The following is a 56,975-nucleotide window of genomic DNA, read 5'->3' as shown; positions in this document are numbered from 1 at the left end:
CAGTCGATCACCGGCAGGAACTTGAAGCGACCGCGCTGGATGGCCAGCACCGGCAGCTTGCCCCGGCTGCCGGACTGCTCACGGCGCAGGCCCGAGAACCAGGTGCGGGCACCCAGCTCGTTCAGGGCGCGGTCCATGGGCTCCACCTTGTTGAGCTGGTTGTAGCGGGTGATCCCCTCCACCCCCTGCTCCCACAGGAGGCCGAAGCGGGCCTCCTGCCAGGCCGGGCTGAGTTCGGCCCGGTAGATCTTGAGGTTGAGCGCGAGACGCTCGGTCAGCTCGTCGATGAAACGGTAGGTCTCGGGGAAGAGGTAACCGGTGTCGGTCAGCACCACGGGCACGTCGGCCCGCTCGCGGCTCACCAGGTGCAGCATGAGCGCCGCCTGGATGCCGAAACTCGACGACAGCACATGCTCCCCCGGCAGGTTGGCCAGGGCCCAGCGCACCCGCTCGGGGGCGCTCATGGCGTCCAGCTCCCGGTTGAGGGGGGCCAGCGCCTCGACCTGCTCCTCCCGGCTCAGGGCCAGCAGGGCGTCGAGGTCGAGCCGGCCGTCGGCGGTGCGCGCAAGCCGGGCTGTATCAGTCTGTTCAGGCTGCATAGAAGTCCCTCGCGGAGTCGATAACCGGGGCGATGATCCCGGCGCGAATGACAAAATCGCCGAAGCACTCGTCCGGGTTGCGATCCTTGGCCCAGCGGCCGATCAGGGCGTCCAGTTCGGCCAGGATCTGCGGCTCGGTGATGTTCTCAAGATGCAGGCGCGGGATGCGGGTCCCCTCAAGGTTGCCCCCCAGGTGCAGGTTGTAGCGACCCGGCGCCTTGCCCACCAGACCCACTTCCGCCAGCATGGCGCGGCCGCAGCCGTTGGGGCAGCCGGTGACCCGGAAGATGATGGCGTCATCCGCCAGGCCGTGCTTGGCCAGCAGCCCCTCGATGTCGGTGACGAAGGCAGGCAGCATGCGCTCGGCCTCGGCCATTGCCAGGGGGCAGGTGGGCAGGGCCACACAGGCCATGGACTGCTTGCGCTGCTCGCTCACGCCGTCATCCAGCAGACCGTACTGGCGCGCCAGCGCCTCAATGCGTGCCTTCTCGCCGGCAGGCACGCCCGCGATGATGAGGTTCTGGTTGGCGGTGAGGCGGAAGTCCCCCTGATGCACCTTGGCGATCTCCAGCATGCCGGTCTTGAGGGGCTTGCCCGGGAAGTCCAGCAGGCGGCCGTTCTCGATAAACAGGGTCAGGTGGTGCTTGCCGTCGATCCCCTCCACCCAGCCGAAGCGATCGCCACGGCTGGTGAATTCATAGGGGTGAACCGGCCCGAACTGGATGCCGGCGCGGTTCTCCACCTCGGCCTTGAAGGCCTCGACCCCCACCCGTTCAAGGGTGTACTTGGTCTTGGCGTTCTTGCGGTTGACCCGGTTGCCCCAGTCGCGCTGGGTGCTGACCACGGCGGCCGCCACCTCCAGCACGTGGGAGAGAGGAATGAAGCCAAAGTCGCTCGCCTTGCGCGGATAGGTGGTGGTGTCGCCGTGGGTCATGGCCAGACCGCCCCCCACCAGGACGTTGAAGCCCACCAGCTTGCCGTGATCGGCAATGGCGACGAAGTTGAGATCGTTGGCGTGGATGTCCACATCGTTGTGGGGCGGGATCACCACGGTTGTCTTGAATTTGCGCGGCAGGTAGTTGGAGCCCAGGATCGGCTCCTCGTCACCCCCCAGCTTCTCGCCATCCAGCCAGATCTCCACGTAGGCGCGGGTCTTGGGCAGCAGGTGCTCGGAGATCTTCTTGGCCCACTCGTAGGCCTCCTGGTGCAACTCGGACTCTACCGGGTTGCTGGTGCAGAGCACGTTGCGGTTCACGTCCCCCGCGGTAGCGATGGAGTCGATACCTGTGCTGTTGAGGGTCTGGTGCATCAGCTTGATGTCGCGCTTCAGTACCCCGTGGAACTGGAAGGTCTGGCGGGTGGTCAGGCGGATGCTGCCGTACATGCTGTGTTCTTCGGCGAACTTGTCGATCACCTGCCACTGGGCCGGGGTGATGATGCCGCCGGGCAGGCGGGCGCGCAGCATGACGTTGTGCAGGGGCTCCAGCTTCTGGGCGGCGCGCTCCGGGCGGATGTCGCGGTCATCCTGCTGATACATGCCGTGGAAGCGGATCAGCTGGAAGTTGTCGCCGTTGAAGCCGCCGGTGAGCGGGTCCTGCAGATCTTCGGTGATGGTGCCGCGCAGGAAGTTGCTCTCGCGCTTGAGGCGTTCGTTGTCAGCCAGCGGCCCTTCGACCGGTCCCGGAATAAGTTGTTTGCTCATCAATAGACATCCCTTTGATAACGTTTGGCACGACGCAATTCGCTCAGATACTCTTCTGCTTCCTCACGGCTCTTGTGGCCGTGTTCCGCAATCACTTCCAGCAGGGCTTCCTGCACATCCTTCGCCATGTGGTTGGCGTCGCCACACACATAGAAGTGAGCGCCTGCTTCCAGCCACTGGTAGAGCTCAAGCCCTGCCTCGCGCAGACGGTCCTGCACATAAATCTTGTTGGCCTGATCCCGGCTGAAGGCCAGGGAGATCTTGGACAGCAGGCCCGATTTCACATAACGCTGCCACTCCACCTGATAGAGGAAGTCCTGGGTGAAGTGGGGGTTGCCGAAGAAGAGCCAGTTCTTGCCCTCTGCCCCCTGTGCTTCCCGTTCCTGCAGGAAGGCGCGGAACGGAGCAATGCCGGTGCCCGGGCCCACCATGATGACGGGGGTATCGGGATTGGCGGGCAGACGGAAGTTGTCGTTGTGCTCCACGAACACCCGGACCTCGGCATCTTCCGGCAGACGGTCCGCCAGATAGGAGGAGGCGCCGCCGCTTCGCACTGTGCCATCTTCTTGGCGGTAGCGCACCACGCCGACGGTCAGGTGCACCTCTTCTTCCACCTCGCTCTGGGCGGAGGCGATGGAGTAGAGGCGGGGGGTGAGGGGGCGCAGCAGTGCGATCAGTTGATCGGCACTCAAGGAAGCCGGGAAGCGTTTCAGTACGTCCACCACCTGGGCGCTGGTCACCAGGGCGTTGACCTGGGCCTTGTCACCGGCCAGATCTTTGAGCGCCGCGTTGTCCGTGATCTCGGCGAGGCCAGTGATCAGGCCCCCGTGCAGCCGGGTCAGCTCGTAGTGACGGGTCAGCGCCTCGCGCAGGCTGCCATGAGGGGTAGCCTCGTCACCGGTCAGACCGGCCAGGACCAGCACTTCCCCCACGAGATCGGCGTCGTTGTCGAACCAGATGCCGAGCGCATCCCCCGGTTGATAGGTGATGCCGGACTCTTCCAGGTTGATCTCGATGTGACGGATGTCCTTGGTGGAGTCGCGGCCGGTGATCTTCTGGTTCACCGAGAGTCTGGCCGGGAAGGGGTTCTCCTTGTTGTACTGGCTGTGGCCGACGGCGGCCTGCACCGAGCCCGCCACGCTGGCAGTCGCGGCGCCGGCAGAGAGGGTGGCGGCGACCGCCGCAACGGCCTGCTCGCCCCAGGTCTTGGCGGCATCCTGATAATCCACATCGAGGCTAGCTAGCTCATGGATTCGCTCGGCCCCCGCTTTGGCGAGGAAACCATCGAAATCCTTGCCGGTCTGGCAGAAGAACTCATAGGAGCTGTCACCCAGCCCCAGCACGGCAAACTTGAGCCCTTCCAGCTTGCCGACCTTGCCCTTTTTGAGCTGCTCGAACAGATCGACGGCGCTCTCGGGGGGCTCCCCCTCCCCGTAAGTGCTCACTACCACCAGCAGGTGGCTCTCTTTCTTGAGCTGCTTGGGTTTGTAGTCCGCCATGGAGGTGAGGGTCACCGGCAGGCCGCGGGCCTCGGCCTGGGCCTTGATGGCGCTGGCCACGCCCTTGGCATTCCCGGTCTGGGAGCCGTAGAGAATGGTCAGGCTGCCGCCGGGAGCCGCGGCTTCTGCGCCTGCGCTCGCCACGGGCTGGACGCCCGCCTGGGAGAGGCCGTAGAGATAACCGCTGACCCAGGCCAGTTGCTGGGTATTGAGGGTGGTGAGAACTTGGTTGAGCTGGCGCTGCTGTTCGTCAGAGAGCGGGCTCAGGATGGGGGCTGTCAATGGCATCACACATGTCTTCCATGGTCTGATTTTTGGTCAGGGTAAGGGGTGTAATGAATAACAACAAAGAATAAAAATATCTTCTTTATGCGATTTATGAATTTATAAAGCCAAAATCCATCTCAGCCCCGGTGCGCCCGTGATATAAAAATGGCCTTGCCGAGCCCCCTGTCCCGGTGAGCTCTCATGCCCCAAGGAGCAACCATGTCCCGTCTCTATCATGTCAACGCCTTCAGCCATCACCCCTTCGGAGGCAACCCCGCCGTGGTGGTGCTGGGGGAAGCGCGGCCCGACGCCGAGCTGCAGGTCATGGCAGCGGAGTTCAACCTCTCTGAGAGCGCCTTTCTGACCCAACTGGGAGAGGGGCATTACGGGTTGCGCTGGTTCACCCCGCAAGTGGAGGTGGACTTGTGCGGCCATGGCACCCTGGCGGCGGCCCATGTGCTGTGGCAGACGGGGGAGGTGTCAGGGGAGCTCCCCATCCGCTTCGCGACCCGCAGCGGTGAGTTGCTGGCCCGGCGGGAAGGGGAGTGGATCTGGCTCGATTTTCCGCGCATTGCCCTGGCGCCCCTCGAGCTGGTCCCTGCCTATGGGGCGGCTCTTGGCTGCCAGCCGCTGCGCACACTGGCGGCTGGCGCCAAGTTCCTGCTTGAGCTCGGTAGCGAGGAAGAGGTTCGCGCGCTCACCCCCGATTTTCACGCCCTGCGGGCGCTGCCGGGCCGGGGGATCATGGTGACGGCGCCGTCGAGAGATCAGGATCATGACTTCGTCTCCCGCTACTTCGCCCCCTGGGTTGGGGTGGACGAGGATCCGGTGACCGGCTCCAACCACTGCGCCCTGGTGCCCTTCTGGGCCGAGCGGCTCGGCAAACGGCAATTGCGGGCCCGCCAGATCTCGGCCCGGGGTGGGGATCTCAGGCTGGAACTGCAGGAGGGGCGGGTGCTGATGGCGGGCCGGGCACTGACCCTGTGGCAGGGGGAGTGGCTGCTGCCGCCGGCCTGATAAGCGGCAAGTTGGTGGCGTATTGAAGGTTCGCCACCGGTTGTGTCCGTCATAAAAAACGCCCCGCAATTGCGGGGCGTTTTGATTGCCATGGACGGCAGCGTTTTGCTGCGGCCCTGTTTCTGCGGCGCTTACTTTTGTGGACGCAAGGCCGGGAACAGGATGACGTCGCGGATGGTGTGGCTGTTGGTGAACAGCATCACCAGACGGTCGATACCGATACCCTGACCGGCGGTCGGCGGCAGACCGTGCTCCAGCGCGGTGACGAAGTCGGCGTCGTAGAACATGGCTTCGTCGTCCCCTGCGGCTTTCTGGTCAACCTGGGCCTGGAAGCGCTCGGCCTGATCTTCCGCATCGTTCAGCTCGGAGAAGCCGTTGGCCAGCTCGCGGCCGCCGATGAAGAATTCGAAGCGGTCGGTGACGTCCGGGTTCTGGTCGTTGCGGCGGGCCAGCGGGGAGACGGCGGCCGGGTACTCGGTGATGAAGGTCGGTTGCAGCAGCATGTGTTCAACGGTCTCTTCGAAGATCGCGGTGATCACGTGCCCCAGTTCCCAGCTCTTCATCAGCTCGATCTTCAGACCCTTGGCGACGGCGGTGGCCTTCTCAAGAGTGGCCAGATCGTCACGGGTCACACCCGGGTTGTACTTCAGGATGGAGTCGACCATGGAGAGGCGCTGGAACGGCTGACCGAAATCGATGGTCAGGCCCTCTTCGCCCTCTTTGGCGTAACGGATCCTGGTATCGCCCAGGATGTCCTGTGCCAAGGTGCGCAGCATCTCTTCGGTGAGATCCATCAGATCGATGTAATCGGCGTAGGCCATATAGAACTCGAGCATGGTGAACTCGGGGTTATGGCGAACGGAGATGCCTTCGTTGCGGAAGTTGCGGTTGATTTCGTAGACACGTTCGAAACCACCGACCACCAGACGCTTCAGGTAGAGTTCCGGAGCGATACGCAGGTACATGTCGATGTCCAGCGCATTGTGGTGGGTGATGAAGGGACGTGCGGAAGCGCCACCCGGGATGACTTGCATCATGGGGGTTTCCACTTCCATGAAGCGCTTGTCGTTCAGGAACTTGCGAATGCCAGCCACCACCTTGGTGCGGGTCACGAAGGTCTTGCGGGACTCTTCGTTGGCGATCAGGTCCAGGTAACGCTGGCGGCAGCGGGCTTCCTGGTCGGTCAGACCCTTGTGCTTCTCGGGCAGCGGGCGCAGGGCCTTGGTCAGCAGGCGGATGGTGGAGACGTGTACGGAGAGCTCACCGGCGTTGGTGCGGAACAGGGTGCCCTCGACACCGACGATGTCACCCAGATCCCACTTCTTGAACTGCTCGTTGTAGAAGCCTTCCGGCAGGTCGTCACGAGTCACGTAGATCTGGATCTTGCCAGCCATGTCCTGCAGGGTCGCGAAAGACGCCTTGCCCATGATCCGGCGGGTCATGATGCGACCGGCAATCTTCACCTGTTTACCCAGGGCGACCAGCTCGTCATTGCTCTTGTCGCCGAATTCGGCGTGCAGATCGCCGGAGAGGCTGTCACGACGGAAATCGTTGGGGAAGGGGTTGCCCTGGGCGCGCAAGGCGGCCAGCTTGGAGCGACGCTCAAGCATCTCGTTGTTCAGTTCGAGAGTCTGGTCGACTTCCGGGGTGGTGGTTTGTTCAGACATGGTGATTCCTGCTGCTCTGTTTACAGGCCTGATTTCAGGCTGGCTTCGATAAACTTGTCCAAGTCGCCGTCGAGTACCGATTGGGTATTGCGGGTTTCGACGCCGGTGCGCAGATCCTTGATACGGGAATCATCCAGTACGTAGGAGCGGATCTGGCTGCCCCAGCCGATGTCGGACTTGGTCTCTTCGAGGGCTTGCTTCTCAGCGTTCTGCTTTTGAATTTCCAGCTCGTAGAGCTTGGCCTTCAACTGCTTCATACACTGATCTTTGTTCTTGTGCTGGGAACGGTCGTTCTGGCACTGCACCACCACGCCGGTCGGCACGTGGGTGATACGCACCGCGGACTCGGTCCGGTTGACGTGCTGACCACCGGCACCGGAGGCGCGGTAGACGTCGATGCGAAGATCAGCCGGGTTGATCTCGATCTCGATGTCATCATCGATCTCGGGGTAGACGAACACGGAGCAGAACGAGGTGTGGCGACGGCCGCCGGAATCGAACGGCGACTTGCGTACCAGACGGTGCACGCCGGTCTCGGTGCGCAGCCAGCCGAAGGCATACTCGCCGGTGAACTTGATGGTGGCGGACTTGATGCCGGCCACGTCGCCCTCGGAGCATTCGATGAGCTCGGGCTTGTAGCCGTGGGCATCGCCCCAGCGCAGGTACATGCGCAGCACCATGTTGGCCCAGTCCTGGGCCTCGGTGCCACCGGAACCGGACTGGATGTCGATGTAGCAGTCGGAACCGTCGTGCTGACCGGAGAACATGCGACGGAACTCGAGATCCACCAGCTTGGCCTCCAGCTCGTCCGCTTCGACAACGGCTTCGTTGAAGGTCTCTTCGTCTTCGCCTTCGACGGCCAGGCTGACCAGCATCTCGACGTCATCGACGCCCTGGGTCAGGGTATCGATGGTGCTGACGACGTTCTCCAGGGAGACGCGCTCCTTGCCCAGCGCCTGTGCGCGCTCGGGTTCGTTCCAGACATCCGGCTGTTCCAGCTCGGCATTGACCTCTTCTAGACGCTCTTTCTTGGCGTCATAGTCAAAGGTACCCCCTAAGCAGCTCGGTCCTCTCAGACAGCTCCTTAAGCTTGTTTAATACAGGATTGACTTCAAACATCGTGAAAACTCTCGGGGTCGATGTGATTTAAAAACGGGATATTCTAGCCAATTGCAGAAGGAATAAACAGGGTTGGCTGGCCCCGCTCTTTTTCCTGCTCCAATTTTCCGCAGCATTTTTAAAATTTCCGCGTAAAATATCGTCACTCACGCCATTCTCCGCTTCAGTTTTGCGCGGATTGGCCGCTAACAACACACAGTGCCACGCACTCCCGATTGATCCTGTTCCCGACCCCCACAAGAAGAAAACACGATGAAAAACCTATCACTCAAGCAGAAGATACTGTTGTCTGTGGTCATCGCCTTGTCACTGGTGATCCTGCTGCTCTCCTGGCAGAGCTACACCAGCCAGAAGTCCATGCTGCTGCAAGGCAGTCAGGAACAGGTGCAGCGCCTTGGCAGCCAGCAGGCCGCCAGCGTCAGCGACTGGCTCGCGGCCCGTCGTGACGTCATCCAGGCCCTTGGCAACAAGGCCGGTGCCGAGCCCCTCAACGCCCTGCAACAGGCCCAGGTGTCCGGCCGTTTCCAGCTCACCTATTTCGGTGAGGGCAGTGGCAAGATGAACGACTCCGACCCCTCCATCAACCGCGACGGTTACGATCCCCGCTCCCGTGGCTGGTATCAGGAAGCCATGGCCAAGGGCGGCATGATCGTCACCAAACCCTACCTCGACGTGGCCTACAACATTCTGGTGGTGACCCTGGCCCAGCCTGCCCAGGGCGGCGTGGTGGGGGGGGATCTCTCCATTGCCTCCCTGGTGGATGACATCACCAAGATGAAGCTGCCTGCGGACGGCTTCGCCATCCTGATGCACAAGGATGGCACCGTCATCGCCTACAAGGATGCGGCCAAGGCGATGAAGCCGGCCAGCGAGATCGACAACGATCTGACCAATGCCCTGATCGAGCAGAGCAAGGCGAGCAACAGCCTGGTGCCTGCTTTCTTCGACAACGAGGGGCGTGACAAGCTGCTGTGGGCGACGGACATTCCGGACACCGACTGGGAGCTGGTGCTGGTACTGGACAAGAGCACTCTGGAGGCGCCGCTCTCCTCCCTGCTGATGACCCAGCTCGGCCTGGCCCTGCTGGTGCTGGTGGGCAGCATCCTCGCCATCTCCTGGCTGGTCAGCCTGCTGCTCGGCCCCCTCACCAAGGTGTCCCAGGCTCTGGCCCGCATCGCTGACGGTAACGGCGATCTGACCCAGCGCATCAAGATCGACGCCAATGACGAAGTGGGCCAGCTCGCCGGCAGCTTCAACCGCTTCGTGGGCAGCCAGCATCAGCTCATCGCCAACATCCGTCAGCTTGCCAACGAGCTGAACGCCGATGCCGAACGCAGTCTGGTGACCAACCAGGCCGCGGTGGAAGAGCTGCAACGCCAGCAACAGGAGGTGACCATGGTCGCCACCGCCGTCACCGAGATGGCGAGTGCCACCATGGAGATCGCCGGCAACGCCGAGAACACCGCTGCCGCCGCCCAGCAATCCGCCCAGAGCAGTGAACAGGGCAAGATCCTGGTGAACCAGACTCGCCAGTCCATCAACAACCTGGCCGAGGAAGTGGGGCAGGCGACCGGCGTCATCGGCGAGCTGAGCCGCCACGCCCAGGCCATCTCCGGCATCCTCTCCACCATCCAGGGCATCGCCGAGCAGACCAACCTGCTGGCGCTGAACGCGGCCATTGAAGCGGCCCGTGCCGGCGAACAGGGTCGCGGTTTCGCCGTGGTGGCGGACGAGGTGCGGGTGCTGTCGCGCCGTACCCAGGATTCCACCCAGGAGATCCAGTCCACCATCGAAACCCTGCAACAGACCACGGCCCGCGCGGTGAGCCTGATGCAGACCAGCCAGGGGCTGGCGGACAACAGCGTGAAGGATGCCGACGCAGCCGCTGCGGCCCTGGAGGAGATCACCCAGGCCGTCAGCCTCATCTCCGACATGGCGGGTCAGATCGCCACCGCCGCCGAGGAGCAGACCCAGGTGACCGGTGAAATAACCCAGAACACCACCGCCATCAAGGATGTGAGCGACGAGATCACCGCTTCCGCCATGCGCGACCTGGATCAGGCGCACAACCTCAAGGGGCGTGCCACCAACCTGAACCAGCAGGTGTCGACCTTTATTTTGTAAGGAAGGTCAGGCCACAATTTGAACCAGCAGGTATCGACCATCCTTCTGTAAGTTCTGGCACGCGGTGATCAAGGCCGCCATGATAAAGCCCCGCACTCTGCCGAGTGCGGGGCTTTTTGTTTAGGTATTTCCCAGCGGGCACCCATGAAGGATGGGATTCAGTGCTGCTGGCGAGCAGAAATGACAGAGCCCACCGCAAGGTGGGCTCTGTCATACGGGGCCTGCGTCCGGGATCACAGGAAGGGCAGGGCCAGGAACAGCTTTATCACCACGGCGTTGATGATGTCGATGAAGAAGGCACCGACCATGGGCACCACCAGGAAGGCCAGGTGGGAGGGGCCAAAGCGCTGGGTGATGGCCTGCATGTTGGCAATGGCAGTGGGGGTGGCGCCGAGGCCGAAGCCGCAGTGACCCGCCGCCAGCACGGCCGCATCATAGTTGCGCCCCATGACCCGGAAGGTGACGAAGATGGCGTAGAGCGCCATGGCCACCGTCTGCACGGCCAGCAGGATGAAGATGGGCAGGGCCAGGCTTGCCAGCTCCCACAACCTGAGGCTCATCAGCGCCATGGCGAGGAAGAGCGACAGGCTGACGTTGCCGAGCAGGGAGACCTCGCGGTCGCTCACTTCGTGCCAGTTGAGCAGGGTGAGCAGGTTGCGCAGCAGCACGCCGACAAAGAGCACGCAGACGAAGATCGGCAATTCGAAGACGCCGCCCTTGAGGTAGAGGGCCAGCATTTCGCCCCCTTTCAGGCTGATGGCGATGAGTGCCAGGGTCTCGATCAGGCTGAAGGTGGTGAGCGGGCGCTCCATGTCCGGCATCTCGAAGCCCTGGGGGGTGCCGTCACGGTTGTGCTCCTCACCGGGCACCTGCACTTTCTTCACCAGATAACGGGCCACCGGGCCGCCGATGAGGCCCCCCAGCACCAGGCCGAAGGTGGCACAGGCAATCGCCAGCTCGGCGGCGGATTGCACGCCGTATTTCTCGGTGAAGATGGAGCCCCAGGCCGCCCCGGTGCCGTGGCCGCCGGAGAGGGTGATGGAGCCGGCCAGCAGCCCCATGTGGGGATCCAGCCCCAGCAGGGTGGCCAGACCCACCCCCAGGGTGTTCTGCACCAGCAGCAGGCCGGTGACCACCAGCAGGAAGGTGGCCACCGCCTTGCCGCCGCGCTTGAGGCTGCCCAGATCGGCGGAGAGGCCGATGGAGGCGAAGAAGGTCAGCATCAGGGCCGTCTGCAGGCTGGTATCAAATTGCAGTTCGATCTGCAGGGTGGAACGCAGCACCAGCAGCACCAGGGCAACCACCAGGCCACCGGCCACGGGTTTGGGGATGTTGAAAGTGCGCAGGGGTCCTATCTTGTTGACCAGCAGGCGGCCAAGCAGCAGCACCAGGGTCGCGGCGACCAGGGTGGCGTAGGCATCAAGTTGTAGCATTCAGTGCTCCCATGTTGATCGGCTGTGTCTTTGGCGAGAAAGACTCACGGATCCAGCCGGGATGAAACAGAGTGGCGAACGCGCCAGTGACAGAGGGGCCGCAGCCCCGTCCCTCTGCAAAAGAGGGGGTCGACACGAGCCCGTGTTCGTCGGGCGTCCAGATGAGATTTGTGAAAAATCCGCCGGATACTAGCAAAAAACACCAAGTACATCCACATATGTCACATTAATGATTAAAACATGGTGTTAACATGGCATTTAAAACTGCCTTGCCGAGTGTGCTCCGGATCGCAACAATGCTGCTGCGGCTGTCATTTGCAGCGGCACTCTTTATAATTCGCCCGGTTCCGCCCCCACGGGAGGACACAGACCCTCAAGAGGTCTGCTGATGACCGATATTGAGCCCGCCCGCACCATCTGAAGGACGGGGGCTGTATCGGTTGAGCCCTGTTTGATTTGCCGGTTTCCAGTCCAGAGAGAGGAGAGGGTGTGAAGAAGTCCATCTACATTGCCTACACAGGCGGCACCATAGGGATGCAGCGTTCCGACCACGGTTATGTACCGATGGCGGGCTTCATGGAGGACTGTCTGGCACGGATGCCCGAGTTCCATCGACCGGAAATGCCCGATTACCATATCCACGAATATGCCCCCCTCATCGACTCTTCCGACATGACGCCGGCAGACTGGCAGCGCATCGCCGAGGATATCAAGGGCAACTACGACAAGTACGACGGTTTCGTCATTCTGCACGGCACCGACACCATGTCGTTCACCGCGTCTGCGCTCTCCTTCATGCTCGAAGATCTGCACAAGCCGGTCATCATCACCGGCTCCCAGATCCCCCTGGCCGAGCTGCGCTCGGACGGTCAGCAGAACCTGCTCAACGCCCTCTATATCGCGGCCAACTACCCGATCCACGAGGTGACGCTCTTCTTCAACAATCAGCTCTATCGCGGCAACCGCAGCAAGAAGGTGCATGCCGACGGCTTCCACGCCTTCGACTCGCCCAACTACCCGCCCCTGCTCAATGCCGGTATCGCCATCTCCCTGGAGGCAGGTGAGCTGGGCGTGCCGTGCGATCGCCCCCTGGTGCTGCACGACATCACCCCCCAGCCCATCGGGGTGGTGACCCTCTACCCGGGGATATCGGCGGAGGTGATAGCGAACATCCTGCAACAGCCGGTGCGTGCGCTGATCCTGCTCTCCTTCGGGGTGGGCAATGCGCCCCAGAACCCGGCCATGCTGGCGCTGCTCTCCGAGGCATCTGCCCGGGGCGTCATCATCGTCAACCTGAGCCAGTGCCTGCACGGCAAGGTCAACATGGGGGGCTATGCCACCGGCAACGCCCTCTCCCGTGCGGGAGTCATCTCGGGCTTTGACATGACCGCCGAGGCGGCGCTCACCAAGCTGCACTTCCTGCTGAGCCAGGATCTGCCGGCGCCGCGTATCCGCGAGCTGATGCAGCAGTCTCTGCGGGGTGAACTGACCCCCTGACTTTCCCTCCCACCCTAACCCTCTCCCAGCGGGAGAGGGGATAGATCGAGGTGGCGAGGTTTGCCATGAAGATCGCCGGCAGGTGGCCCGCTGACTGCTCGCAGGTGCGTGCCAGTTCCCTTCTCCCCTGGTGGGAGAAGGGCCGGGGATGAGGGGGATGAGTCATCCTGCATAGAGAGGAAAAAAAGAGGGGAGCCATAATGGCTCCCCTCTTTCGTTTCGTTACCGCGATAGGTGACGTGCGGCCTGCCTCAGTGGCTAAGGTCGACCCGCACTATCTCTTCCTCGTCGCGATACTGGCGCTTGAGCTCGCTCTTGCTCTTCATCACGATCTCGCCGTCACGGCCGATGTTCATGTGCTCGGGGTTCTCAAGGTGCATCGCCTGCCAGGCCATCACGGCCTGCAGGGAAGTGGCCTTCTGCTCCTCTGTGAGGGGCTTGCCATCCGGCCATTTGCCGAGCTCGACCGCAGTCTTGAGCCGCTCGTACACCTCTTTGGGCATCTGCGCTATCGCTTGTTGAAACGTCACTTGCTGAGACGACATCCGGCCTCTCCTTGAAAATTGAGCCATGAACACGGGTTCAGGCGGGCAGATCCTGTCGGACTATACCGGTAGATCCTGGCGGACTACGCCAGCCATCTGCTCCATCACCCGTACTACCTGACAACTGTACCCGAACTCGTTGTCATACCACACGTAGAGCACGCAGTGATCCCCCTCGGCGATGGTGGCCTGGGAGTCGACGATGCCCGCAAAACGGGAGCCCACCATGTCGGAGGAGACCAGCTCGGTGCTGGCACTGAAGTCGATCTGGCGATGCAGGGCCGAGCTCAGTGCCATCTGCTGCAGATAGGCGTTGAGGCTCTCCCGATCGGTGGTCTGTTCCAGCGAGAGGTTGATGATGGCCAGGGACACGTTGGGTGTGGGCACCCGGATGGCGTTGCCGGTCAACTTGCCCTTGAGCTCCGGCAGCGCCTTGGCCACCGCCTTGGCGGCGCCGGTGCTGGTCATCACCATGTTGAGGGCTGCGCTGCGACCGCGGCGCTCGCCCTTGTGATAGTTGTCGATGAGGTTCTGATCGTTGGTATAGGAGTGGACCGTCTCCACGTGGCCGTGGCGGATGCCGTACTTGTCCTGCATCACCTTGAGCACCGGGGTGATGGCGTTGGTGGTGCAGGAGGCGGCGGAGACTATCTTGTCATCCGGGCCTATCACCTCGTGGTTGACCCCGAACACCACGTTCTTCATCTCCCCCTTGCCGGGGGCGGTCAGCAGCACCCGGGCGGCGCCGCGGGCCTTGAGGTGCTCGGACAGCCCCGCCTCGTCACGCCAGACGCCGGTGTTGTCAACGATCAGCGCATTGTCGATGCCGTAGGCGGTGTAGTCGATGTCGGCCGGGCTGTTCGCATAGATCACCTGGATGAAGGTGCCGTTGGCGATGATGGCACTGCGTTCTGCATCCACCTCGATGGAGCCGTTGAAGGGGCCGTGCACCGAATCGCGGCGCAACAGGCTGGCACGCTTCTCCAGATCCCCGTCACTACCGCCGCGCACCACGATGGCGCGCAGGCGCAGGGAGTTGGCGGCGCCGGTGCGCTCGATGAGCAGACGGGCCAGCAGGCGGCCAATGCGGCCGAAGCCGTAGAGCACCACGTCGGTCGGGGCGGGCACGGCACTGCGGTTCAGGGCCGGTGCCAGCTTGGCACGCAGATAGTCCTCGATGCTGGCTTCATCCTGGTGATCCTGCCAGTAGCCCACGGCCAGTTTGCCGAGATCGACTTCGGCGGCGGTGGGGTTCAGGGCCAGGATGGCTTGCAGCAGGGGAAAGCTCTGTTGGATAGGGAGGGGGGCTCCCTGGTGGCGGCGAACGACCCGGTGGGCCTTGAGGATATCGATGGTGGAGGCGTTTTGCAGCGGGCGTCCGTAGAGGGTGATCTCTATCCCTTGCTGTCGGTAGAGGCGACCTATCAAGGGTTGCATGGCTTCGGCGAGCTCCTGGCTCTCCTGCCACGCCTGCAAGTAGTGCTCGTGGGTCATTAACCAGATCCTTTTATTTCACGTTGTTGAAGCAAGTTGCCTGGGCAAATTGAAATTCGTCGAAGGCAGATCAGTGTAGGGCTGATGGTTTCGTTATATTATTCTGCAATCGCGGCCTTATACGGCGCGCGCATTGTAATGGATATGTAGCCTGTTTGCTAGTTGGCGGTGGCCGGTGCGGGTTGCGATTGTTATCAACCAGATGTGAACCATGACCCTATTCTCACAGCGTCCGTTACTGCTTTCCCTCGCTTGTTGCCTGACGTTGACGGCCTGCGACGACGACAGGATCCACAACATCTGCTCCCAATATCCCGCCCTGTGCGCGGACCTGGTGGACGACGGCTGGTGTCGCTATGAGCGCAGCGACGTCATTCGCGGTCGTTACTATCTCCAGGAAGAGGGGACGGACAGGCGCAAGTACGATCTGATGCGCGGCCTGGAGCGTTATCTGCAGTGCGCCGAGCACTCCACCAATATCGAGTACAAGCGTGCCAGGGAGCAGAAGAGCCCCAGAGTGGAAGGGATGCTGGCCGCCGGCCGTCAACTGGAGCAACTGGACGCACAGACCCGGGGTTCCCAGGATCCCTACCTGCTGCTCTGGCACTGGACCAACAACACCAGTCCCGAGGCCCGCGCCAGCTTCCTCGCGCAGGAGGGGACGCCGAGCCTCGAGGAGCCCGAGCTGCAACTGGCGCTCGGCGGCATCTATGCCAAAAACGAGCCCGAGAAGGCCATCAGGCTGATGCACCATGCGCTCTCCCTCTATCGGGAGGGGGACAAGGTCAACAGCCGGATCCTCACCGCCCTCAGCACCCTCTACATGGGGCAGAAGCGATTTGATCAGGCCTATCTGTGGGGCAAGGTGAGCGAGTCATTCCAGGAGAGCCCCGAGGTCTCCGCCACCCGGCTCGGCATTTACCATGCCATCGGCAAGGAGGAGCAGGAGACGCTGGACGACCAGGCGGCCACCATCGTCGATGCACTCAGGCAGGGGAGCTACCGCACACCATGAATCCGACCCTGTCAGAAGCCCGGGAGTGGGCCCATCCCTTCGATATCCGTCTCGTGCACGGCCAGATCCGCGGCGAGGACAGGGTGCTTGAACGGGCCACGGTGAGGGCCGTGGTGATGCGTGGTGATCGACTGCTGCTGGTGCACTCCCGCGTCAACGGGGATCTCATGTTCCCCGGGGGCGGCATCGAGCACGGGGAGGCGCACGATGCGGCCCTGGCCCGGGAGCTGCGGGAAGAGTGTGGCGCCGAGCTGGTGGCCGTGGGCCCCCTGCTGGGAGAGACCCGGGAGTATCGTGCCGCGCGCGAGCCGGATTACGATGCCTACTGCATCCGATCGTCCTATTACCTCTGCCGGGTCGGGGAGGACTGGAGTGCACCGCGCCCCCAGCCCTACGAGATCCGGCTCGGCTTTACGCCGGGCTGGTTCCCCCTGGCCGAGGCACTGCAGACCAACAAGACCCAGCTGGCGGGTCCCTGTCCCCAGTGGACGGCGCGAGAGACCCGGGTGCTGGCAGAGTTGCACCGCTGGCAAGCGTCCGGCTTGCTGACCTGACAAGGCCGCTTGCCCCATAAAAAAACCGCCTGTCGGCGGTTTTTTTATGGCTGTCCCCGGCGTCAGGGGAGACAGACCGGGCAGAAGGCGTAGGTGCCCTGGGGATCGTTGAAGCGGGTCAGCGGGTCCAGAGTGCGGTTCATCTCCAGCAGCGCCTTGCCAAGCCCGGCGGGCAGCCAGCTTTGCAGGTGCGGGGCCAGCGCCTGGGCGCTGCTGTCAAACAGCTCGCGCAGGAACTTGTCCCTGGCCGACTCTTCCGGTGCGATGGGGGTGACCTGCCAACTTTTGAGGTTGGCGAGATCGGCGGCCGCCTTGAGGGCGTCATCCAGATTGCCGAACTCGTCCACCAGCCCCAGTGCCTTGGCATCCTGCCCGGTCCAGACCCGGCCTTCGGCGGCTTTTTCCGCCTCTTCCGGGCTAAGGCCCCGGCCCTTGCCCACCAGGCCGACAAAGCGCTGATAGGTGTCTTCCACGCTCAGTTGAATGGCTTCACCCACGTGATCCGGCAGGGCACGGGTCAGCCCGACCCCCACGAAGTCGGTGGTACCGACGCCGTCGGTGTGTACCCCATACTGGGAGAGCGCCTTGTCGATGGTGGCGAACATGCCGAACACCCCGATGGAACCGGTGAGGGTGGTGGGGGAGGCGAAGATCTTGTCCGCATCGGCGGAGATCCAGTAGCCACCGGAGGCGGCGTAGCTGCCCATGGAGATGACCACCGGCTTGCCCGCCTGTTTCAGGGCCAGCAATTCGGCGCGGATCTGCTCGGCGGCAAAGGCGCTGCCGCCGGGGCTGTCCACTCGCAGCACCACGGCTTTCACCTGATCGTCACGGCGGGCCTCGGCCAGCAGATCGGCAAGGCTGTCGCCGCCGATGGTGCCGGCAGGCTGGACGCCATCCATGATGGCGCCGCTGGCGGTGATGAGGCCTACCTCATCCTTGCCGCTCTGGGGGTACTGTTCCGGGATGGCGGCCAGATACTCTTTCAGGCCCACGCCCTTCCAGCCGTGATCATCGGCCTCGCCCACTTCCTTGATCACCGCCTGGGTCATTTCGTCGCGGGTGGCGAGCTGATCCACCAGACCGTTGTCGAGGGCGTAGCTGGCCGCATTGCCGCCAGCCTTGCGCAGCAGTTCGAGGAAGTGATCCTTGTTCGGCGCGACGGCATCCGGCTCGATCTCCCGCTGCTCCGCCACGTCGGCCACATAAGATTGCCACAGCTGATCCAGCCAGCGCTGGTTCGCCTCCTTGCTCTCGGGGGACATTTCGTCCCGGGTGTAGGGCTCGACGAAGGACTTGTAGGTGCCGACCTTGAAGACGTGCGGAGTGATGTTGAGCTTCTCCAGTGCCGACTTGAAGTAGGTCTGGTAGACACCCAGCCCCTCGATCAGCACGGCACCACTCTGGTTGAGCAGCACGTGGTCGGCGTGGGCGGCGAGCAGATAGGCCCCCTGGCTGTAGTAGTCCGCCATGGCGATGACCGGCTTGCCGCTCTCCTTGAAGGCGTCGATGGCGGCCGTCACCTCCTGCAGTTTGGAGAGGCTGGCCCCTTGCAGACCCTGGGGCTTGATCACCAGCGCCTTGATGCGATCGTCATTCCCCGCGCTCTTGATGGCCCACAGCAGATCGGAGAGGACGATTTCGCTTGGCTGCTCGTCCCCCTTGTCCATCTGCCTGAGCAGTTGCACCGTGGGATCGGTCTGGGTGCGCTGTTCTACCAGCACACCGGAGAGATTGAGGGTGAGCGCCCCCTCGATGGGGGTGCTTGGGGTCTCGCTCTGGCTGACGCTGAAGACAATGACCAGCACGACGAGAAGAAACAGCAGGTTGACCAGCATCAAGCGGGTAAAGTTGAGCAGGCGCCAGAGGCTGCGAAAGAGCCATCCCAGACCTTTAAAAATAGACATAGCTGCGTTGTCGCCCTGTTAATGGGTTGAGAGCAGCCATTATTAACCAGTTGCGCAGCCAATTGCCATTTCCCCTTGAGTCGACTGCCTCCCCGCCACTTCGGAACACGGCTGTTCGCTGAAAAAATGTCCAAACATTTGTTTGAAAAAGAGTTTTCGATTCTTTACTCTAGCTCCAGTTTGATAACAAAAAATTAACTGAAAGGCCCGATGAGCCGGCCCCACCTCCACCCACCCCTTCTTTTTACTGCCCGTCACCCGAGGCAGCCAGGAAGGCTGGAGCATGACCCCGTGCACATCGACCTCGACAAGGAGTGCATCATGAGCCGTTATCCCACGCTGCTGACCCCCCTCGATCTGGGTTTTACCCAGTTGCGCAACCGCGTACTGATGGGGTCCATGCACACCGGCCTCGAGGAGGAAAAGGGGGGCTTTGACAAGCTGGCCGCCTTCTATGGTGAGCGGGCCCGTGGCGGGGTCGGTCTCATCGTGACCGGCGGTATCGCCCCCAATTTGCGGGGGCGGCTGGTGCCCCACGGCTCCCAGCTGAGCTTTCCCTGGCAGGTAGCCAAACACCGCAAGGTGACCGAAGCAGTGCACCAGGAAGGGGGCAAGATAGCGCTGCAGATCCTTCATGCGGGCCGCTATGCCTACCATCCGTTCAGCCTGGCGCCGAGCGCCCTCAAGGCTCCCATCTCCCCGTTCAAGCCGCGGGCCATGAGCGAGCGGCAGATCCGCGGCACCATTCGCGACTTCGCCGCCACTGCGGCGCTGGCCAAGGCGGCCGGTTATGACGGGGTCGAGGTGATGGGGTCGGAGGGCTATCTCATCAACCAGTTCATCTGCGAACGCACCAACAAGCGCACCGATGGCTGGGGCGGCAGCAGCGAAAACCGCATGCGCTTCCCGGTGGAGATTGTCCGCGCCATCCGTGAGCGGGTGGGCACGGATTTCATCATCATCTTCCGCCTCTCCATGCTGGATCTGGTGGAGCAGGGCTCCTCCCTTGAGGAAGTGATCGCACTTGGTCGGGCACTAGAGCAGGTGGGGGTGACCCTCATCAACACCGGTATCGGCTGGCACGAGGCGCGCATTCCCACCATCGCCACCAGCGTGCCGCGCGGTGCCTTCAGCTGGGTGACCGCCGAGCTGAAAAAGCACCTCAAGGTGCCCCTCATCACCACCAACCGCATCAACACCCCCGAGGTGGCGGAGCGCATCCTGGCAGGCGGCGAGGCGGACATGGTCTCCATGGCGCGCCCCTTCCTGGCGGACCCCGAATTCGTCATCAAGGCGGCTGAAGACAGGGCGGACGAGATCAACACCTGCATCGCCTGCAACCAGGCCTGCCTCGACCACGTGTTCAAGCAAAAGCGTGCCTCCTGCCTGGTCAACCCCCGCGCCTGTTTCGAGACCGAGTTGACGTTTGGCCGGGTGCCCCAGCCCAAGAAGCTGGCGGTGGTGGGGGCGGGTCCTGCCGGGCTGGCGTTTGCCTGCTACGCCGCCGAGCGGGGCCATCAGGTAAGCCTGTTCGATCAGGCGAGCGAAATCGGCGGCCAGTTCAACTTTGCCAAGCAGATCCCGGGCAAGGAGGAGTTCCACGAGACCCTGCGCTACTTCGCCAAACGGCTTGAGAAGTGCGGCGTCGAGCTCTATCTGGGCCAGCGCCAGAGTGCCGAGAGCCTCTTGGGCGGCGGTTTTGACGAGGTGATCCTCGCCACCGGCATCCGCCCGCGCACTCCCAACATTCCGGGTATCGAGCACCCCAAGGTGTTGAGCTACCTCGATGTCTTACGTGATCACAAGCCGGTGGGCGAGAAGGTGGCGGTGATCGGCGCCGGCGGTATCGGCTTTGACGTGGCTGAATACCTAGTGGAGAAGAGAGGATCGCCGGATGCTGAAAGCCATCGCGATCACTGGCTCAAGGAGTGGGGTATCGACAAGCAACTGGGTGAGCGCGGCGGCCTGACTACCCCCGAAATCGATGCCCCCGAGCGCCAGATCTGGTTGCTCCAGCGCAAGGAGAGCAAGGTGGGCGACGGCCTTGGCAAGACCACCGGCTGGATCCATCGCACCGTGCTCAAGAATCGCAAGGTGCAGATGCTCTCCGGCGTCCAGTACCTGCGTATCGACGATGCCGGGCTTCACATCCAGGTGGGCGACCAACAGCAGTGCCTGCCGGTGGATCAGGTGATCATCTGTGCCGGACAGGAACCCCTCAAGGAGTTGCAGGCTGGTCTGCAGGCTGCTGGCAAGCCGGTGCACATCATCGGCGGTGCCGACGTGGCCGCCGAGCTGGATGCCAAACGCGCCATCCGGCAAGGGGCGGAGCTGGCTGCCGTCATCTAGCCTCCCGACCCTTTCGTATCCTGACAAACCCCTGAACCCCAGGGGTTTTCTTCATCCAGTGCTGTGCTAAGGTAGCGCCATCATCGCCTTTGACAAGGAACTGCCCCATGGATGCCCTCCATCTGTTACTCAATCGCCACTCCTGTGGTCGTCTGGCCGAGCCTGCCCCGAGTGGCGAAGTGCTCGACAATATCCTCAAGGCCGGGCTGCGGGCGCCGGATCACGGCACTCTGACCCCCTGGCAGTTCATCCTGTTCGAAGGGGAGGGGCGTGAGCGCCTGGGGACATTGCTGGCCGATGCCGCCCATGCCCGTGGCGAGGATGCGGACAGTGTCGAGAAGTGCCGCGCCGCGCCACTGCGTGCTCCCCTGGTGATCGCGGTGGCGACCCGTTATCAGGCGCACCCCAAGGTACCGAAACTAGAGCAGGAGCTCTCTGCCGGTTGCGCCCTGATGGCGATGCAGATGGCGGCCCAGGCCCAGGGCTTCAACGGCATCTGGCGTTCCGGCTGGTTCATCTTCGACGAGCAGATCCATGGTGCACTGGGGCTGGCACCGGAGGATCAACTGGTGGGCTTCCTCTACCTTGGCACCCCCATGCTGGAGGCCCGCAAGCTGCGCGAGTTGCCCATTCAGGACTTCGTGCGCAACTTCTGAAGCGCAGAACGCCAAAAGCCCTGATTATTCAAGGCTTTTTTGTTTTCTGACAAAGCCGTCAGGCTGTACTGATAAATGCGCACTTGCCAAGAGGGTAGAAGGGGGTTGGCCGGACATTTTTTGAATTGTGAGAGATTCTTCTCACTCCTGGTTTATTACGCTATGTAAAACGTTTGCGCCACGTTATTATCCCACTGCCAGTTTAGAAGGTGACCCCTTCTAATTTTCTGCGATGAGAGTCGCAATTCCGTAGCACCTTTTTAGAGCCCAACGTCTTGATGACATTGGGCTTCATTTTTTGCGGGATCGGCACGTCAGCGTTCTTTCTCCTCTGCCTCTTCTCTACCTCACCCGGCCTCTTTGTGGCGATCTTTTGCACAGCCATTGATGTGGCCTCGATTGGAATCAGGATCAGGGTCAAATATCCTGCATTTGCAGGTGAAATCCGGCCCGGGATCCGCCAGCATCGGCAGAGACAAGAGAGCCAGAGGCTTCCCTTTGACGTCGACTGCCCGCACCTTTGCCATCCGGAGGCCATATGTGGTTCAACCGCAAGCTTGAAAAAGAGAATCAACAGCTCAGGGAGGCGATGCTTCTCAAAGAGCAGCAGCACCAGAGCGAGCTGGCCGAATTGCGTGCCACCATCGGTGAATACGAGCACATGCAGCGAACCAGCCGGGAGCGTGGCGATCTCTTCAATCAGGTGATCTCCTGCCAGAACCAGGGAGGTGAGATGCTGCAGAGTGTGCGGGAAGCGCTGGCCGGCAGTGCCGAACACCTGATGGCGGAAAAGGGAGCGCTCTGCGAGCTGGATCAGCTCTTTGCCCAGACCCGGGGCGCCATCACCCGTCTCTCCGATCGCGCCCATGCCATCACGGATGAGGCGGCTCGCAGCCTCGCAGCCGTCCATCAGCTCGATGCCAGTACATCCGCCATCAACCAGTTCGTGACCGCCATCCAGGGCATTTCGGATCAGACCAACCTGCTGGCACTCAATGCGGCCATCGAGGCGGCCAGGACCGGTGAGGCTGGCCGTGGATTCGCCGTGGTCGCCGATGAGGTGCGTCAGCTGGCGAGCAAGGCTCATGAAGCCAGCAGCCAGATAGAGGTGCTGGTCAGACAGATAGTGGCCCAGGCGCAGGAGATCAAGTCCATCATCAATGACAACCAGGCCAGTGCCGCCGAGGTGGCGACCTCCTCCTCCCAGATCGATGTGGTGGTGACCCAGGTGCTGGCACAATCAGGCCGGATGCAGCAGGTGATCCACAGTGCGGCCTCCACCTCCTTCCTCAATACCACCAAGCTGGATCACGCCGTCTGGAAGAACACCATCTATCGGCTCATCGATCAGCAGCATTTTCACGAGCCGGTGAGCGACCACGCTCAGTGCAGGCTGGGCAAATGGTATTTCGAGGGGCAGGGTGCGGAGCTCTTCGCCCACAAGCCGGGCTTTCGTGAACTGGACGGGCCCCACAAGCGGGTCCACGAGAGCGGCAAGGCCGCCCTGCACGCGCGCGAGCAGGGGGATATCAAAAGCATGGTCGAGCAGCTCAAGACCATGGAAAACGCCAGCATGCAGGTGGTGCACTGCATCGACCGCTTGCTGGAAAGCGCCTGAGCGAGCCTCGGGCCTTCCGCTCAACCTTTGACTGGCAGCAGCCGTGCCGGGTTGCCTGCCACCCTGGCACCGGCCGGTAAATCTCTGGTCACGACCGAGCCCGCGCCCACGACAGCTTCCCGCCCTATGGTGACACCGGGCAGCAGGATGGCGCCGCCGCCAATCCAGACCCTGTCTTCAATGGTGACCGGCAGCGCCGTCTCAACCCCCTGAATGCGCTCATCGGCGTCCAGCGCATGGGCGGCGGTGTAGATCTGCACGTTCGGCCCAATCATTACCTCGGCGCCGATGCGAATGGGGGCATTGTCCAGCAGGGTGGCCCCCATGTTGATGTAGCTGCCCTTGCCAAGGTGGATGTGGCGGCCATAGGTGCAGTAGAGGGGCGGGCAGATGAAGGCACCCTGGGCCAGCTCGCCGACGATCTGCTGCAGCAGCGCCAGTTGTTCATCCTCCTCGTCGCTGCGATTGAAGCGGCGGTACAGGAGGGCCGTCTCCCGGCGCAAAAGATCCAGCTCTGGTGCCATGCAGTTGTAAGGCTGGCTGGCGATCATCTTCTCGTATTCGGTCATGACTGGGCCTCGATGGGGTGGAGGAAGAGAGGATAAGCCATCGGGGGGGCAGAGAAGCGTGAGGCTCTCCCCAGAGTGGGCAGAAGGAGAACGGGCGTCCGGAAACGACAAGGGCACCCTGGGGTGCCCTTGTCGTTCAACGACCTAAGTGTTGCCGCTGTGGCCTGTCAGCCGAGTGTGTGGCCAATGGGTTGGCAACTGCCGTGGCTTGTTGTTTATCAGCCGAGTGTGCGGCCGATGGGTTGGCAGCCACCGTGGCTTGTTGTTTATCAGCCGAGTTTGCGGCTGATGGGTTGGCAACTGCCGTGGCCTGTTGCTTGTCAGCCGAGTATGCGGCCGATGGGTTGGCAACAGCCATGGCTTGTTGCTTATCAGCCGAGTGTGCGGCTGATGGGTTGGCAACTGCCGTGGCTTGTTGCTTATCAGCCGAGTTTGCGGCCGGAGAGGCGGCACCACTCCTCTTTCACGGCGGTCGGGTCCATCTCGAACCACTGGCCATAGATGGTCTCCAGCTCTGGCGCCTGGCTTTCCAGCACGCCGGAGAGGGCCATCAGGCTGCCCGCCTTGCCGTGGCCGGCGATAAGCGGCGCCAGTTCCCGCAGCGGGCCGGCCAGGATGTTGGCGACCACCACGTCCGCTTCGACGTCTTGAGGCTGATCCGCCGGCAGGTAGAGTTCAATCTGGTCGGCTACGCCATTTCGCTCGGCGTTGTCACGGCTGGCCTGGATGGCCTGCGGATCGATATCGATGCCGATGACCCGGGCGGCCCCCAGTTTCAGGGCGGCGATGCCGAGGATGCCGGAGCCGCAACCAAAGTCCACCACGGTTTTGCCGGCCAGATCCAGCCCGTCCAGCCACTGCAGGCAGAGTGCCGTGGTGGGGTGGGTACCGGTGCCGAAGGCCAGGCCCGGGTCCAGCATGACGTTGACCGCATCGGGGTTCGGCACGTCGCGCCAGCTCGGGCAGATCCAGAGCCGCTCGCCGAACTGCATGGGGTGGAAGTGATCCATCCACTCGCGCACCCAGTCCTTGTCTTCCAGCTGTTCGACCTTGTAGCCCACGTCTTCGCCGAAGATCTGCTGGAAGAAGGCGATGGTGGGAGCCGGATCGGTTTCGGCATCGAACAGTCCCATTACTTCGGTCTCGCCCCAGAGCGGGGTTTCACCGGGCATGGGCTCATAGACGGGCACATCCTTGGCATCCATAAAGGTCACCGCCTGGGCCCCACGCCCCAGCAGCATGTTGCTCACCTTGTCTGCGGTCTTGGCAGTGGCGTTGATTCGAATTTGTATCCAGGGCATGGCGTCGGCTCTTCATAAATGTGAAACCGCGGGATTCTATCATCATGGACCCGTGCTGTCGTGGTTTGACCATGGCCTCATGGGGAAGGGAGGTAACTCTGCCAAGTTGGCACGGTTAATGTATTCCTTCATGGGTGACGGGAAGCAACTTGTTCCCGCTGAATGCTTTGCTCTATGAAGTTCCGTCATCTTTTTTCAGCCACCTTCGGGTGGCTTTTTTTATGCCGGTGCGCTGAAAAGCGGTTAATTGGGAGGGAAAAGCAGAGATTGGCACGCTATCTGCAAAGTTACAGATGTCCTGCATAAGGATATGTGTGTGATTGTTACCCCAACGTTCAGGTTTTTAGGGCCATCCCGACGGGATGGCCTCTTTTTTATGGTTTTTTCGGGGGAGATGCCCCGTCAGGGACATAGGTTACCTGCGGGGCTGTGCACTCTTGGGGCTTGTCACTGGTGATTTCACCCCATGATGGTGCATTTATTTACCTAAAAGGGAATAGGTTGGACGGTAAGGCCCGCCTGGGCTGTGCCTCAGCGATGGAAGCCGCTCATGTCGATCACCAGCTTGCCCACCATGCGACCCGCTTCCAGCTCGGCATGAGCCCGGGCCAGGGTGAGGGGCGTCAGTTCGGGCACCACCTTGCTGAGGGTGGTCTTGAGCACCCCTTCATCGATCAGGGCCGCGACCCGGCCGAGCAGGTTGTGCTGCTCGATCATGTCCGGGGTCTGGAACAGGGAGCGGGTAAACATGAACTCCTGGCTGAAGGTGACGCTCTTGGGTTTGAGCAGACCCAGATCCCAGGGTTCACTGGACTCGGCGATGGTGCAGATGTGGCCAAACGGACGGATGAGGCTGGCCATGGTGTTCCAGTGCTGCTCGGTGGCGTTGGTGCAGAAGATGGCATCCACCTCGCTGATGCCGAGTGCCTTGAGCTCCGCCTGCAGATGGTGATGGCTCACCACCTGGTGGGCCCCCATGTCCAGGCACCACTCCCGGGTTTCGGGGCGCGATGCGGTGGCGATCACCTCCATGCCGGTAAGCTGGCGGGCCAGCTGGATGGCGATGGAACCGACTCCGCCGGCACCCCCGATGATCAGCAGTCGCCCGGTGCTTTCGCGGGTAAGGCTCATGCGCTCGAACAGGGTTTCCCAGGCGGTGATGGCGGTGAGCGGCAGGGCGGCGGCTTCCAGATCGGTCAGGGTGACTGGGGCGATAGCGGCGATGCGCTCGTCCACCAGTTGCAAGGCGCTGTTGCTGCCCGGGCGGCTGATGTCGCCGGCATACCAGACCCTGTCACCGGCCTTGAACAGGGTGACGTCGCTACCGACGGCGATCACCTCGCCCACGGCGTCCCAGCCCAGCACGCGGGGGCTGCTTTCGACCTTGTCCTTGGGGGCGCGTACCTTGGTGTCGACCGGATTGATGGAGGTGGCGTTGACCCGTACCAGCAGATCCCGCGGGCCCGGTGTCGGATCGGGCAGATCGCTCTCGATGAAGCAGTGGGGGTGGTTGCTTGGCAGATAGTGAGTCAGGGCGATGGCTTTCATGGCTTTTCCTTTCAAATAGCAGTGTTCGGGATTGCCACTCACTCTAGTCTGGATAATTATCAAGATTAAGATGGGTAATTGGTAAAGACTGTTTGAATATATGAACAATGTCGAACTGGAGTTGATGGGGCTGTTCGCCACCGTGGTAGAGCAGGGGAGCTTCACCGGGGCGGCCGAGGTGCTCGGCATGCCCAAGTCCTCGGTGAGCCAGAAGATCTCGCGCCTCGAATCCCGGCTCGGGGTGAGGTTGCTGCAACGCACCACCCGCAGGCTCAGCCTGACGCCCCAGGGGGAGGTCTATGTGACCCATTGTCAGGAGCTGCTGGCACTGGCGCGTAGTGCCAACCTGGCGATGGCGCGGTTGCGCGCGGCTCCTGGAGGGCGGGTGCGGATCACTGCTCCCGAAGCCACGGGAACCTTGCTGCTTGGCCGGATACTGGCCGAATTTCGCGCCCTCTACCCCGAGGTGGTGCTGGAGCTGACCCTTTGCGATGAACAGCTTGATCTGGTGGGGGAAGGTTACGATCTGGCGCTGCGGGCGGCGCCGCTGAAAGATTCCAGCCTCATCTGCCGGCGCATCGGCCAGGTGGCGCGCCATCTGGTGGCATCTCCCGGTTACCTGGCTGCCAACGGGACGCCGCTCCAGCTCTCAGAGCTGGCCGGACACGCCTGCCTGGTACATGGCTCCTTGCCGGTGTGGCCATTGCAGGAGGGGGGCTGGCGCCCTCGCGGGGCCTGCCAGAGCAACAGCCTGCTGGCGCTGCGGGAGCTGGCACTCCATGACGGGGGGATTGCCCTGCTGCCGGCCCATGTCTGCGGCGACGATCTGGCGGCGGGGCGACTGCTCAAGGTGCTGCCGGATCTCCTGGTTCCGGTGAACCCCTTCTATCTCATCTACCCGAGCCGGGAACACCTGGCCCCCGCCCTTCGCAGCCTGATGGACTTCGTGGCCGAACGTCTTCCCTTCGCCTGATCACTGGTGCTGGCCAAGGGGAGCCTGAGCCGGTTCGAGACCGAGCGGGACCGACTGGCGTTCCGCCAGCATGCGGATCTGCCCTTCGATGAGGCCGGCATGGGGGCCGAGCACCAGCACCAGCTGATGTTCGTTGAGCACGACCCAGGAGAGGCAGCCCAGTCTGGCCAGGCAGGATTGATCCACCAGGGCCATGTCGCGAACCCGCAGGCTGAGGCGGGTCAGGCAGACGCTCATGGCCTGCAAGTTGTCCATGCCCCCCAGCATCTTGAGGTACTGGATAGCCAGCATCTGGGGATCGGTGGGGGCCACGGTCGCGAGCCGGGAGAGATCCTCGGCGATGGGCTTGCCCGGCAGACTGAGGGGGGCGTGTTCCAGCAGCCGGGAGAAGAGCAGGGCATAGACGACGAAGAAGAGGATGCCCAAGGGGATGAGCCAGAAGCTGTGCAGACCGGCGTGGTAGCTCAGCACCAGATCCAGCAATCCGGCAGAAAAGTAGCTGCCCACCTGGATGTCGAGCCCGCTGCAGATGGCCAGCGACAGCCCGGTCAGCAGGGCATGGGCCAGAAACAGCCAGGGAGCGGTGAAGGCAAACAGGAACTCGATGGGCTCCGTGATGCCCACCAGTGCCGAGGTGAGCGCCAGGGTGAGCAGCAGCCCTCCCTGGGGCAGTTGCTGCATCCGCTGGCGATGGATCCAGATGGCAAAACAGGCACCGGGCAGGCCGAACATGATGACCGGATAGAGCCCGGCCACATAGCCTTCATGCAGCGGCTGGGCGGTCGAGAGGGCTTGCAGGTTGCTCTCCCCGAGCCCGATGAGGCTGCCCAGCACCTGGTGCAGGCCGAGGGGGATCAGCAGTCGGTTCAGCACGCCGTAGCAGAAGGCGCCAAAGGGCGTGGTGAGCAGATCGGAGGCGAGCAGGGTGAGCCCCTGTTCCAGCAGCGGCCAGAGGATGGAGAGGGGGATCACCAGCAGCAGGCAGGCCAGCGCCGAGAGCAACATGCCCGGCAGATCTTCCTGCAGGGGGCGCAACCAGCCCGGCAGCCGCAGAGCGCGGGCCCGGGAGCAGACCATGGCGGTGACGAGCCCGGCCAGCTGGCCGCAGATCATGTCCGCATGCAGCCCGGGCACCAGGGTGCCCAGCGCCGAGCTCAGCAGCAGGAAGTTGACCGCACCGGCGAGCGCCTGGGCTCCTTGCCCCTGGCGACTCAACCCGAAGGCGATGGCCACCGCATAGATGAGCGGCATCTGGCTGAACAGGGCGCGACCGGCGAGGGAGAGCACGGCGAGATCCAGCACGTCCGGTTGGCCGAGCCGGTGGAGCAGGGCGGCCAGGGGCAGGATGGAGACGGGCAGCAACAGGGCATAGCCGAGGCGCTGCAGGGACTGGGTCAGGATCTTTCTGGCGTTCTGGACTGGCATGGGGGCACGGTATTTGTGACGTGGCGCACATTTTACCCGTGAGCCCCCATTTGGGAATAGGCGAGCCTTCCTTTATTGATCCTTTTCTTAATTTTGATCAAACAATCGACGGACACGCTGATCCGGGGCAGGAGTGAGCAGGCTGACCAGGACAAAGGCCGCCAGGCCAAGGGCCAGGCTCGGGACGATGGCGTGCAGACCGGCCAGCTTGATCCCCCACTGGCTCAAGGTGCCGTAACAGAGGATGCCGCAGACCATGCTGGCCAGGGCTCCCGGGCCGTTGGCCCTGGACCAGTAGATGCCGAGCACCAGGGGCCAGAGGAAGACCGCCTGCAGGCCGCCGAAGGCGAGCAGGTTGAGCCAGATGATCATCTCGGGGGGCTGGAGCGCCGCCAGCAGCACCAGGGTACCGAGGATCAGGGTGCAGAGCAGGGAGAGGCGCGGCACCCGGACCTCCAGCTTCTCCTGCCTGGGGTTGAGGTAATTGAGGTAGAGATCTTTCACCAGGGTGGCGGAGGCCTGGATCAGCTGGGAGTCGATAGTAGACATGATGGCCGCCATGGGGGCGGCCAGGAAGACCCCGGCCAGCCAGGGGGGGAGCACCTCCATCATCAGGGAGGGCATGATCTTGTCCGGGCTGTCCATGCCGGGCAGGATGGCGCGGCCCAGCGCCCCGGCCAGGTGCATGCCGAACATCAGCAGGGCGCAGACGATGGTGCCGATGAGGATGCCCCGGTGCAGCGCCTTGCTGTCCCGGTAGCCAAAGCAGCGCAGCGCCGAGTGGGGCAAGCCCACCACCCCGATGCAGACCAGCACCCAGAAGCTCAGCATGAAGGGTTGGGTCAGCATGTCGCCGGCCCCCTGGGGGCTCACCAGCTTGGGATCTATCTCCTTGAGCTGGTGGACAAGATTCGGCAACCCGTCACCGGCGATGAGGATGCCCGCCAGCAGGGCGCCAGTGCCGATGAGCATGACGATGCCCTGCAGGGCATCCGTCATCACCACGGCGCGAAAGCCGCCGATCACCGTGTAGAGCAGCACGCAACTGGCAAACAGGAAGAGCCCCTGCTGATAGCTGAGGCCGGTCGCCGTTTCCAGCAGGCGGGCGCCGCCGATGAACTGCACCACCATGGTGGCGATGAAGGCGAGGATGATGGTGACCGAGCCCAGCATGACCACCGCCCTGCTCTGGTAGCGGGCCCACAGTATGTCGTTGATGGTCACCGCGTTGACCCGGCGGGCGATGATGGCGAACTTCTTGCCAAGCACCCCCAGAGTGAGCCAGACGGTGGGCAGCTGGATCATCGCCAGCAATACCCAGCCGAGGCCGACCTTGTAGGCGGCTCCCGGCCCGCCGATGAAGGACGATGCAGAGGTATAAGTGGCCACCAGGGTCATGGCGAGCACCAGCCCCCCCATGCTGCGGTTGCCGATGAAGTACTCCTGCATGAAGTTGCCGCCGGTCCGGTGGCGACTGGCCCAGAAACCGACCCCCAGTACCAGCACCAGGTAGATGCAGAGCGGCAGCATCAGCTCAAGATTCATGGGGTGGTACCTCGCTATCCAGGGGAATATCGACGAACAGGCGATCCACCATGAGGGCGCAGAGGCCGATGAACAGCAGCGGCATCAGGATGCAACTGAGCAGGAACCAGAGGGGCAGGTCCCACAGATCGAGATCCTCGGGGATGAAATAAGCCGAGCCATACCAGGCGACAAAGTAGAGCAGGGTCAGCAGCAGGCAGAAGGCTGCTTCCCGACGGGCGAGTGCGAAACGGTTCACTGTGGCCTCCGACGAGTGAGCGGGGCGCAAGAATAACAAAAAAGGGCCATGTCGCCATGGCCCTTTTTTACGTTGGCGATCCGGGTGGATCGCGCAATTTCCCGATGAAAGGGGTCTTTGCAGACCCGACTTCTTGTGCAGGGAGTGGCTGCTCATGCGGCCACCGTGCTCAATGGGCCGGGCCTCAAGCCATTACAGACCCAACTTCTTGTGCAGGTAGTGGCTGTTCTGTGTTGCCACCGTGCTCAATGGGTCGGGTCTCAAGCCATTACAGACCCAACTTCTTGTGCAGGTAGTGGATGTTAGTGCCACCGTGCTGGAAGTTTTCGTCCTTCATGATCTCTTTTTGCAGGGCGATGTTGGTCTTGATCCCTTCCACCACCAGCTCGTCGAGGGAGTGACGCATGCGGGCGATGGCCACGTCGCGGTTCTCCCCGTAGCAGATCAGCTTGCCGATCATGGAGTCGTAGTAGGGGGGGACCTTGTAACCCGCATAGATGTGGGATTCCCAGCGCACGCCCAGGCCGCCCGGCGCGTGGAAGCGCTGGATGAGACCGGGAGAGGGCAGGAAGGTGGCCGGATCTTCGGCATTGATCCGGCACTCGATGGCGTGGCCACGGATGCGGATGTCCTGCTGGGTGATCGACAGGGGCTGACCGGCGGCAATGCGCAGCTGCTCCTTGATGAGGTCGACGCCGGTGACCATCTCGGTGACCGGATGCTCCACCTGGATACGGGTGTTCATCTCGATGAAATAGAACTCGCCGTTCTCGTACAGGAACTCGAAGGTACCCGCACCGCGGTAGCCGATCTCGAGACAGGCGCGCACACAGCGCTCACCGATGAACTTGCGCATCTCGTCGGTGATGCCGGGGGCCGGAGCCTCTTCCACGACCTTCTGGTGACGGCGCTGCATGGAGCAGTCCCGCTCACCCAGATAGAGGGCGGTACCCTGACCGTCAGCCAGCACCTGGATCTCGATGTGGCGCGGGTTCTCCAGGTACTTCTCCATGTAGACCATGTCGTTCTTGAAGAACTGGCCCGCTTCGGATTTGGTCAGCGCGATGGCGGAGGCCAGTTCGGCCTCGTTGCGCACCACGCGCATGCCGCGACCACCACCGCCACCGGCGGCCTTGATGATCACCGGATACCCGATCCGCTTGGCGATGGCGGCGTTGCGCTTGGCATCGTTGTCCACCGGGCCGTCGGAGCCGGGTACGCAGGGCACGCCCGCCTTCTTCATCGCCTCGATGGCGGAGACCTTGTCACCCATCAGGCGAATGGTCTCGGCGCGCGGACCGATGAAGATGAAGCCGGATTTCTCGACCACTTCGGCGAAGTCGGCATTCTCGGAGAGGAAGCCGTAGCCCGGGTGGATGGCGACGGCACCGGTCACCTCGGCGGCGGCGATGATGGCCGGCACATTGAGGTAGGACTCACCGCTGGCAGGCTTGCCGATGCAGATGGTTTCGTCCGCCAGGAGCACATGCTTGAGCTCCCGATCGGCAGTGGAGTGAACGGCCACTGTCTTGATCCCGAGCTCTTTGCAGGCGCGCAGGATCCGCAGGGCAATTTCACCGCGGTTGGCGATGACTACTTTGTCCAACATGGGTGGCATTTTCCCTTATTCGATGATGAACAGCGGCTCGTCAAACTCGACGGCCTGACCATTTTCAACCAGGATCGCTTTGATCACGCCGGCCTTGTCAGACTCGATTTGGTTCATCATTTTCATGGCTTCGACGATGCACAGGGTGTCGCCGACATTGACGTGCTGACCGACTTCCACGAACGGCTTGGCTTCCGGGCTGGAGGAGCGGTAGAAGGAGCCCACCATGGGGGAGCGCATCAGATGACCGCTCGGGGCGGCATCGGCAGCAGGTGCAGCGGCGGCTGCCGGAGCAGCGGCAACCGGTGCAGCAACCTGAGCTGCGGCCTGGGGCATGATCATCTGCGGGGCAACGCTAACCTGGCCGGAGAAATTACGGCTGATGCGAACGGACTCTTCCCCTTCGGAGATTTCCAGCTCGGCGATGCCGGACTCTTCAACCAGTTCAATCAGCTTCTTGATTTTGCGGATATCCATTAGCATTCTCTTTCTTCTTTATCTGATCAGTGATTATCAAGCCGCGCGCAACTGATGCACGGCCGCGGTTAAAGCGAATTGGTAACCATCGGCACCCAACCCGCAGATCACCCCCTTGGCGACATCAGACAGATAGGAGTGATGACGGAAGGGCTCCCTGGCATGAACGTTTGACAGGTGAACCTCGATAAAGGGGATGGCCACACCCAGCAGGGCATCGCGCAGGGCAACGCTGGTATGGGTGAAGGCGGCGGGATTGATGATGATGAAATCCACCTGGCCCATGGCCTGATGGATGCGGCCGATCAGCTCGTGCTCGGCATTGGATTGCAGATGTTCCAGGGTGACACCGAGTTCGCTGGCGCTGCGCGTCAGATCGGCGACGATCTCATCGAGCGTCTTGCTGCCGTAGATTCCCGGCTCCCGCTTGCCCAGCAGATTCAGATTGGGGCCGTTAAGCAGGAGGATTCGGTGATGTTGCGACATATTGAGTACATCCTCGATGATTATGCTGCTATCTATCAGCTATCTTTGGACTACCAAAAATCTAGCCAATTTTTGCACAAATCGGTGTGCCCTGACACACAGATTTCGCAATTATATTGATTTCGTGAAAATTAGCAGCATTTTACTGGTCTAATCTCTACATCTGGCTATTTATTGGCCTGATTTGCCCGCAAGCCCGGCTTGCCACTGAACTCTGCCTTGTCCGGATCCCGAAGACAACAAAGCCGGCACGTGGCCGGCTCTGTTGACGTGGGGAAGAGACTCACGCCGCTTCCGACTTCTCGCGGATCAGCTTGTCCACGACCCCCGGATCCGCCAGGGTGGAGATATCCCCCAGGCTGTCGGTTTCGCCGGTGGCGATCTTGCGCAAGATACGCCGCATGATCTTGCCGGATCGGGTCTTGGGCAGCCCTTCGGCCCAGTGGATCACGTCGGGGGTCGCGATGGCGCCAATCTCCTTGCGCACCCACTCCTTCACTTCCTTGTGCAGCTCGCGGCTCGGCTCTTCCCCGGCGATCAGGGTGACATAGGCGTAGATGCCCTGTCCCTTGATCTCGTGGGGAACGCCCACCACCGCCGCTTCGGCGATTTTCGGATGGGCCACCAGAGCGGACTCGATTTCGGCGGTACCCATGCGGTGGCCGGAGACGTTGAGTACATCATCCACCCGGCCGGTGATCCAGTAGTAGCCGTCCTCGTCGCGACGGGCACCGTCGCCGGTGAAGTAGCGACCCGGGAAGGTGGAGAAGTAGGTCTGCTCGAAGCGCTCGTGATCGCCGAACACGGTACGCATCTGGCCGGGCCAGGAGTCGGTGATCACCAGGTTGCCCTCGGTGGCGCCTTCCAGCGGCTCACCCAGGTTGTCCACCAGAGCAGGCTGTACTCCGAAGAAGGGACGAGTGGCCGAGCCGGGCTTGAGCGCGGTGACGCCGGGCAGCGGAGTGATGAGGATGCCGCCGGTCTCGGTCTGCCACCAGGTGTCGACGATGGGGCAGCGCTCGTCGCCGATGGTGCGGTAGTACCACTCCCAGGCTTCCGGGTTGATGGGTTCACCCACCGACCCCATGATGCGCAGGCTGGTGCGGGAAGTGCCTTCGACAGCCTCCTTGCCCTTGGCCATCAGTGCGCGAATGGCGGTGGGGGCGGTATAGAGGATGGTGACCTGGTGTTTGTCCACCACCTGACTCATGCGGTTGGTGGCCGGGTAATTGGGCACCCCTTCGAACATGACGGTGGTGGCGCCGTTGGCCAGTGGCCCGTAGACCAGATAGGAGTGACCGGTGACCCAGCCCACGTCGGCGGTACACCAGTAGATGTCCTCTTCGTGGTAGTCGAACACGTATTTGAAGGTGAGGGCGGCATAGACCAGATAGCCGCCCGTGGTGTGCAGCACACCCTTGGGTTTGCCGGTGGAGCCGGAGGTGTAGAGCACGAACAGGGGATCTTCGGAGCCCATGGCTTCGGGCGGACAATCCGGGCTGGCGGCGTTGACCGCATCATGCCACCAGATGTCTCTGTGCTCGTGCCAGGCCACGTTGCCACCGGTGCGCTTGAGGACGATCACCTTGCTGACCTTGGTATCCGGGTGGGTAAGGGCCTCATCCACGTTCTTCTTGAGGGGGATGGGGCGACCGCCTCGCAACCCCTCATCGGCGGTGATGACAACGGAGGCGCCGGAGTCGATGATGCGGCCCGAGAGCGCCTCCGGCGAGAAGCCGCCGAAGACGATGCTGTGCACGGCCCCGATGCGGGTACAGGCCAGCATGGCGATGGCCGCCTCCGGCACCATGGGCATATAAAGGCAGACCATGTGGCCACGCTTGACCCCCTGGGCTTTGAGCACGTTGGCAAACTTGCACACTTCGGCGTGCAGTTCGCGATAGGTGATCTTGCGATCTTCAGCCGGGTTGTCCCCTTCCCAGATGATGGCGACCTTGTCGCCGCGCTCGCTCAGATGGCGATCCAGGCAGTTGGCCGAGACGTTGAGCAGGCCATCCTCATACCACTTGATGGAGACGTGGCCCGGATCGTAGGAGGTGTTCTTGACGCGGGTGTAGGGGGTCATCCAGTCGAGGATCTTGCCCTGCTCCCCCCAGAAGGCGTCCGGATCCTGCACCGACGCCTGATACATGGCTTCATAACCTTCCTTGTCCAGCAGGGCGCCGTTGCCGATGTGGGCCTTGACCGGGTAGACCTTGCTCTCGCTCATCTCTCACTCCTGTGAATACATTTTCTTAATGATTGAGTAACAACTTATACCTTTGGTTCCCGAGGGCAATTAGACTTTTGGATAGCGACGAAGATAGCAGGTGAGAGGACACGTTGAGAGCAAAGAAGGGAGCCATGGGCTCCCTTCTTTGCTTGCGTGGTGGCGCGGCCAAGGCTCAATGGCGGACGGGGAGCAGGGAAGGCAGCTGGGGTTCTGGCAGGGGATGGCTGAACAGGTAGCCCTGTCCCTCCTCGCAACGCAGGGATTGCAGGAACTGGCGCTGGGGCTGGGTTTCTATCCCTTCCGCCGTAACGGCCATGCCGAGGGAGCTGGCCAGCTGGACTATGGTACGGCACAGCTCGCGGCTGTGCTTGTCGTCGGGCAACGCCTGGACGAAGGCCCTGTCTATCTTGATGCGATCGATGGGCAGGCTCCTGAGCAGGCTCAGGGAGGAGAAACCGGTGCCGAAGTCGTCGATGGCGATCTGCCCCCCCAGCGCCTTGAGACGGGTGAAGAGCCGCAGACTGTGATCCACGCTCTGGATGATGCTCTCGGTCACCTCGATCTCCAGCCGTTCGGCAGGAAAACCGGTCTCGGCCAGAATAGCTGTCACCCGCTCCACGTAGTCGTGGGAACGCATCTCCCTGACCGACACATTGACCGAGAGCCGGGGCACGGCGAGCCCTTCTGCCAGCCACTGCTGCCCTTGCCGGCAGGCGGTGCGCATCACCCATTCGCCCAGTGGTTCGATGAGACCGCACTCCTCTGCCACCGGAATGAAACGGTCCGGGGATATCATGCCAAGGCTGGGATGCTGCCAGCGGATCAGGGCCTCCAGGCCGCTGAGATGACCATCCGCCATGGGTTGGTAGAGCAGGCGAAACTCTTGCTGCTCAATGGCCTTGAGCGGTCCCTGCTCCAGCAGCATCCGCTCCCTGGTCTGTGCCGTCATGTCGGGGGAGTGGAACAGATAGCCGTTGCGGCCACGGCGCTTGGCTTCATGCATGGCGTTGTCCGCCGCGCTGATGAGGCTGTCCGGGGTCTGGCCATGCTCCGGATAGAGGGAGACGCCGATGCTGGCGGAGAGCCTCACCCGCTCCTGGCCGATGTCGGCGGGATCGTGCAGCCTGCGTTGCAACCCCTCGATGAGACCCAGCAGATCCTGGGTCTCCCTGATGGCGGGCAGCAACACCAGAAATTCGTCTGCCCCCAGCCGGATGGCGATGTCTCCAGGGCGCAGGCAGTGGCGAATGCGGTCTGCCGACAGCTTGAGCAGCAGATCGCCGGCACTGTGCCCCAGGTTGTCGTTGATGAGCTTGAAGCCGTCGAGATCGATGAACAGCAGCGCCAGGACGTGGTGGTTCACCCTGGCCGTCTCTATCTCCAGGGTGAGGCGCTCTTGCAGCAGATGGCGATTGCCGAGATCGGTGAGGGGATCGTAATAGGAGAGGTGCTGCAAGCGGGCTTCGGCCTGATAGAGACGCAGTGCATGGCGGTGGGTCATCTCCTGCAGGCCGGGTGACGCGGGTGCGTCGAGGTGGGGGCCTGTCTGCGCGGATTCCCTCATCACGAGGAAGATGCCGCTGAAGGAGCCGTCCTCATCCAGCACGGAGCTGACGCTCACTTGCCAGCGTGCCGGGGAGGCCGCGCGGGAGAGACCGACCATTTCCACCTCAAATGTGCATCGGGGGGGACCTTGCCGCAGTTGCTGAAACAGCGGGAGCAGCTGGGGAGTCTGGGCAGGGACAATGTCGAACAGCGTCTTGCCCGGGTGCTCTGCCCGCGCGAGGCCGGTCAGTTCGGCAAAGCGTCCGTTGACGTCGCGACACCTGAATTCGTGATCGAAGACCCCAATCCCGAAGGGCGCCTGGGCGAACAGCTGTTGCAACTCGTGGGGAGAGAGCGGGCCTGACAAATGCCGTGTCGGAACCGATTCGGGTAGCACTTTTTCCATGGAGGCTCCTGAATTGATTGCTTTGTCATTTGGACGGCTGTGTCAGTATGGCAGGAAGTGTCAGGAGAGAAAGAAAGTGTGAGAAGGGTGTGAAATCAACGAGATGTCAGCCTTTCTGGCGGCCAAACGCCTGGATCCCGCGAACAAATACCAGCCAGCCCACCAGATGAAACGGCAACGCCATGGCGTAGAGCACCAGCCAGTGGCTCTCGGTGCCGCTGCTGTTGATGAAATCTGTCCAGGCGGCGAGCAGGGCCAGCATGCCCGCTATCTGGAAGCGGCGACGCAGCACCACTTCCACCCCGAGATTGGCGAGGTAGAGGGTCAGCAGGATGCCGGCAAAGCCGGTGAGCTGGGCGGTGCCGTAGAGCGCGCGGTCCGGGTTGAACAGCAGCGTCACGAGGGGAGTGAGACCCTGATCCAGCGGGATCAGGGCCAGCAGCCAGCATGCGATAAGAAGCAGGGCTGTCTTCATGCCGGGCTCAGTCGGCGGACGGTGCCGGTTTGACCAGGGAGAGGTAGTTGGCGTCCATCTTGAGGAACACCCCCAGCAGGCGGGCACTGGCACCGTAGAAGCCAAACGTGTCGGCGGCCCGGCAGGCCTGCTCGAAGCGCTCGAACCAGCCCAGCAGGTGGCCGTGCAGCAGGGACTCCTGCTCGCCAAGCCACGCCTCGCGCTGGTCGGCGGTGGTCGACTCGGCGGCGCGGATGATGAGGCTGCCCATCAGATCCAGCTCGATGGCCAGATGATCGGCAGGCTCATTGTATTTGTCGCTGACGTTGATGCAGAGGCGATCGAGGCGTGCCTGCATCTCGGTCATAGGGGCCTGCATCAGCTGCTTGCCTTCGCCCCGGTAGAGGGATTCGTAGGGCAGGGCACCCTGCCCGGGAGCGCTCAGGAACAGGCCTGCAAAGTCGGCGGCCAGCGCCGTCTGGCGCTCGGGGCGCACCAGCAGGCGGGCGATGGCGTCGTTGAGCTCGGCCACGGCTTCGCGCATGGGGTCGAGAGTAGAGAGGCTCTTCAAGAAGCTGCGCACGTCATAGGTGTCGTATTCAGCGATCTGCGCATCACTGAGTTCGGCAGCAAACAGGGTGGAAAACCACCAGTAAAGCTCGGCCCGGCGTTCGCTGGTCGCCATGAATTCCTGCATTTTTCCTCCGTGGATGACAATCGGGAGCCTTGATGGCCCCCGATTCTAACGACTTTAAAAATAAAGGAAACTCATGGGGCCTTTTGGCCGGATAGCGCCAGGAGAGGGGGTCGCTATTGCGGGATCGCCGTGGGCGACGAGGAGGCCGACCTACTCCTCGACGCGATAGAGCACCTGATTGCAACGGGGGCAGATATGCTGGCGGCGGTAATCCATCTGGTGCACCAGGCCGACCTCCCGCTGCTGATGGTGACCGCAATGGATGCAGAAGATGAGATCGCCGTCGGCGGCGCCGGGATGGGCCGCCAGGTACTGCTCCCGGGTGGGAAGTGTCTCCCAGTTGGCGGTGCAGGCACCCTTGCGGCTGGCGGTGTAGTAGACCCAGTAGAAGAGAGCGAAGACCGCGACAATCACGAACAGCATCAGATGATCCATCATGGCGTTTCCCCTTGTGTTCCGGGATGGCAGGGAGCGACACCCGCTCGTGCAGATGTCCCATGGCCTAAAGATGTTATCTGTTAGTAAATGCTATATCCATGATCTGGCTCTGGTTTCTATCGCCTTGCCCGGGAAGCGGGGACGATGGCTGGAGCCGGATTGCTGGTGTGGGGAGGCCGGGGGGATGAGCGAAGCCAGGGGGCGGGATTCGAAATTTGCGACGTATTTTACATTTTATAAACAATTTTTTGGGTGGTTGGACTGTCTCTTTGATCCAGCTCACGTTACAATGCGCGGGCCCACTTCACCTATCGCGCAAACGATTTTCAGGAGATAAACGGATGTTGAAACGTGACATGACCATCGCCGGCTATGATCCAGAGCTGTGGCAGGCCATCACAGACGAGACCCGTCGTCAGGAAGAGCACATCGAGCTGATTGCGTCCGAGAACTACACCAGCCCCCGCGTCATGGAAGCCCAGGGCTCCCAGTTGACCAACAAGTACGCCGAAGGCTACCCGGCCAAGCGTTACTACGGCGGTTGCGAGTATGTGGATGTGGTTGAAACCCTGGCCATCGAGCGCGCCAAAGAGCTGTTCGGTGCCACCTACGCCAACGTGCAGCCGCACTCCGGCTCCCAGGCCAACAGCGCCGTCTACATGGCCCTGCTGCAACCGGGCGACACCGTGCTCGGCATGAACCTGGCCCACGGCGGTCACCTGACCCACGGCTCCCCCGTCAACTTCTCCGGCAAGCTGTACAACATCATCCCCTACGGCATCGACGAGTCCGGCAAGATCGACTACGACGAGATGGAGCGCCTGGCCGTTGAGCACAAGCCGAAGATGATGATCGGCGGCTTCTCCGCCTACTCCGGCATCGTCGACTGGGCCCGCATGCGCGAGATCGCCGACAAGATCGGTGCTTACCTGTTCGTGGACATGGCCCACGTGGCCGGTCTGATTGCCGCCGGCGTCTACCCGAACCCGGTGCCCCACGCTCACGTGGTCACCTCCACCACCCACAAGACCCTGGCCGGTCCGCGCGGTGGTCTGATCCTCTCCGCCGCCGACGACGAAGATCTGTACAAGAAGCTGAACTCCGCCGTCTTCCCGGGTGGTCAGGGCGGCCCGCTGATGCACGTCATCGCCGGCAAGGCCGTGGCCTTCAAGGAAGCGCTGGAGCCCGAGTTCAAGACCTACCAGGCCCAGGTCGTGAAGAACGCCAAGGCCATGGCGGCGACCTTTATCGAGCGCGGCTACAAGATCGTCTCCGGCGGTACCGACAACCATCTGATGCTGGTTGACCTGATCGGTCGCGAGCTGACCGGCAAAGATGCCGACGCAGCCCTCGGCAAGGCCAACATCACCGTCAACAAGAACTCCGTACCGAACGACCCGCGTTCCCCGTTCGTGACCTCCGGCGTGCGTATCGGCACCCCGGCCATCACCCGCCGCGGCTTCAAGGAAGCCGAGTCCATCCAGTTGGCCAACTGGATCTGCGACGTGCTGGACAGCCACGACAACGAAGAAGTGCTGGCGACCGTGCGCGAGAAGGTGCTGGATATCTGCCGCCGCTTCCCGGTCTACGCATAATCAGCCTGACCTTCAGGTTGAAGACCAATGCCACCCTCGGGTGGCATTGTTTTTTGCAGCGCCTGGCAAGATGAGACAGAGGTGACCATGTGCGATGACATGGAAGAGGACGCGCTGGAGGCGTCACTGCGGCAGACGGTTCGCGCCCAGTACCACTTTCGCGCCAGCGAACAGGGGCTGCTGGCCTGGGATGTGCGCCGCTTGATCCGGCTGAGCCGCAACCTGCCGGTGCAGGCGGTGGCACTCGGCGAGATTGCCGAGCTTGACCGCGACCACTGGTACGGCCATGGCGACGCCACGCCCACGGTGCGCAGCGTGGTGGCGCATTGCCAGCTCATGATGGCGGCGGATCTCGCCTATCCCATCCTGCTCGACAGCGCCGGTCGGGTGATGGATGGCATGCACCGGGTGGGCAAGGCGCTGATGCTGGGCCACCGCCATATCGAGGCGCGTCGTTTTGTTGTGGATCCTGAGCCCGATTACCTGGATTGCGACCCCGAGGCGTTGCCCTATGACGACTGAGTCCTGCCCGAAGGCCTGGCAGGTTGTCCCTTGTTTTCATGGGCTTTTACCGGCTCTGGATGGCCGTGTTACACTGGCCGGCCTAGCGCCAGCCCCCGGGGCCCGCGCCCATTTTCATCCACGCCGGAGGTCAGATGCATTGCCCTTTCTGTAGTGCCGTTGATACCAAGGTGATCGATTCCCGTCTGGTGGCCGAGGGCCATCAGGTGCGCCGCCGTCGCGAATGCCTGCTCTGTCACGAGCGTTTTACTACCTTCGAAATGGCCGAACTGGTCATGCCCCGCGTCATCAAGTCCAACGGCTCCCGCGAGCCCTTCAACGAAGACAAACTGCGGGCCGGCATTCTGCGGGCGCTGGAGAAGCGGCCGGTGAGCATGGAGGCCATCGAGAAGGCGGTCAACCACATCAAGTCCCGCCTGCGGGCCACCGGCGAGCGTGAAGTCGCCTCCCAATTGGTGGGCAATCTGGTGATGGATGAGCTCAAGAGCCTGGACAAGGTGGCCTACATCCGCTTTGCCTCCGTCTACCGCAGCTTTGAAGACATTCGCGAATTCGGGGAAGAGATCGCCAAGCTGGAGAAGTAACGCCGTCCTGCGGCTCCCTATGTGAATCAGAGAGGGGCTGCCGTTGCGGCAGCGCCAGTTGTTACACCAGTGAGACATCTAGACAGCGCATCGTTGCACTGGTGAAAAAGTATGAGGGCGTGCGGCCGCATCCTGCGATGTGTGTGCCCGTCGCCATGGCGTCAGATGCCATGGCCGATCTGCCCGAGAAGGCGTGCGGCAAGCGCGTACACCCTATTTTCTTGTCCCATCGGATGGCCGTGCCACCGGGGACAGGTTGCTGGACACAGGAGCCCGGATGTTTAGTCAAGACGATTACCAATGGATGAGCCGGGCCCTCGAACTGGCCCGGCGCGGCCGTTACACCACGGCCCCCAACCCCTGCGTCGGTGCCGTGCTGGTGAAGGCCGGCGTGGTGGTGGGGGAGGGCTGGCACAAGCGGGCCGGTGAGCCCCATGCCGAGGTCTATGCTCTGCACGCGGCAGGGGAAGAGGCCCGCGGTGCCACCGCCTATGTGACCCTGGAGCCCTGCTCCCATCATGGTCGCACGCCCCCCTGCGCCGAGGCGCTCATCAAGGCCGGGGTGACCCGGGTGGTCGCCGCCATGGTGGATCCCAATCCCCAGGTGGGCGGGCGTGGCCTGCGGATGCTCTCCGAGGCGGGGATCAAGACCGATTTCGGCCTGCTGGCCGCAGAAGCCGAGGCCCTCAATCCCGGTTTCTTCAAGCGGATGCGCACCGCGTTTCCGCTGGTGACGGTCAAGCTGGGGGCGAGCCTGGATGGTCGCACCGCCATGGCGAGTGGCGAGAGCCAGTGGATCACCTCTCCGGAGGCGCGCCGGGACGTGCAGCGGCTGCGAGCCCGTCACGATGCGGTCCTCTCCAGCGCCGAAACCGTGCTGGCGGATGGTGCCTCCCTCACCGTGCGCTGGGACGAACTGCCCCCCTCGGTCAAGGCGGTCTATCCCAAAGAGACCCTGCGCCAGCCGCTGCGGGTCATCGTGGATTCGCAAAACCGGCTCACCCCGGATCTGCCCCTGTTCCAGAGCGAGAGCCCGGTACTGCTGGCCCGCCACAAGGCATCCGGTGAGTGGCCCGCCTGGGTGCAGCAGCTGGAGGTGCCGCTGCTGGATGGCAAGCTGGATCTGGTCAGCCTCTTCATGCTGCTGGCCAAACAGAACGTCAACTCGGTACTGGTGGAGGCGGGGCCACGGCTGTGCGGCGCCCTGCTGGAGAAGGGGCTGGTGGACGAGCTGGTGCTCTATCAGGCGCCCAAACTGATGGGGGATGAGGGGCGCGGCCTGTTCCATCTGCCGGGGCTGACCCGGCTGTTCCAGGCCCCCAAACTCAACCTCAAGGATGTGCGCATGCTTGGCCAGGATATTCGCATCACTGCGAAAATAGCCTGATTTTTCAATGTTCACGGGGGCATCCGTCGCCCCCGTCATCAGCAAGGTGATCTGCATGTTTACCGGAATTATCGAAGCGGTGGGAACCCTGGCCGAGCTGCGTCGCCAGGGGGAGGACATGGCCCTCACCGTGCACGCGCCGACCCTGGACTTCAGTGACGTCAAGCTGGGCGACTCCATCGCCACCAACGGCGTCTGCCTCACCGTGGTGGCGCTCGGGGATCACAGCTATACCGCCGACGTCTCCCTGGAGACCCTCTCCCGCACCGGTTTTTCTGCCGCCAAGGTGGGGGATCCGGTCAACCTCGAGAAGGCGCTGATGCCCACTTCCCGCCTCGGCGGCCACCTGGTCTCCGGCCACGTGGACGGCATCGGCGAGGTGAAGAGCAAATCGTCCAGCGGCCGCGCCATCGAATACTGGATCAAGGCGCCGGGGGAGCTCTCCCGCTACATCGCCGAGAAGGGGTCGATTGCGGTGGATGGCATCAGCCTCACCGTCAACGCCGTGCAGGGGGATCTCTTCCGGCTGACCATCGTGCCCCACACCGCCCAGGAGACCACCATCGCCCGCTGGAAACCCGGCTACCGGGTCAACCTCGAGGTGGACCAGATAGCCCGCTATCTGGAGCGGCTGATGACGGGCAAGCGCGAGCAGAGCAGTGCCTCTACCCTGACCCTGGAGAAGCTGGCCCAGTCCGGATTCTTGTGAGCCGTTTTGACGGGAAAACGCGGTTCTGTGATCCCGCGCGGATTGAAACGGGGCCGCGTGCCCCCATCTAGAGCACAATACGCAGTATCAAGTCGAGCCGACTGGCTCAATCCCCAAGCATGTTGATGGAGTAGCCCATGGCGCTGAGCACGACCCAGGAAATCATTGCCGATATCAAGGCTGGCAAGATGGTGATCCTGATGGATGACGAAGACAGGGAGAACGAAGGGGACCTGATCATGGCCGCCTCCTGTGTCCGCCCGGAAGACATCAACTTCATGGCGCGCTACGGTCGGGGGCTCATCTGCCTGACCCTGACCCGGGATCGCTGCAAGCAGCTGGCGCTGCCGCTGATGGTCGATCGCAACAATGCCCAGTTCTCCACCGCCTTCACCGTCTCCATCGAGGCAGCGGAAGGGGTGACCACCGGCATCTCCGCCGCCGACCGCGCCGTCACCGTGCAGGCCGCGGTGGCGCCCCATGCCAAGGCCGCCGATCTGGTGCAGCCCGGCCACATCTTCCCGCTGATGGCGCAGGATGGCGGTGTGCTGACCCGCGCCGGCCACACCGAAGCGGGCTGCGATCTGGCCCGGCTGGCCGGCTTCGAGCCAGCCTCCGTCATCGTCGAGATCCTCAACGAAGATGGCACCATGGCCCGGCGCCCGGATCTCGAGATCTTCGCCGAGCAGCACGGCATCAAGCTCGGCACCATTGCCGACCTTATCGAATACCGCAACCAGCACGAGACCACGGTAGAGAAGGTGGCCGAGTGCAAGTTGCCCACCGAATACGGCGAGTTCGACCTCGTCACCTTCCGCGACACCATCGACAACCAGGTGCACTTCGCCCTGAAGAAAGGGGACGTGAAGGCCGACCAGCCGACCCTGGTACGGGTGCACCTGCACGACGTGCTGAGCGATCTGCTGCTCACCGACCGCCACAGCGCCCGCAGCTGGCCGCTGCCCAAATCCATGGCCCGCATCGCCGACGAGGGCGGGGTGCTGGTGATCCTGGGGGCGGAAGCCCATGGCGCCGAGCTGCTGGCCAGGGTCAAGGGTTTTGAAGCCGCCGACAAGGGGCTGGCACCGGAAGGGGCCAAGTGGCAGGGCACCTCGCGCCGGGTCGGGGTCGGTTCCCAGATCCTCAAGGCGCTGGGGGTCGGCAAGATGCGCCTGTTGAGCTCCCCCAAGAAGTACCATGCCCTCGGTGGCTTTGGTCTGGAAGTGGTGGAGTACGTCGGCGAGTAAGCGCTGCGTATGGTTGAATTCATCACCATGGCCGCCCGTTGCGGCCATGGTTTTTTGTCGCGGCTCTGTTGTGCTAGAATGCGTGCACTTTTGAGCCCGGCCCCTAATTGATTGCACAGAGACAGGATTTCCAATGAAGATTATCGAAGGAAATATCGCCGCTCCCGAGGCGCGTGTTGCTATTGTCGTTGCCCGTTTCAACAGCTTCATCAATGACAGCCTGGTGAACGGCGCGCTGGACGTGCTGAAGCGTCAAGGTCAGGTCCAGGAGAGCAATCTGACCCTGGTGCGCGTACCGGGGGCCGTCGAAATTCCCCTGGCGGCCAAGAAGCTGGCCAAGAGCGGTCAATATGACGCCATCGTCGCACTCGGCACCGTCATCCGCGGCGGTACCTACCACTTCGAACTGGTAGCGAGCGAGAACGGCAAGGGTCTGGCCCAGGTAATGATGGAATATGACATTCCCGTTGCCTTCGGCGTGCTGACCACCGAAAACATTGAACAAGCCATCGAACGCGCCGGTACCAAGGCGGGTAACAAGGGTGCAGAGGCTGCACTGAGCGCGCTCGAAATGATCAACGTCCTGAAACAACTGGACGTGTAACGAGGAGAAATGCATTGAAACCGTCCGAGCGCCGTAAGGCCCGCCATTGCGCCACTCAGGCCATCTACCAGTGGCAGATGACCCAGGCCAACGTGGGCGACATCGAAGAGCAGTTCAAGATCGATCAGGACACCAAGGGTGTGGACCTGAACTATTTCCGCGATCTGCTGTTCGGGGTAGCGGTCCACTGCAACGAGCTGGACAAGGTGTTCGCGCCTTTCCTCTCCCGTCCGCTGGAAGAAGTGGACATGGTGGACAAGGCGATCCTGCGTCTGGCGACCTACGAGCTGACCCGTCGTGAAGATGTGCCGCCGCGCGTGGTGATCAACGAAGCGATCGAGCTGGCCAAAGCCTTCGCCGCCGATGACAGCCACAAGTTTGTCAACGGCGTCCTGGACAAGGTGATCAAGACGCTGCCCAAGCGCTGATCCTGCTGTCCGTCAGCAATTAAGAGAGGAGCCAGCTTATTGCTGGCTTTTTACTGTATGGGTGAATTTGAGCTGATTGAGAAGTACTTCAAGGTCCCCCACGCCCGCAAGGACGTGGTGATGGGCCCTGGAGATGACTGTGCCCTGCTGACCCTGCCCCCCGACGCCCAGTTGGCGGTGAGCACGGACACCCTGGTGAGCGGCGTGCACTTCTTCCCCGACATGGATCCGGTGGATCTCGGCTACAAGGCGTTGGCGGTCAATCTCTCCGATCTGGCCGCCATGGGTGCCGAGCCGCGCTGGGTCTCCCTGGCCCTGACCCTGCCCGCTATCAACGAGCGCTGGGTCGCCGGTTTCGCCGAAGGGTTCCTCGAGCTCGCCGAGTACTACAACGTGGCGCTGGTGGGGGGAGACATGACCCGCGGGCCCCTCTCCATCACCGTCTCGGTGAAAGGATCGGTCCCGGCAGGTCGCGCCCTGATGCGCAGCGGCGCCAAGGCCGGTGACGGGGTCTACGTGACCGGTACCCTGGGAGATGCCGCCCTGGCGCTCTCCCACCTGCTGGGCAAGCGCACCCTCAACGAGAACCAGCTGGCGGCCGTGTTGCCGCGCCTCGACCATCCCCATCCCCGCATCCTGGCCGGTCAGGCCCTGCGCGGGCTGGCCAGCAGCGCCCTGGATCTCTCCGACGGCCTGGCGTCCGATCTCGGCCACATCCTCAAGGCGTCCGGCGTGCGGGCCCAGATCGATCTCAATCTGCTGCCCCTCTCCCCCGTGTTGCAGGATGCGGTGCCGGCCATGGATGCCTGGCAGCTGGCCCTGGCCGGGGGCGACGACTACGAGCTCTGCTTCACCGTGCCCCAGGAGCATCACGGTGCCCTGGACACGGCGCTGGCCAATTGTGGCGTGAAGTTCACCCGCATCGGTCGCATCCTGGCCGGGGAGCCTGGCATCGACTACCTGCAGGACGAACAACCCGTCGAACTGCACCTCAAGGGCTGGGATCACTTCGCATGATGTCTTTCAAGATAAAGCCCGAGCTGACGCGGCTGAACCTTAAAAACCCGCTCCACTTCCTGGCGGTGGGCTTTGGCTCCGGCCTCTCCACCAAGGCGCCGGGCACCATGGGGACCCTGGCAGCCATCCCGCTCTATCTCTTGGTGAGCGGGCTGCCGACCTCCTGGTTCATCGCCCTGCTGGTGGTGGGTTTCGTGGCGGGCATCCGCATCTGCCAGAGCGCCACCGACGCCATCGGGATGCCGGATCACGGGGCTATCGTCTGGGACGAGGTCATCGGATTCGGGGTCACCATGATTGCGGCCCCGGCCGGCTGGGAGTGGGTGCTGGCGGGCTTCGTGCTGTTTCGCCTGTTCGACGTGCTCAAGCCCTGGCCCATCTCCTGGTTCGATCGCCGCATTCACGGCGGGCTTGGCATCATGCTGGACGATCTCATCGCCGGCCTGTTCGCCCTGGCCTGCATGCAACTGCTTGCCCACTGGTGAGGGGAGGCGGCTCCCGAACGCCCTCTCGCTGTTTTTTCACTCCTCTCCACTTGCAAAGAGGTCGGATATACCGCACACGCAGGCCCTGAGGGGCCTGCGTTTTTTTGTATGCAATCCCTCCCGGCTTGCCGTGCCGGCGGGCCTGTGGCCCAGGTTGATCCTTCTGCATTGTCCCTATTTAGCTCTGCCTATTTTTCCTTACTCCGGATATGCTGCCGTCAAAAAATCATTTCACATAAATATTCACTACTTATTCGAAGCTGGTCAGCATAATGCTGATAGTGAATAAGATGGTTTTTTGCTATTTTGTTGAAACATAATTGGTTGATGGTCTCGCATTGCCAGCGTAATCTCTGGTAATGTGACTTTTATCGACATTTTAACCCCATGGTGTCGGCATTCTCTGGGCAAAGTATTGCGAAATTGTATAACTGGATCATTTACACCCGCGGGCAAACCGACTAACTTACTCGCGGGTTATTCCAAAAAAATGCAAAAAACCCGCCCGGATCGCTGGTTTGGCTGCCTCATGGATTGAGCGTTAATTACACAACAACGGCTCTCGAGCAGTACCAAGGCACAACCAGCATCTGCGGCTGATTTACGGACGAATTATTTGGGACGGATGTCCCCCGCAGAGGTAACCATGTCCTTGCTTGAAGTCAAAAACTTGCGGATCGAGTACCCCTCCCGCTACGGGGTGCTTGCCGCGGTCAAGGATCTCTCTTTTTCTGTTGAAAAGGGCGAGATCGTCGGCGTCGTCGGTGAGTCCGGCGCTGGCAAATCCACCATCGGCAACGCCGTCATCGATCTGTTGAGCCCACCCGGTCGCATCGCCCGTGGCGATATCTACCTCAACGGCGAGCTCATCTCCGGCAAGAGCCAGAACGAGATGCGGGCCATTCGCGGCTCGCGCATCGGTTTCATCTTCCAGGATCCCATGACCTCCCTCAACCCGCTGTTCACCGTGGAGCAGCAGCTGGTGGAGACCATCCTCGCCAACACCGACCTGTCCCGCGAGGCGGCCTTTGCCAAGGCCCTCGAGCTGATGGGGGCGGTGGGGATCCCGAACCCGGACGTGCGCATCAAGCAGTATCCTCACCAGTTCTCCGGTGGCATGCGCCAGCGGGTGGTGATCGCCATCGCCCTCTCCGGGGATCCCGAGCTCATCATCGCCGATGAGCCGACCACGGCGCTGGACGTCTCCATCCAGGATCAGATCCTCCAGCTCATCCGCAACCTGTGCAAAGAGCGCCAGGTCGGCTGCATGCTGGTGACCCATGACATGGGGGTGGTCTCCAACGTTACCGACAAGGTGGCGGTGATGTACCGCGGCGATCTGGTGGAGTTCGGCACCACGGAACAGGTGCTGGGCCGCCCCAATCACCCCTATACCCGCAGCCTCATCTCGGCGGTTCCCCGCTCGGATGTCAAGCTGGTACGCTTCCCCCTGGTCTCCTATATCGAGGATGCCGGTGCGGCGGATACCAGCATCGATCTCAAGACCCACTGGCTCGGCCAGAGTCAGGACGAGCGCACCTATGAAGGCGCGCTGTTGCGGGTGGAGAACGTGGATCTGAAGTTCGTCACCAAGGATTCCATCTTCCCGAGCCGCCGCCAGTACGTGCGCGCCTGCAACAACATCAGCTTCGAGATCTTCGAGGGTGAGACTTTCGGTCTGGTGGGGGAGTCGGGCTCCGGCAAGTCCACCATCGCCCGTGCCATCACCGGGCTCTATCCGCCCGACACCGGCAAGATTGTCTTCGAGGGGATCGATCTCACCGCCCTGAAAGGGGAGCACGAGCGTCGCCCCCTGCGCCGCCAGATGCAGATGGTGTTCCAGAATCCCTACTCTTCGATGAACCCGCGCATGAAGGTGCGTGACATCATCGCCGAGCCGATCCGCTTCCACCGCCTCGCCGAGAGCGAGCGGCAGATAGAGCAGATCGTCGGGGACCTGCTGGATCACGTGGGCCTGGGCCGCGGCGCCGGGGTCAAGTATCCCCACGAATTCTCCGGTGGCCAGCGCCAGCGCATCTCCATTGCCCGCGCCCTGGCGACTCGCCCGCGCTTCCTCATCTGCGACGAGCCCACCTCGGCGCTGGATGTCTCGGTGCAGGCCCAGATCCTCAACCTGCTCAAAGACTTGCAACAGGAGCTTGGGCTCACCATGCTGTTCATCAGTCACGATCTGCCGGTCATCCGCCAGATGTGCGACCGCATCGGTGTGATGCAGCACGGTCATCTGGTGGAAGTGGCCGAGACCGAGAAACTGTTCACCAATGCCGAGCATGAGTACAGCCGCAAGCTGATCTCCCTCATGCCGGAATTCAAGGGAATGTCCCGCGAGGGGCTGGAAATCGCAAGCTAGGAAAGCACCGGTTCGCCGGTTTGTCTGTCAATAAAAAGCCAAAAGCATGGAGAAAGACATGAAGAAAGGATTATCCAAGATCGCCATGGCGCTGTTCGCCGCTGGTCTCGCGTTCAACGTTTCTGCTGCCGACATCAAGGTCGCCGTCGCGTCCGACGCCACCTCTCTGGACCCGCAGGAGCAGCTCTCCGGTCAGACCCTGGAGATGTCTCACCTGGTGTTCGACCCCCTGATGCGTTACACCCAGGATCTGCAGTTCGAGCCGCGTCTGGCCGAGAAGTATGAGCGCATCGACGACAAGACCGTCCGTTTCCACCTGCGCAAGGGTGTGAAGTTCCACTCCGGCAACGACTTCACCGCCGATGACGTGGTATGGACCGTCAACCGTCTGAAGGCCTCCCCGGACTTCAAGGCGATCTTCGACCCCATCGCCGAAGCCAAGAAGGTGGATGATTTCACCGTGGATCTCGTCACCGCCAAGCCGTTCCCGCTGGTGCTGCAGACCGTCACCTACATCTTCCCGATGGACTCCAAGTTCTATAGCGGCAAGACCGAGGCGGGCAAGGACAAGGCCGAGATCGTGAAGAACGGTGACTCCTTCGCCTCCACCAATGTCTCCGGTACCGGTCCGTTCAGCGTCAAGTTCCGCGAGCAGGGCGTGAAGCTGGAATACGTGCGCAACGCCAACTACTGGGACAAGGCCTCCAAGGGCAACGTCGAGAACCTGACCGTAGTACCGATCAAGGAAGACGCCACCCGTGTTGCAGCCCTGCTGGGCGGCGACGTGGACATGATCTACCCGGTTGCCCCGAACGATCTGGAGCGCGTGAAGAACGGCAAGGATTCCCAGCTGGTCACCCTGTCCGGTACCCGTGCCATCATCATCGAGCTGAACCAGAACACCAACCCGGCGCTGAAAGACAAGCGCGTGCGTCAGGCGATCAACTACGCCATCAACCAGGTGGGCATCGTCGACAAGATCAACAAGGGCTTCGGTACCCCGGCCGGCCAGCTGAGCCCGAAAGGCTACGCAGGCTACAACGAGGCCCTCAAACCCCAGTATGATCTGGCCAAGGCCAAGGAGCTGATGAAGGAAGCCGGTTACGAGAAGGGCTTCAAGATGAGCTTCATCTCCCCGGCTGCCCGCTATGTCAACGACGTCAAGATTGCCCAGGCCGTCTCCGCCATGCTGTCCAAGATCAACATCAAGGTGGATCTGAAGACCATGCCGGTGGCCCAGTACTGGCCGGAGTTTGACAAGTGCGCCGCTGACATGCAGCTGATCGGCTGGCACTCCGACACCGAAGACAGTGCGAACTTCTTCGAGTTCCTGACCTTCACCAAGGATGCCAAGACCGGCATGGGTCAGTACAACTGCGGCGGTTATGCCAACGCAGAAGCTGACAAGATGGTGATGGAAGCCAACACCGAGACCGATCCTGCCAAGCGTGCCGCCATCCTGCAGAAGGTGGAAGCCATGCTGATCGACGACGCTGCCTATGTGCCGCTGCACTGGGAAGACCTGGCCTACGGTGCCAAGAAGAACGTCGACATCAAGCCGGTGGTCAACGTGATGAACTTCCCTTACCTGGGTGACCTGGTGGTCAACAAGTAAGCGAAGCGTTTAAGGAAGGACCCGGCGGGGCACCCATGGTTGCCCCGCCATTAACAGAAGCCTGTGCCAAGACACAGGCCACGTAGAAGGACAAGCATGTTTACATTCCTGCTGAAACGGTTCTATCAGGCCGTGATAGTGATGTTCGTCATCAGCCTGGTCGCCTTCTCCATCCAGGACAACCTGGGGGATCCGCTGCGCGAGCTGGTGGGACAATCCGTCTCCGAGTCCGTGCGCCAGGAGCTGCGCGACAAGATGGGACTCAATGATCCCTTCCTCGTGAAATACAGCCGCTTCTTGAAGAACGCGGTACACGGGGATCTGGGCACTTCCTATTTCTTCAAGCGACCAGCCCTCGAGGTTATCCTCGACAAGCTGGTGGCTACCCTTGAGCTGGTGTTTGCCGCCGCGCTCATCATCGTCGTGGTCTCCATTCCGCTGGGGGTTTATTCGGCGATAAGACCGCGCAGTTTCCTGACCAAGCTCATCATGGCGGTGAGCAGCATCGGCATCTCGATCCCGGTCTTCCTGACCGCCATCATGCTGATGTACCTCTTCTCCATCCAGCTGGGCTGGCTGCCGGCCTATGGCCGTGGCGAGACTTACAACCTGCTGGGCTGGGAGTCGGGCTTCTTCACCTGGGACGGTATCCTGCACCTGGTGCTGCCTGCGGTCTCCCTCTCCTCCATCATGCTGCCGCTGTTCATCCGGCTGGTGCGCTCGGAGATGCTGGAGCAGCTCTCCTCCGAGTACGTCAAGTTTGCCCGTGCCAAGGGGCTGGACAACAACAAGGTCTACTACCAGCACGCCCTGAAGAACACCATGCTGCCGGTCATCACGGTGGGCGGTGTGCAGATCGGAACCATGGTGGCCTACACCATCCTGACCGAGAGCGTGTTCCAGTGGCCGGGGACCGGCTTCCTCTTCCTTGAGGCGATCCACCGGGTCGATACGCCGCTGATCACCGCCTACGTCATCTTCGTCGGCCTCATTTTCGTGGTGACCAATACCCTGGTCGACCTGCTCTACGGGTTGATCAACCCGACCGTCAACCTGACCGCCAAGGGGTAACAGATGACTAATGCTGTAACTGCAAGCCCAAGCCGTTGGGCACGCTTCAAAAATTCCGACATCGTCTACTACTTCCTGCGGGACAAGGTAGCCATGTTCAGCTTTGCGGTGTTTGTGGTCTTCGTGCTGGCGGCTCTGCTGGCACCCTGGATCGCACCGCACAACGTCTATGACCAGACCAGCTTCGATCTGATGGATGCGGAGCTGCCCCCCTCCTGGCTGGAAGGGGGCGAGGCCCGCTTCTGGCTCGGGACCGACAACCAGGGACGCGACATCTGGAGCACCATCCTCTATGGCGCCCGCATTTCGCTGACCATTGGTCTGTTCGCGGTGGGGCTGCAGCTGGTGCTCGGTATCGTCATCGGTCTGATGGCCGGTTACTTTGGTGGTCGCATCGACAACCTGCTGATGCGCTTTGCCGACGTGCAGCTGTCGTTTTCCACCATGATGGTGGCCATCATCATCTCCGCCATCTTCCAGGCGACCTTTGGCTCCGAGTTCTACTCGAAGTTCGCCATCCTGATGCTGGTGGTGATCATCGGTATCGCCGAGTGGCCCCAGTATGCCCGGACGGTGCGCGCCTCCGTGCTGGCGGAGAAGAAGAAGGAGTATGTGGAAGCGGCTCAGGTGATGGGGTTCCGCGCCCCGCGCATCATGTTCCGCCACATTCTGCCGAACTGCCTGTCCCCCATTCTGGTCATCTCCACCGTGCAGGTGGCGAACGCCATCATGAGCGAGGCGGCCCTCTCCTTCCTGGGTCTGGGGATGCCGGTTGATCAACCGTCCCTGGGGTCGCTCATCAGCGTGGGCTTCAACTACATCTTCTCCGGATCCTGGTGGATCACCGCCTTCCCGGGCCTCTGCCTGGTGGTGCTGGTGCTGGTGATCAACCTGCTGGGTGACTGGCTGCGGGATGTATTCAACCCGAAGATCTACAAGGGCTGATAAACCTCTCCACGAACTGGCTGCGAGGCCGTGATCAAGGTTCATGTGCTGCTCGCTTATGTGGAACCAAGGAGTGCTCAGGTATGTCTCGGTTCCTGAGCGGCTTGTAACCTTGTTGACGGCCTTCTCGCGACAGTGTGTGAGCAGGTTTGGTCTGGCACAGTGAATAACAAAAAAAAGGGCGCCATTAGGCGCCCTTTTTATTGCTTGCGATAACCCTTGTCAGGCCTGCAGCCAGCTCTCGATGCGGGTCTGAATGCCCACGCTGTCCAGCCCCAGCAGGGCGTAGATCTCATCCTGGGTGCCCTGCTCGATGAAGCGGTCCGGCAGGCCGAGGTTGAGCACCGGTTTGCACTGCTTGCAGCCCATCAGCAACTCGTTCACCGCAGAGCCTGCACCGCCCATGATGGCGTTGTCCTCGAGGGTGACGAACTGATCGTGGGAGGCGGCCAGAGAGAGCACCAGCGCCTCGTCCATGGGTTTGACGAAGCGCATGTCCACCAGGGTGGCATCCAGCGCCTCGGCGGCTGCTCTGGCCTGTTGCAGCAGGGGGCCGAACGCCAGGATGGCGGTCCCCTTGCCCTCGCGAACGACGCGTCCCTTGCCGAGGGGCAGGGCCTGCATCTCGCTCTCGGCCTGGATACCGGTGCCGCTGCCACGGGGGTAGCGCACCGCCGCTGGCCCGTTGCACAGATAGCCGGTGTAGAGCATCTGGCGGCACTCGTTCTCGTCGGACGGGGTCATCACCACCATGTTGGGCACGGTGCGCAGGAAGCTGATGTCGAAGGCCCCCTGATGGGTCGGGCCGTCGGCCCCCACCAGACCGGCCCGGTCGATGGCGAAGAGCACCGGCAGGTTTTGCAGCGCCACGTCGTGGATCAGCTGGTCATAGGCCCGCTGCAGGAAGCTCGAATAGATGGCGACCACGGGTTTCTGATCGGCGATGGCGAGACCGGCGGCGAAGGTGACAGCATGTTGCTCGGCGATGGCCACGTCGAAGTAGCGATCCGGATATTGCTGGCTGAATTTCACCAGACCGGAGCCTTCGCGCATGGCGGGGGTGATACCGACCACGCGCTCGTCCTTGGCGGCGATATCGCACAGCCACTGGCCGAAGATGGCGGAGAAGGTGGGTTTGCCACCGGCGCTCTTGGGCAGGGCACAGTCATCCGGGTTGAATTTGGGGACGGCGTGATAGCCAATGGGATCTTTTTCCGCCGGCTCGTAGCCCTTGCCCTTCTTGGTCTTGACGTGCAGCAGCTGGGGACCCTTGAGATTGCGCATGTTGCGCAGGGTTTCGACCAGGGCATGGATGTCGTGACCGTCGATGGGGCCGATGTAGTTGAAGCCGAACTCCTCGAACAGAGTGCCGGGTACCACCATGCCCTTGAGGTGCTCCTCGGCCCGCTTGGCGAGCTCCTTGACCGGCGGCAGACCCGCCAGTACCTTCTTGCCACCCTCGCGAATGGTGGTGTAGAGCTTGCCGGACATCAGCCTGGCAAGGTGATTGTTCAGGGCCCCCACGTTCTCGGAGATGGACATCTCGTTGTCATTGAGCACCACCAGCATGTCCTTGTGGACGTCGCCGGCGTGATTGAGGGCCTCGAAGGCCATGCCGGCGGTGATGGCGCCATCACCGATGACCGCGACCACCTTGCGGCCAAGCCCTTCGCTCTCGGCCGCCACCGCCATGCCGAGCGCCGCCCCGATGGAGGTGCTGGAGTGGCCCACGCTGAGCACGTCGTACTCGCTCTCTTCCCGCCAGGGGAAGGGGTGCAGGCCATCTTTCTGGCGAATGGTGTGAATGCGCTCCCGTCGTCCGGTCAGAATCTTGTGGGGATAGGCCTGGTGGCCTACGTCCCACACCAGCCGATCGAAGGGGGTGTTGTAGACATAGTGCAGGGCGACCGTCAGCTCGACGGTGCCAAGGCCGGAGGCGAAGTGGCCGCTGGAGCGGCTCACCGAGCGCAGCAGATACTCGCGCAGCTCGTTGCACACCACGGGCAGCCGCTCGAAGGGGAGGGATCGCAAATCGACCGGTGTGTCCGCGAGGGCCAGGTTGGGGAAATCGCTAATATCAACGCTCATATTGTTACTGTTATCCAGCGTTTAGTGGGTTCGCTCGATGATGTAATCGGCAAACGCTTCCAGAATGTCGGTATTGTAGGGCAAGGATTGCAGGGCTGTTAAGGCCTTGTCATGCAGTTCGCGAGCCAGCTCACGGGCATTGTCGAGTCCGAGCAGGGCCGGATAGGTACTCTTTTCCAGCGCCAGATCCGAGCCTTGCGGCTTGCCCAGGGTGGCGGTATCGCCCGTGATGTCGAGGATGTCGTCCTGCACCTGGAAGGCGAGTCCGATGGCGGCGGCATAGGTTTGCAGGGCGGTGAGGGTGGCGGGTTCCACGTCAGCCTTGCACAGGGCGCCGAGGGTCACGGCGCACTCGATGAGGGCCCCGGTCTTGTGGCGGTGCACCTGCTCCAGCTCGGCGAGGCTGATCCGGCGCCCTTCGGCGTCCAGATCCAGTGCCTGACCGCCGCACATGCCGAGATAGCCGGACGCGCGGGCCAGGGCACTCAGCATCCGCACCCGGTTGGCCATCAATGTATCGGGCATGGGGTGGTCGGCCAGAATGGAAAACGCCAGGGTCTGCAGGGCATCGCCCGCCAGGATGGCTGTGCCTTCATCGAAGGCCTTGTGTACGGTGGGCTGGCCACGACGCAGGTCGTCGTCGTCCATGGCGGGCAAGTCGTCGTGCAGGAGGGAGTATGCGTGAATGCACTCCACGGCGGCGGCGGGGCCATCCAGCAGTTCGCTCTTGACGCCCAGCATCTCGCCAACGGCATAGACCAGGAAGGGGCGCACCCGTTTTCCACCGAGCAGCAGGCCGTATTTCATCGCGTCCCGCAAACGTGGCGCCATGGCGGGCAGGGCGTCAAGCTGTGCCGAGAGGCAATCGTCGATGCGGCGCCGATGCAGGCGGGAGAAATCGTCCAGGGTCACTCACTCCTCTCCTTGTTCTGCTCGAAAGGGGACCGCTTGCTCGCTGCCATCGGCCTGGGTCAGGAGGATCTGGATCTTCTGTTCGGCCTGTTCCAGCTTCTGCTGGCCGGCACGCACCAGATGGATGCCCTGTTCGAATTGTTTGAGTGCCTCCTCGAGGGGGAGCGAGCCCTGTTCGAGTTGATGCACTATGGTTTCCAGCTCTTCCAGGGTGGCATCAAAACTCAGACGGTCGATTTTTTTACTGGCCATGTCCATCCTCGGGGATTGAAAAAAACGGCTCATCTTAACATCGACCGGCCACAGGGGGGAGGCAGAAAAACGCGGCGTCCTCAAACTATCCTGACCCTGGCCGATAAGAACGGGCATGCAACCACGCATTGCCGATC

49 protein-coding genes and 1 pseudogene (1 of these 50 running past the window's edge) are annotated in these 56,975 nt (G+C 62.3%); 24 read left to right on the top strand and 26 right to left on the bottom strand.

Annotated features, from left to right (window positions below):
- The 3 genes in view from ACPW74_RS14925 to ACPW74_RS14915 are tightly spaced (each overlapping or abutting the next) and all read right to left on the bottom strand, a layout consistent with a single transcriptional unit that may run on beyond the window.
- Positions 1-599, bottom strand: the 5' portion of a protein-coding gene (locus ACPW74_RS14925) for a phosphoadenylyl-sulfate reductase (protein WP_202015322.1). Its footprint begins 208 nt before the window's first position; 599 of the gene's 807 nt are visible here — the first part of the coding sequence; the start codon lies at positions 597-599; its stop codon lies off the left edge, out of view.
- Positions 589-2,301, bottom strand: a complete 1,713-nt coding sequence (gene cysI / locus ACPW74_RS14920; protein WP_223924722.1) for an assimilatory sulfite reductase (NADPH) hemoprotein subunit — start codon at positions 2,299-2,301, stop codon at positions 589-591. Before cysI ends, ACPW74_RS14925 begins: the two co-directional genes overlap by 11 nt.
- Complete coding sequence (locus ACPW74_RS14915) at positions 2,301-4,088, bottom strand: assimilatory sulfite reductase (NADPH) flavoprotein subunit (protein ID WP_223924729.1); 1,788 nt, start codon at positions 4,086-4,088, stop codon at positions 2,301-2,303. Before ACPW74_RS14915 ends, cysI begins: the two co-directional genes overlap by 1 nt.
- 198 nt (positions 4,089-4,286) lie before the next feature.
- Here ACPW74_RS14915 and ACPW74_RS14910 point away from each other — a divergent pair, with 198 nt between their 5' ends.
- Positions 4,287-5,084, top strand: coding sequence for a PhzF family phenazine biosynthesis protein (locus ACPW74_RS14910; protein ID WP_223924721.1), 798 nt, complete (start codon positions 4,287-4,289; stop codon positions 5,082-5,084).
- Positions 5,085-5,215: 131 nt separating this feature from the next.
- On the opposite strand, the gene lysS is transcribed toward ACPW74_RS14910, so the two are convergent.
- Positions 5,216-6,751, bottom strand: a complete 1,536-nt coding sequence (gene lysS, locus ACPW74_RS14905) for a lysine--tRNA ligase (protein WP_010675428.1) — start codon at positions 6,749-6,751, stop codon at positions 5,216-5,218.
- Positions 6,752-6,771: 20 nt separating this feature from the next.
- Positions 6,772-7,870, bottom strand: a protein-coding gene (gene prfB / locus ACPW74_RS14900; RefSeq protein ID WP_102948437.1) for a peptide chain release factor 2 whose coding sequence is annotated in 2 segments (ribosomal slippage) — positions 6,772-7,794 and positions 7,796-7,870 — 1,098 coding nt in all. Because the reading frame shifts where the segments join, the coding sequence is not laid out codon by codon here.
- Positions 7,871-8,122: 252 nt separating this feature from the next.
- On the opposite strand from prfB, the gene ACPW74_RS14895 reads away from it, so the two are divergent.
- A complete protein-coding gene (locus tag ACPW74_RS14895; protein ID WP_041215693.1) occupies positions 8,123-9,994 on the top strand; it encodes a methyl-accepting chemotaxis protein in 1,872 nt (623 codons plus the stop codon).
- A gap of 233 nt (positions 9,995-10,227) precedes the next feature.
- Here ACPW74_RS14895 and gltS read toward each other — a convergent pair whose 3' ends face one another.
- Positions 10,228-11,427, bottom strand: coding sequence for a sodium/glutamate symporter (gene gltS, locus ACPW74_RS14890; protein ID WP_223924720.1), 1,200 nt, complete (start codon positions 11,425-11,427; stop codon positions 10,228-10,230).
- 489 nt (positions 11,428-11,916) lie between these two features.
- Between gltS and ansA the strand changes: the two genes are divergently transcribed.
- The gene (gene ansA / locus ACPW74_RS14885; protein WP_010675424.1) at positions 11,917-12,924 is read left to right on the top strand and encodes an asparaginase; all 1,008 of its coding nucleotides are present in this window, start codon (positions 11,917-11,919) and stop codon (positions 12,922-12,924) included.
- Between the two features lie 251 nt (positions 12,925-13,175).
- On the opposite strand, the gene ACPW74_RS14880 is transcribed toward ansA, so the two are convergent.
- A complete protein-coding gene (locus ACPW74_RS14880; protein WP_010675423.1) occupies positions 13,176-13,469 on the bottom strand; it encodes a YeaC family protein in 294 nt (97 codons plus the stop codon).
- A gap of 60 nt (positions 13,470-13,529) precedes the next feature.
- A complete protein-coding gene (locus tag ACPW74_RS14875) occupies positions 13,530-14,963 on the bottom strand; it encodes a glyceraldehyde-3-phosphate dehydrogenase (RefSeq protein WP_223924719.1) in 1,434 nt (477 codons plus the stop codon).
- Between the two features lie 211 nt (positions 14,964-15,174).
- On the opposite strand from ACPW74_RS14875, the gene ACPW74_RS14870 reads away from it, so the two are divergent.
- A complete protein-coding gene (locus ACPW74_RS14870) occupies positions 15,175-15,978 on the top strand; it encodes a DUF2989 domain-containing protein (RefSeq protein WP_223924718.1) in 804 nt (267 codons plus the stop codon).
- Positions 15,975-16,532, top strand: a complete 558-nt coding sequence (locus ACPW74_RS14865) for an NUDIX domain-containing protein (RefSeq protein WP_048207040.1) — start codon at positions 15,975-15,977, stop codon at positions 16,530-16,532. Before ACPW74_RS14870 ends, ACPW74_RS14865 begins: the two co-directional genes overlap by 4 nt.
- Positions 16,533-16,594: 62 nt before the next feature.
- Here the strand turns inward: ACPW74_RS14865 and sppA are convergent, their stop codons facing one another.
- The gene (gene sppA, locus ACPW74_RS14860) at positions 16,595-18,439 is read right to left on the bottom strand and encodes a signal peptide peptidase SppA (RefSeq protein ID WP_045525758.1); all 1,845 of its coding nucleotides are present in this window, start codon (positions 18,437-18,439) and stop codon (positions 16,595-16,597) included.
- A 321-nt stretch (positions 18,440-18,760) separates the two neighbouring features.
- Here sppA and ACPW74_RS14855 point away from each other — a divergent pair, with 321 nt between their 5' ends.
- The 4 genes and pseudogenes from ACPW74_RS14855 to ACPW74_RS14840 all read left to right on the top strand — a co-directional run bounded on the left by ACPW74_RS14855 (position 18,761) and on the right by ACPW74_RS14840 (position 23,062).
- A complete protein-coding gene (locus tag ACPW74_RS14855) occupies positions 18,761-20,788 on the top strand; it encodes an NADPH-dependent 2,4-dienoyl-CoA reductase (protein ID WP_045525811.1) in 2,028 nt (675 codons plus the stop codon).
- A gap of 107 nt (positions 20,789-20,895) precedes the next feature.
- Positions 20,896-21,444: an NAD(P)H nitroreductase gene (locus ACPW74_RS14850; protein ID WP_052816074.1), complete on the top strand. Its 549-nt coding sequence runs from the start codon at positions 20,896-20,898 to the stop codon at positions 21,442-21,444.
- Positions 21,445-21,982: 538 nt separating this feature from the next.
- Positions 21,983-22,669 (top strand): annotated as a pseudogene (locus ACPW74_RS14845) (methyl-accepting chemotaxis protein); the annotation flags it as partial.
- A 24-nt stretch (positions 22,670-22,693) separates the two neighbouring features.
- On the top strand, positions 22,694-23,062 hold the full coding sequence (locus ACPW74_RS14840; protein ID WP_231563281.1) for a CZB domain-containing protein: 369 nt from the start codon (positions 22,694-22,696) through the stop codon (positions 23,060-23,062).
- 20 nt (positions 23,063-23,082) lie between these two features.
- On the opposite strand, the gene ACPW74_RS14835 is transcribed toward ACPW74_RS14840, so the two are convergent.
- The 3 genes from ACPW74_RS14835 to ACPW74_RS14825 form a co-directional block, all read right to left on the bottom strand.
- Complete coding sequence (locus ACPW74_RS14835) at positions 23,083-23,631, bottom strand: sugar O-acetyltransferase (protein WP_223924468.1); 549 nt, start codon at positions 23,629-23,631, stop codon at positions 23,083-23,085.
- 422 nt (positions 23,632-24,053) lie between these two features.
- On the bottom strand, positions 24,054-24,932 hold the full coding sequence (prmA, locus tag ACPW74_RS14830; protein WP_010675412.1) for a 50S ribosomal protein L11 methyltransferase: 879 nt from the start codon (positions 24,930-24,932) through the stop codon (positions 24,054-24,056).
- A gap of 531 nt (positions 24,933-25,463) precedes the next feature.
- A complete protein-coding gene (locus ACPW74_RS14825; RefSeq protein WP_069784403.1) occupies positions 25,464-26,480 on the bottom strand; it encodes a zinc-binding alcohol dehydrogenase family protein in 1,017 nt (338 codons plus the stop codon).
- A gap of 100 nt (positions 26,481-26,580) precedes the next feature.
- On the opposite strand from ACPW74_RS14825, the gene ACPW74_RS14820 reads away from it, so the two are divergent.
- A complete protein-coding gene (locus tag ACPW74_RS14820) occupies positions 26,581-27,453 on the top strand; it encodes a LysR family transcriptional regulator (protein WP_180344901.1) in 873 nt (290 codons plus the stop codon).
- On the opposite strand, the gene ACPW74_RS14815 is transcribed toward ACPW74_RS14820, so the two are convergent.
- The 11 genes from ACPW74_RS14815 to ACPW74_RS14765 all read right to left on the bottom strand — a co-directional run bounded on the left by ACPW74_RS14815 (position 27,454) and on the right by ACPW74_RS14765 (position 39,006).
- Positions 27,454-28,878: a PTS transporter subunit EIIC gene (locus ACPW74_RS14815; protein ID WP_223924467.1), complete on the bottom strand. Its 1,425-nt coding sequence runs from the start codon at positions 28,876-28,878 to the stop codon at positions 27,454-27,456. It abuts the gene before it with no gap.
- An 87-nt stretch (positions 28,879-28,965) separates the two neighbouring features.
- Positions 28,966-30,423 (bottom strand): sodium/pantothenate symporter, encoded by a 1,458-nt coding sequence (panF, locus tag ACPW74_RS14810; protein WP_425858279.1) that lies wholly within the window; start codon positions 30,421-30,423, stop codon positions 28,966-28,968.
- Positions 30,413-30,661 carry a YhdT family protein gene (locus ACPW74_RS14805; protein ID WP_223924465.1) on the bottom strand — a complete coding sequence of 83 codons (249 nt, stop codon included), beginning with the start codon at positions 30,659-30,661 and terminating at the stop codon, positions 30,413-30,415. The genes panF and ACPW74_RS14805 overlap by 11 nt, the downstream gene beginning before the upstream one ends.
- Positions 30,662-30,929: 268 nt before the next feature.
- Positions 30,930-32,270: an acetyl-CoA carboxylase biotin carboxylase subunit gene (gene accC, locus ACPW74_RS14800; RefSeq protein ID WP_010675406.1), complete on the bottom strand. Its 1,341-nt coding sequence runs from the start codon at positions 32,268-32,270 to the stop codon at positions 30,930-30,932.
- 15 nt (positions 32,271-32,285) lie between these two features.
- Entirely contained in the window at positions 32,286-32,747 is a 462-nt protein-coding gene (gene accB, locus ACPW74_RS14795) for an acetyl-CoA carboxylase biotin carboxyl carrier protein (protein WP_010675405.1), read from the bottom strand.
- A 36-nt stretch (positions 32,748-32,783) separates the two neighbouring features.
- Positions 32,784-33,233: a type II 3-dehydroquinate dehydratase gene (gene aroQ, locus ACPW74_RS14790; RefSeq protein ID WP_039040307.1), complete on the bottom strand. Its 450-nt coding sequence runs from the start codon at positions 33,231-33,233 to the stop codon at positions 32,784-32,786.
- Positions 33,234-33,516: 283 nt separating this feature from the next.
- Positions 33,517-35,463: an acetate--CoA ligase gene (gene acs, locus ACPW74_RS14785; protein WP_180911416.1), complete on the bottom strand. Its 1,947-nt coding sequence runs from the start codon at positions 35,461-35,463 to the stop codon at positions 33,517-33,519.
- Positions 35,464-35,638: 175 nt separating this feature from the next.
- Entirely contained in the window at positions 35,639-37,417 is a 1,779-nt protein-coding gene (locus ACPW74_RS14780; protein WP_223924464.1) for a sensor domain-containing protein, read from the bottom strand.
- A 106-nt stretch (positions 37,418-37,523) separates the two neighbouring features.
- Complete coding sequence (locus ACPW74_RS14775; RefSeq protein WP_045525778.1) at positions 37,524-37,892, bottom strand: hypothetical protein; 369 nt, start codon at positions 37,890-37,892, stop codon at positions 37,524-37,526.
- A gap of 7 nt (positions 37,893-37,899) precedes the next feature.
- Positions 37,900-38,568 (bottom strand): molecular chaperone TorD, encoded by a 669-nt coding sequence (gene torD, locus ACPW74_RS14770; RefSeq protein WP_223924463.1) that lies wholly within the window; start codon positions 38,566-38,568, stop codon positions 37,900-37,902.
- A 150-nt stretch (positions 38,569-38,718) separates the two neighbouring features.
- Positions 38,719-39,006, bottom strand: coding sequence for a hypothetical protein (locus ACPW74_RS14765; RefSeq protein WP_223924462.1), 288 nt, complete (start codon positions 39,004-39,006; stop codon positions 38,719-38,721).
- A gap of 341 nt (positions 39,007-39,347) precedes the next feature.
- Here ACPW74_RS14765 and glyA point away from each other — a divergent pair, with 341 nt between their 5' ends.
- The 14 genes from glyA to ACPW74_RS14695 all read left to right on the top strand — a co-directional run bounded on the left by glyA (position 39,348) and on the right by ACPW74_RS14695 (position 53,586).
- Positions 39,348-40,601, top strand: a complete 1,254-nt coding sequence (glyA, locus tag ACPW74_RS14760) for a serine hydroxymethyltransferase (RefSeq protein WP_010675397.1) — start codon at positions 39,348-39,350, stop codon at positions 40,599-40,601.
- Positions 40,602-40,688: 87 nt separating this feature from the next.
- Entirely contained in the window at positions 40,689-41,123 is a 435-nt protein-coding gene (locus ACPW74_RS14755; RefSeq protein WP_223924469.1) for a hypothetical protein, read from the top strand.
- 134 nt (positions 41,124-41,257) lie between these two features.
- The gene (gene nrdR / locus ACPW74_RS14750) at positions 41,258-41,707 is read left to right on the top strand and encodes a transcriptional regulator NrdR (RefSeq protein ID WP_010675395.1); all 450 of its coding nucleotides are present in this window, start codon (positions 41,258-41,260) and stop codon (positions 41,705-41,707) included.
- Positions 41,708-41,984: 277 nt separating this feature from the next.
- Positions 41,985-43,094 carry a bifunctional diaminohydroxyphosphoribosylaminopyrimidine deaminase/5-amino-6-(5-phosphoribosylamino)uracil reductase RibD gene (gene ribD, locus ACPW74_RS14745; RefSeq protein ID WP_039040300.1) on the top strand — a complete coding sequence of 370 codons (1,110 nt, stop codon included), beginning with the start codon at positions 41,985-41,987 and terminating at the stop codon, positions 43,092-43,094.
- A 55-nt stretch (positions 43,095-43,149) separates the two neighbouring features.
- Positions 43,150-43,803: a riboflavin synthase gene (locus tag ACPW74_RS14740; protein ID WP_041212973.1), complete on the top strand. Its 654-nt coding sequence runs from the start codon at positions 43,150-43,152 to the stop codon at positions 43,801-43,803.
- Between the two features lie 137 nt (positions 43,804-43,940).
- The gene (gene ribBA, locus ACPW74_RS14735; protein ID WP_039040299.1) at positions 43,941-45,050 is read left to right on the top strand and encodes a bifunctional 3,4-dihydroxy-2-butanone-4-phosphate synthase/GTP cyclohydrolase II; all 1,110 of its coding nucleotides are present in this window, start codon (positions 43,941-43,943) and stop codon (positions 45,048-45,050) included.
- Between the two features lie 133 nt (positions 45,051-45,183).
- Complete coding sequence (gene ribH / locus ACPW74_RS14730; protein ID WP_010675391.1) at positions 45,184-45,654, top strand: 6,7-dimethyl-8-ribityllumazine synthase; 471 nt, start codon at positions 45,184-45,186, stop codon at positions 45,652-45,654.
- Between the two features lie 14 nt (positions 45,655-45,668).
- Complete coding sequence (nusB, locus tag ACPW74_RS14725) at positions 45,669-46,082, top strand: transcription antitermination factor NusB (RefSeq protein WP_010675390.1); 414 nt, start codon at positions 45,669-45,671, stop codon at positions 46,080-46,082.
- Between the two features lie 57 nt (positions 46,083-46,139).
- The gene (thiL, locus tag ACPW74_RS14720) at positions 46,140-47,099 is read left to right on the top strand and encodes a thiamine-phosphate kinase (protein WP_039040298.1); all 960 of its coding nucleotides are present in this window, start codon (positions 46,140-46,142) and stop codon (positions 47,097-47,099) included.
- Positions 47,096-47,584, top strand: coding sequence for a phosphatidylglycerophosphatase A family protein (locus ACPW74_RS14715; protein WP_425858274.1), 489 nt, complete (start codon positions 47,096-47,098; stop codon positions 47,582-47,584). Before thiL ends, ACPW74_RS14715 begins: the two co-directional genes overlap by 4 nt.
- A gap of 646 nt (positions 47,585-48,230) precedes the next feature.
- On the top strand, positions 48,231-49,955 hold the full coding sequence (locus ACPW74_RS14710; RefSeq protein WP_010675387.1) for a dipeptide ABC transporter ATP-binding protein: 1,725 nt from the start codon (positions 48,231-48,233) through the stop codon (positions 49,953-49,955).
- 58 nt (positions 49,956-50,013) lie between these two features.
- Positions 50,014-51,570: an ABC transporter substrate-binding protein gene (locus tag ACPW74_RS14705; protein ID WP_010675386.1), complete on the top strand. Its 1,557-nt coding sequence runs from the start codon at positions 50,014-50,016 to the stop codon at positions 51,568-51,570.
- A gap of 96 nt (positions 51,571-51,666) precedes the next feature.
- Positions 51,667-52,641, top strand: coding sequence for an ABC transporter permease (locus tag ACPW74_RS14700; protein ID WP_010675385.1), 975 nt, complete (start codon positions 51,667-51,669; stop codon positions 52,639-52,641).
- A 3-nt stretch (positions 52,642-52,644) separates the two neighbouring features.
- Complete coding sequence (locus tag ACPW74_RS14695) at positions 52,645-53,586, top strand: ABC transporter permease (RefSeq protein WP_029314771.1); 942 nt, start codon at positions 52,645-52,647, stop codon at positions 53,584-53,586.
- Between the two features lie 222 nt (positions 53,587-53,808).
- Here the strand turns inward: ACPW74_RS14695 and dxs are convergent, their stop codons facing one another.
- Genes dxs through xseB form a run of 3 tightly spaced genes read right to left on the bottom strand, consistent with a single transcriptional unit; the run spans position 53,809 to position 56,838 of the window.
- The gene (gene dxs, locus ACPW74_RS14690; RefSeq protein WP_223924461.1) at positions 53,809-55,674 is read right to left on the bottom strand and encodes a 1-deoxy-D-xylulose-5-phosphate synthase; all 1,866 of its coding nucleotides are present in this window, start codon (positions 55,672-55,674) and stop codon (positions 53,809-53,811) included.
- Between the two features lie 21 nt (positions 55,675-55,695).
- The gene (gene ispA / locus ACPW74_RS14685; protein WP_041215676.1) at positions 55,696-56,586 is read right to left on the bottom strand and encodes a (2E,6E)-farnesyl diphosphate synthase; all 891 of its coding nucleotides are present in this window, start codon (positions 56,584-56,586) and stop codon (positions 55,696-55,698) included.
- On the bottom strand, positions 56,587-56,838 hold the full coding sequence (gene xseB / locus ACPW74_RS14680) for an exodeoxyribonuclease VII small subunit (protein ID WP_010675381.1): 252 nt from the start codon (positions 56,836-56,838) through the stop codon (positions 56,587-56,589).
- Between the last annotated feature and the right edge of the window lie 137 nt (positions 56,839-56,975).

It is taken from the genome of Aeromonas sp. INTO2, assembly GCF_049860605.1.
Lineage (GTDB): Bacteria > Pseudomonadota > Gammaproteobacteria > Enterobacterales > Aeromonadaceae > Aeromonas > Aeromonas caviae.
This window is presented reverse-complemented; position numbering and strand designations above follow the sequence as displayed.

Bases quoted from the DNA above. Each gene is read 5' to 3' on its own strand.
- cysI (WP_223924722.1), bottom strand. From the start codon at position 2,301: ATGAGCAAACAACTTATTCCGGGACCGGTCGAAGGGCCGCTGGCTGAC.
- ACPW74_RS14915 (WP_223924729.1), bottom strand. From the start codon at position 4,088: ATGCCATTGACAGCCCCCATCCTGAGCCCGCTCTCTGACGAACAGCAG.
- ACPW74_RS14910 (WP_223924721.1), top strand. From the start codon at position 4,287: ATGTCCCGTCTCTATCATGTCAACGCCTTCAGCCATCACCCCTTCGGA.
- lysS (WP_010675428.1), bottom strand. From the start codon at position 6,751: ATGTCTGAACAAACCACCACCCCGGAAGTCGACCAGACTCTCGAACTG.
- ACPW74_RS14895 (WP_041215693.1), top strand. From the start codon at position 8,123: ATGAAAAACCTATCACTCAAGCAGAAGATACTGTTGTCTGTGGTCATC.
- gltS (WP_223924720.1), bottom strand. From the start codon at position 11,427: ATGCTACAACTTGATGCCTACGCCACCCTGGTCGCCGCGACCCTGGTG.
- ACPW74_RS14880 (WP_010675423.1), bottom strand. From the start codon at position 13,469: ATGTCGTCTCAGCAAGTGACGTTTCAACAAGCGATAGCGCAGATGCCC.
- ACPW74_RS14875 (WP_223924719.1), bottom strand. From the start codon at position 14,963: ATGACCCACGAGCACTACTTGCAGGCGTGGCAGGAGAGCCAGGAGCTC.
- ACPW74_RS14870 (WP_223924718.1), top strand. From the start codon at position 15,175: ATGACCCTATTCTCACAGCGTCCGTTACTGCTTTCCCTCGCTTGTTGC.
- ACPW74_RS14865 (WP_048207040.1), top strand. From the start codon at position 15,975: ATGAATCCGACCCTGTCAGAAGCCCGGGAGTGGGCCCATCCCTTCGAT.
- sppA (WP_045525758.1), bottom strand. From the start codon at position 18,439: ATGTCTATTTTTAAAGGTCTGGGATGGCTCTTTCGCAGCCTCTGGCGC.
- ACPW74_RS14855 (WP_045525811.1), top strand. From the start codon at position 18,761: ATGAGCCGTTATCCCACGCTGCTGACCCCCCTCGATCTGGGTTTTACC.
- ACPW74_RS14850 (WP_052816074.1), top strand. From the start codon at position 20,896: ATGGATGCCCTCCATCTGTTACTCAATCGCCACTCCTGTGGTCGTCTG.
- ACPW74_RS14840 (WP_231563281.1), top strand. From the start codon at position 22,694: ATGCAGCAGGTGATCCACAGTGCGGCCTCCACCTCCTTCCTCAATACC.
- ACPW74_RS14835 (WP_223924468.1), bottom strand. From the start codon at position 23,631: ATGACCGAATACGAGAAGATGATCGCCAGCCAGCCTTACAACTGCATG.
- prmA (WP_010675412.1), bottom strand. From the start codon at position 24,932: ATGCCCTGGATACAAATTCGAATCAACGCCACTGCCAAGACCGCAGAC.
- ACPW74_RS14825 (WP_069784403.1), bottom strand. From the start codon at position 26,480: ATGAAAGCCATCGCCCTGACTCACTATCTGCCAAGCAACCACCCCCAC.
- ACPW74_RS14820 (WP_180344901.1), top strand. From the start codon at position 26,581: ATGAACAATGTCGAACTGGAGTTGATGGGGCTGTTCGCCACCGTGGTA.
- ACPW74_RS14815 (WP_223924467.1), bottom strand. From the start codon at position 28,878: ATGCCAGTCCAGAACGCCAGAAAGATCCTGACCCAGTCCCTGCAGCGC.
- panF (WP_425858279.1), bottom strand. From the start codon at position 30,423: ATGAATCTTGAGCTGATGCTGCCGCTCTGCATCTACCTGGTGCTGGTA.
- accC (WP_010675406.1), bottom strand. From the start codon at position 32,270: ATGTTGGACAAAGTAGTCATCGCCAACCGCGGTGAAATTGCCCTGCGG.
- accB (WP_010675405.1), bottom strand. From the start codon at position 32,747: ATGGATATCCGCAAAATCAAGAAGCTGATTGAACTGGTTGAAGAGTCC.
- aroQ (WP_039040307.1), bottom strand. From the start codon at position 33,233: ATGTCGCAACATCACCGAATCCTCCTGCTTAACGGCCCCAATCTGAAT.
- acs (WP_180911416.1), bottom strand. From the start codon at position 35,463: ATGAGCGAGAGCAAGGTCTACCCGGTCAAGGCCCACATCGGCAACGGC.
- ACPW74_RS14780 (WP_223924464.1), bottom strand. From the start codon at position 37,417: ATGGAAAAAGTGCTACCCGAATCGGTTCCGACACGGCATTTGTCAGGC.
- ACPW74_RS14775 (WP_045525778.1), bottom strand. From the start codon at position 37,892: ATGAAGACAGCCCTGCTTCTTATCGCATGCTGGCTGCTGGCCCTGATC.
- torD (WP_223924463.1), bottom strand. From the start codon at position 38,568: ATGCAGGAATTCATGGCGACCAGCGAACGCCGGGCCGAGCTTTACTGG.
- ACPW74_RS14765 (WP_223924462.1), bottom strand. From the start codon at position 39,006: ATGATGGATCATCTGATGCTGTTCGTGATTGTCGCGGTCTTCGCTCTC.
- glyA (WP_010675397.1), top strand. From the start codon at position 39,348: ATGTTGAAACGTGACATGACCATCGCCGGCTATGATCCAGAGCTGTGG.
- ACPW74_RS14755 (WP_223924469.1), top strand. From the start codon at position 40,689: ATGTGCGATGACATGGAAGAGGACGCGCTGGAGGCGTCACTGCGGCAG.
- nrdR (WP_010675395.1), top strand. From the start codon at position 41,258: ATGCATTGCCCTTTCTGTAGTGCCGTTGATACCAAGGTGATCGATTCC.
- ribD (WP_039040300.1), top strand. From the start codon at position 41,985: ATGTTTAGTCAAGACGATTACCAATGGATGAGCCGGGCCCTCGAACTG.
- ACPW74_RS14740 (WP_041212973.1), top strand. From the start codon at position 43,150: ATGTTTACCGGAATTATCGAAGCGGTGGGAACCCTGGCCGAGCTGCGT.
- ribBA (WP_039040299.1), top strand. From the start codon at position 43,941: ATGGCGCTGAGCACGACCCAGGAAATCATTGCCGATATCAAGGCTGGC.
- ribH (WP_010675391.1), top strand. From the start codon at position 45,184: ATGAAGATTATCGAAGGAAATATCGCCGCTCCCGAGGCGCGTGTTGCT.
- thiL (WP_039040298.1), top strand. From the start codon at position 46,140: ATGGGTGAATTTGAGCTGATTGAGAAGTACTTCAAGGTCCCCCACGCC.
- ACPW74_RS14715 (WP_425858274.1), top strand. From the start codon at position 47,096: ATGATGTCTTTCAAGATAAAGCCCGAGCTGACGCGGCTGAACCTTAAA.
- ACPW74_RS14710 (WP_010675387.1), top strand. From the start codon at position 48,231: ATGTCCTTGCTTGAAGTCAAAAACTTGCGGATCGAGTACCCCTCCCGC.
- ACPW74_RS14705 (WP_010675386.1), top strand. From the start codon at position 50,014: ATGAAGAAAGGATTATCCAAGATCGCCATGGCGCTGTTCGCCGCTGGT.
- ACPW74_RS14700 (WP_010675385.1), top strand. From the start codon at position 51,667: ATGTTTACATTCCTGCTGAAACGGTTCTATCAGGCCGTGATAGTGATG.
- ACPW74_RS14695 (WP_029314771.1), top strand. From the start codon at position 52,645: ATGACTAATGCTGTAACTGCAAGCCCAAGCCGTTGGGCACGCTTCAAA.
- dxs (WP_223924461.1), bottom strand. From the start codon at position 55,674: ATGAGCGTTGATATTAGCGATTTCCCCAACCTGGCCCTCGCGGACACA.
- xseB (WP_010675381.1), bottom strand. From the start codon at position 56,838: ATGGCCAGTAAAAAAATCGACCGTCTGAGTTTTGATGCCACCCTGGAA.